Source organism: Specibacter sp. NPDC078709 (genome assembly GCF_040686795.1).
Classification (GTDB): domain Bacteria; phylum Actinomycetota; class Actinomycetes; order Actinomycetales; family Micrococcaceae; genus Specibacter.
This window is the reverse complement of record NZ_JBFBLU010000003.1, coordinates 1-56,167: the sequence shown is the minus strand read 5'-3', so window position 1 is coordinate 56,167 and position 56,167 is coordinate 1. Positions and strand designations below refer to the sequence as shown.

At 60.1% G+C, this 56,167-nt stretch carries 58 protein-coding genes (1 of these 58 cut by a window edge); 31 read left to right on the top strand and 27 right to left on the bottom strand.

Annotated features, from left to right (window positions below; all coding sequences use genetic code 11):
- The 7 genes from AB0P14_RS06860 to uvrC all read left to right on the top strand — a co-directional run.
- A protein-coding gene (locus tag AB0P14_RS06860) for an ABC transporter ATP-binding protein (protein WP_363839560.1) crosses the window boundary here: on the top strand, nt 1-909 show its 3' portion. It extends 897 nt beyond the left edge of the window; only the last 909 of its 1,806 coding nucleotides appear in the window; its start codon lies off the left edge, out of view; its stop codon occupies nt 907-909.
- Nucleotides 906-2,843 (top strand): ABC transporter ATP-binding protein, encoded by a 1,938-nt coding sequence (locus tag AB0P14_RS06855; protein ID WP_363839557.1) that lies wholly within the window; start codon nt 906-908, stop codon nt 2,841-2,843. The genes AB0P14_RS06860 and AB0P14_RS06855 overlap by 4 nt, the downstream gene beginning before the upstream one ends.
- Entirely contained in the window at nt 2,840-3,229 is a 390-nt protein-coding gene (locus AB0P14_RS06850; protein ID WP_363839554.1) for a GntR family transcriptional regulator, read from the top strand. The genes AB0P14_RS06855 and AB0P14_RS06850 overlap by 4 nt, the downstream gene beginning before the upstream one ends.
- A 150-nt stretch (nt 3,230-3,379) precedes the next feature.
- Entirely contained in the window at nt 3,380-6,259 is a 2,880-nt protein-coding gene (gene uvrA, locus AB0P14_RS06845) for an excinuclease ABC subunit UvrA (RefSeq protein WP_363839551.1), read from the top strand.
- Between the two features lie 155 nt (nt 6,260-6,414).
- Entirely contained in the window at nt 6,415-7,215 is an 801-nt protein-coding gene (locus AB0P14_RS06840; protein ID WP_363839548.1) for an HAD hydrolase-like protein, read from the top strand.
- On the top strand, nt 7,202-7,870 hold the full coding sequence (locus AB0P14_RS06835) for a lysophospholipid acyltransferase family protein (protein WP_363839545.1): 669 nt from the start codon (nt 7,202-7,204) through the stop codon (nt 7,868-7,870). The genes AB0P14_RS06840 and AB0P14_RS06835 overlap by 14 nt, the downstream gene beginning before the upstream one ends.
- Before the next feature lie 2 nt (nt 7,871-7,872).
- Complete coding sequence (gene uvrC / locus AB0P14_RS06830; RefSeq protein ID WP_363839542.1) at nt 7,873-9,879, top strand: excinuclease ABC subunit UvrC; 2,007 nt, start codon at nt 7,873-7,875, stop codon at nt 9,877-9,879.
- Between the two features lie 82 nt (nt 9,880-9,961).
- Here the strand turns inward: uvrC and AB0P14_RS06825 are convergent, their stop codons facing one another.
- Nucleotides 9,962-10,060 (bottom strand): type II toxin-antitoxin system RelE/ParE family toxin, encoded by a 99-nt coding sequence (locus AB0P14_RS06825; protein WP_363840403.1) that lies wholly within the window; start codon nt 10,058-10,060, stop codon nt 9,962-9,964.
- Nucleotides 10,061-10,184: 124 nt separating this feature from the next.
- The gene (locus AB0P14_RS06820; RefSeq protein ID WP_363839539.1) at nt 10,185-10,487 is read right to left on the bottom strand and encodes a helix-turn-helix transcriptional regulator; all 303 of its coding nucleotides are present in this window, start codon (nt 10,485-10,487) and stop codon (nt 10,185-10,187) included.
- 72 nt (nt 10,488-10,559) lie between these two features.
- On the opposite strand from AB0P14_RS06820, the gene map reads away from it, so the two are divergent.
- The 9 genes from map to secG all read left to right on the top strand — a co-directional run bounded on the left by map (nt 10,560) and on the right by secG (nt 18,992).
- Nucleotides 10,560-11,324 carry a type I methionyl aminopeptidase gene (map, locus tag AB0P14_RS06815; RefSeq protein ID WP_363839536.1) on the top strand — a complete coding sequence of 255 codons (765 nt, stop codon included), beginning with the start codon at nt 10,560-10,562 and terminating at the stop codon, nt 11,322-11,324.
- Between the two features lie 188 nt (nt 11,325-11,512).
- The gene (gene rapZ, locus AB0P14_RS06810; protein ID WP_363839533.1) at nt 11,513-12,436 is read left to right on the top strand and encodes an RNase adapter RapZ; all 924 of its coding nucleotides are present in this window, start codon (nt 11,513-11,515) and stop codon (nt 12,434-12,436) included.
- On the top strand, nt 12,433-13,437 hold the full coding sequence (yvcK, locus tag AB0P14_RS06805) for a uridine diphosphate-N-acetylglucosamine-binding protein YvcK (RefSeq protein ID WP_363840400.1): 1,005 nt from the start codon (nt 12,433-12,435) through the stop codon (nt 13,435-13,437). The genes rapZ and yvcK overlap by 4 nt, the downstream gene beginning before the upstream one ends.
- Before the next feature lie 22 nt (nt 13,438-13,459).
- Nucleotides 13,460-14,440, top strand: a complete 981-nt coding sequence (whiA, locus tag AB0P14_RS06800) for a DNA-binding protein WhiA (RefSeq protein WP_363839529.1) — start codon at nt 13,460-13,462, stop codon at nt 14,438-14,440.
- A gap of 109 nt (nt 14,441-14,549) precedes the next feature.
- Nucleotides 14,550-15,173 (top strand): superoxide dismutase, encoded by a 624-nt coding sequence (locus tag AB0P14_RS06795; protein WP_363839526.1) that lies wholly within the window; start codon nt 14,550-14,552, stop codon nt 15,171-15,173.
- A gap of 242 nt (nt 15,174-15,415) precedes the next feature.
- Nucleotides 15,416-16,423, top strand: a complete 1,008-nt coding sequence (gene gap / locus AB0P14_RS06790; RefSeq protein ID WP_363839523.1) for a type I glyceraldehyde-3-phosphate dehydrogenase — start codon at nt 15,416-15,418, stop codon at nt 16,421-16,423.
- Between the two features lie 10 nt (nt 16,424-16,433).
- Nucleotides 16,434-17,672: a phosphoglycerate kinase gene (locus tag AB0P14_RS06785; RefSeq protein WP_363839520.1), complete on the top strand. Its 1,239-nt coding sequence runs from the start codon at nt 16,434-16,436 to the stop codon at nt 17,670-17,672.
- A gap of 108 nt (nt 17,673-17,780) precedes the next feature.
- Nucleotides 17,781-18,596: a triose-phosphate isomerase gene (tpiA, locus tag AB0P14_RS06780; protein ID WP_363839518.1), complete on the top strand. Its 816-nt coding sequence runs from the start codon at nt 17,781-17,783 to the stop codon at nt 18,594-18,596.
- A 141-nt stretch (nt 18,597-18,737) separates the two neighbouring features.
- Entirely contained in the window at nt 18,738-18,992 is a 255-nt protein-coding gene (secG, locus tag AB0P14_RS06775) for a preprotein translocase subunit SecG (RefSeq protein WP_363839515.1), read from the top strand.
- A 98-nt stretch (nt 18,993-19,090) separates the two neighbouring features.
- Here secG and pgl read toward each other — a convergent pair whose 3' ends face one another.
- The 6 genes from pgl to tkt all read right to left on the bottom strand — a co-directional run bounded on the left by pgl (nt 19,091) and on the right by tkt (nt 27,420).
- Complete coding sequence (gene pgl, locus AB0P14_RS06770; protein ID WP_363839512.1) at nt 19,091-19,906, bottom strand: 6-phosphogluconolactonase; 816 nt, start codon at nt 19,904-19,906, stop codon at nt 19,091-19,093.
- Nucleotides 19,903-20,844, bottom strand: coding sequence for a glucose-6-phosphate dehydrogenase assembly protein OpcA (locus tag AB0P14_RS06765; RefSeq protein WP_363839509.1), 942 nt, complete (start codon nt 20,842-20,844; stop codon nt 19,903-19,905). Before AB0P14_RS06765 ends, pgl begins: the two co-directional genes overlap by 4 nt.
- A complete protein-coding gene (gene zwf / locus AB0P14_RS06760) occupies nt 20,841-22,385 on the bottom strand; it encodes a glucose-6-phosphate dehydrogenase (RefSeq protein WP_363839506.1) in 1,545 nt (514 codons plus the stop codon). The genes AB0P14_RS06765 and zwf overlap by 4 nt, the downstream gene beginning before the upstream one ends.
- 16 nt (nt 22,386-22,401) lie before the next feature.
- On the bottom strand, nt 22,402-24,039 hold the full coding sequence (locus AB0P14_RS06755) for a glucose-6-phosphate isomerase (RefSeq protein ID WP_363839503.1): 1,638 nt from the start codon (nt 24,037-24,039) through the stop codon (nt 22,402-22,404).
- A gap of 5 nt (nt 24,040-24,044) precedes the next feature.
- Nucleotides 24,045-25,166: a transaldolase gene (tal, locus tag AB0P14_RS06750; RefSeq protein WP_363839500.1), complete on the bottom strand. Its 1,122-nt coding sequence runs from the start codon at nt 25,164-25,166 to the stop codon at nt 24,045-24,047.
- Between the two features lie 127 nt (nt 25,167-25,293).
- Nucleotides 25,294-27,420, bottom strand: coding sequence for a transketolase (gene tkt, locus AB0P14_RS06745; RefSeq protein WP_363839497.1), 2,127 nt, complete (start codon nt 27,418-27,420; stop codon nt 25,294-25,296).
- Between the two features lie 421 nt (nt 27,421-27,841).
- Here tkt and AB0P14_RS06740 point away from each other — a divergent pair, with 421 nt between their 5' ends.
- Nucleotides 27,842-28,813 carry a heme o synthase gene (locus tag AB0P14_RS06740; protein WP_363840398.1) on the top strand — a complete coding sequence of 324 codons (972 nt, stop codon included), beginning with the start codon at nt 27,842-27,844 and terminating at the stop codon, nt 28,811-28,813.
- Between the two features lie 181 nt (nt 28,814-28,994).
- Nucleotides 28,995-30,017: an intradiol ring-cleavage dioxygenase gene (locus AB0P14_RS06735; RefSeq protein ID WP_363839494.1), complete on the top strand. Its 1,023-nt coding sequence runs from the start codon at nt 28,995-28,997 to the stop codon at nt 30,015-30,017.
- Nucleotides 30,018-30,072: 55 nt separating this feature from the next.
- Here AB0P14_RS06735 and AB0P14_RS06730 read toward each other — a convergent pair whose 3' ends face one another.
- Nucleotides 30,073-30,459 carry a LysR substrate-binding domain-containing protein gene (locus AB0P14_RS06730; protein WP_363839492.1) on the bottom strand — a complete coding sequence of 129 codons (387 nt, stop codon included), beginning with the start codon at nt 30,457-30,459 and terminating at the stop codon, nt 30,073-30,075.
- Nucleotides 30,417-30,917 (bottom strand): LysR family transcriptional regulator, encoded by a 501-nt coding sequence (locus tag AB0P14_RS06725; RefSeq protein ID WP_363839488.1) that lies wholly within the window; start codon nt 30,915-30,917, stop codon nt 30,417-30,419. The genes AB0P14_RS06730 and AB0P14_RS06725 overlap by 43 nt, the downstream gene beginning before the upstream one ends.
- A gap of 155 nt (nt 30,918-31,072) precedes the next feature.
- Between AB0P14_RS06725 and AB0P14_RS06720 the strand changes: the two genes are divergently transcribed.
- On the top strand, nt 31,073-31,345 hold the full coding sequence (locus AB0P14_RS06720; protein ID WP_363839485.1) for a hypothetical protein: 273 nt from the start codon (nt 31,073-31,075) through the stop codon (nt 31,343-31,345).
- A gap of 39 nt (nt 31,346-31,384) precedes the next feature.
- Here AB0P14_RS06720 and AB0P14_RS06715 read toward each other — a convergent pair whose 3' ends face one another.
- Entirely contained in the window at nt 31,385-31,648 is a 264-nt protein-coding gene (locus AB0P14_RS06715) for a hypothetical protein (RefSeq protein ID WP_363839482.1), read from the bottom strand.
- An 11-nt stretch (nt 31,649-31,659) separates the two neighbouring features.
- Here AB0P14_RS06715 and AB0P14_RS06710 point away from each other — a divergent pair, with 11 nt between their 5' ends.
- Entirely contained in the window at nt 31,660-31,845 is a 186-nt protein-coding gene (locus AB0P14_RS06710) for a hypothetical protein (protein ID WP_363839479.1), read from the top strand.
- Nucleotides 31,846-31,929: 84 nt separating this feature from the next.
- On the opposite strand, the gene AB0P14_RS06705 is transcribed toward AB0P14_RS06710, so the two are convergent.
- The 3 genes from AB0P14_RS06705 to AB0P14_RS06695 are packed head-to-tail and all read right to left on the bottom strand — an operon-like array spanning nt 31,930 to nt 34,702.
- Complete coding sequence (locus AB0P14_RS06705; protein ID WP_363839476.1) at nt 31,930-32,910, bottom strand: COX15/CtaA family protein; 981 nt, start codon at nt 32,908-32,910, stop codon at nt 31,930-31,932.
- Nucleotides 32,901-33,671, bottom strand: a complete 771-nt coding sequence (locus tag AB0P14_RS06700; protein ID WP_363839473.1) for an ABC transporter permease — start codon at nt 33,669-33,671, stop codon at nt 32,901-32,903. Before AB0P14_RS06700 ends, AB0P14_RS06705 begins: the two co-directional genes overlap by 10 nt.
- On the bottom strand, nt 33,668-34,702 hold the full coding sequence (locus AB0P14_RS06695) for an ABC transporter ATP-binding protein (protein WP_363839470.1): 1,035 nt from the start codon (nt 34,700-34,702) through the stop codon (nt 33,668-33,670). Before AB0P14_RS06695 ends, AB0P14_RS06700 begins: the two co-directional genes overlap by 4 nt.
- A gap of 239 nt (nt 34,703-34,941) precedes the next feature.
- Here AB0P14_RS06695 and AB0P14_RS06690 point away from each other — a divergent pair, with 239 nt between their 5' ends.
- Genes AB0P14_RS06690 through AB0P14_RS06665 form a run of 6 tightly spaced genes read left to right on the top strand, consistent with a single transcriptional unit; the run spans nt 34,942 to nt 40,040 of the window.
- Entirely contained in the window at nt 34,942-35,715 is a 774-nt protein-coding gene (locus AB0P14_RS06690; RefSeq protein ID WP_363839467.1) for a winged helix-turn-helix transcriptional regulator, read from the top strand.
- Nucleotides 35,715-37,190 carry a Fe-S cluster assembly protein SufB gene (sufB, locus tag AB0P14_RS06685; RefSeq protein WP_363839464.1) on the top strand — a complete coding sequence of 492 codons (1,476 nt, stop codon included), beginning with the start codon at nt 35,715-35,717 and terminating at the stop codon, nt 37,188-37,190. Before AB0P14_RS06690 ends, sufB begins: the two co-directional genes overlap by 1 nt.
- Complete coding sequence (gene sufD, locus AB0P14_RS06680) at nt 37,191-38,507, top strand: Fe-S cluster assembly protein SufD (protein ID WP_363839460.1); 1,317 nt, start codon at nt 37,191-37,193, stop codon at nt 38,505-38,507.
- Complete coding sequence (locus AB0P14_RS06675) at nt 38,504-38,860, top strand: non-heme iron oxygenase ferredoxin subunit (RefSeq protein ID WP_363839457.1); 357 nt, start codon at nt 38,504-38,506, stop codon at nt 38,858-38,860. Before sufD ends, AB0P14_RS06675 begins: the two co-directional genes overlap by 4 nt.
- A 42-nt stretch (nt 38,861-38,902) precedes the next feature.
- Entirely contained in the window at nt 38,903-39,670 is a 768-nt protein-coding gene (gene sufC, locus AB0P14_RS06670; RefSeq protein WP_363839454.1) for a Fe-S cluster assembly ATPase SufC, read from the top strand.
- A 19-nt stretch (nt 39,671-39,689) separates the two neighbouring features.
- Nucleotides 39,690-40,040, top strand: a complete 351-nt coding sequence (locus tag AB0P14_RS06665; protein ID WP_363839451.1) for a metal-sulfur cluster assembly factor — start codon at nt 39,690-39,692, stop codon at nt 40,038-40,040.
- A gap of 83 nt (nt 40,041-40,123) precedes the next feature.
- On the opposite strand, the gene AB0P14_RS06660 is transcribed toward AB0P14_RS06665, so the two are convergent.
- A complete protein-coding gene (locus AB0P14_RS06660) occupies nt 40,124-41,029 on the bottom strand; it encodes a neutral zinc metallopeptidase (RefSeq protein ID WP_363839448.1) in 906 nt (301 codons plus the stop codon).
- Nucleotides 41,030-41,123: 94 nt separating this feature from the next.
- Between AB0P14_RS06660 and AB0P14_RS06655 the strand changes: the two genes are divergently transcribed.
- The gene (locus tag AB0P14_RS06655; protein WP_363839445.1) at nt 41,124-42,620 is read left to right on the top strand and encodes an AMP-binding protein; all 1,497 of its coding nucleotides are present in this window, start codon (nt 41,124-41,126) and stop codon (nt 42,618-42,620) included.
- Nucleotides 42,601-43,863 carry a thiolase family protein gene (locus AB0P14_RS06650; RefSeq protein WP_363839442.1) on the top strand — a complete coding sequence of 421 codons (1,263 nt, stop codon included), beginning with the start codon at nt 42,601-42,603 and terminating at the stop codon, nt 43,861-43,863. The genes AB0P14_RS06655 and AB0P14_RS06650 overlap by 20 nt, the downstream gene beginning before the upstream one ends.
- Before the next feature lie 165 nt (nt 43,864-44,028).
- Here AB0P14_RS06650 and AB0P14_RS06645 read toward each other — a convergent pair whose 3' ends face one another.
- The 8 genes from AB0P14_RS06645 to AB0P14_RS06610 all read right to left on the bottom strand — a co-directional run bounded on the left by AB0P14_RS06645 (nt 44,029) and on the right by AB0P14_RS06610 (nt 49,857).
- The gene (locus tag AB0P14_RS06645) at nt 44,029-44,541 is read right to left on the bottom strand and encodes a phosphotransferase (protein ID WP_363839439.1); all 513 of its coding nucleotides are present in this window, start codon (nt 44,539-44,541) and stop codon (nt 44,029-44,031) included.
- Nucleotides 44,542-44,843: 302 nt separating this feature from the next.
- Nucleotides 44,844-45,593 carry an alpha/beta hydrolase gene (locus AB0P14_RS06640; RefSeq protein WP_363839436.1) on the bottom strand — a complete coding sequence of 250 codons (750 nt, stop codon included), beginning with the start codon at nt 45,591-45,593 and terminating at the stop codon, nt 44,844-44,846.
- A gap of 172 nt (nt 45,594-45,765) precedes the next feature.
- A complete protein-coding gene (locus AB0P14_RS06635) occupies nt 45,766-46,074 on the bottom strand; it encodes a transcriptional regulator (RefSeq protein WP_363840395.1) in 309 nt (102 codons plus the stop codon).
- Nucleotides 46,074-46,553, bottom strand: coding sequence for a hypothetical protein (locus AB0P14_RS06630; protein ID WP_363839433.1), 480 nt, complete (start codon nt 46,551-46,553; stop codon nt 46,074-46,076). The genes AB0P14_RS06635 and AB0P14_RS06630 overlap by 1 nt, the downstream gene beginning before the upstream one ends.
- Before the next feature lie 87 nt (nt 46,554-46,640).
- Nucleotides 46,641-47,204: a DUF6434 domain-containing protein gene (locus tag AB0P14_RS06625; RefSeq protein WP_363839430.1), complete on the bottom strand. Its 564-nt coding sequence runs from the start codon at nt 47,202-47,204 to the stop codon at nt 46,641-46,643.
- Nucleotides 47,205-47,828: 624 nt separating this feature from the next.
- A complete protein-coding gene (locus AB0P14_RS06620) occupies nt 47,829-48,503 on the bottom strand; it encodes an energy-coupling factor transporter transmembrane component T (protein ID WP_363839427.1) in 675 nt (224 codons plus the stop codon).
- On the bottom strand, nt 48,503-49,171 hold the full coding sequence (locus AB0P14_RS06615) for an ABC transporter ATP-binding protein (protein WP_363840392.1): 669 nt from the start codon (nt 49,169-49,171) through the stop codon (nt 48,503-48,505). Before AB0P14_RS06615 ends, AB0P14_RS06620 begins: the two co-directional genes overlap by 1 nt.
- A 47-nt stretch (nt 49,172-49,218) precedes the next feature.
- Complete coding sequence (locus AB0P14_RS06610) at nt 49,219-49,857, bottom strand: biotin transporter BioY (RefSeq protein ID WP_363839425.1); 639 nt, start codon at nt 49,855-49,857, stop codon at nt 49,219-49,221.
- A 141-nt stretch (nt 49,858-49,998) separates the two neighbouring features.
- On the opposite strand from AB0P14_RS06610, the gene AB0P14_RS06605 reads away from it, so the two are divergent.
- Nucleotides 49,999-51,597, top strand: a complete 1,599-nt coding sequence (locus tag AB0P14_RS06605; protein WP_363839422.1) for an ABC-F family ATP-binding cassette domain-containing protein — start codon at nt 49,999-50,001, stop codon at nt 51,595-51,597.
- Nucleotides 51,598-51,697: 100 nt separating this feature from the next.
- On the opposite strand, the gene AB0P14_RS06600 is transcribed toward AB0P14_RS06605, so the two are convergent.
- From AB0P14_RS06600 to AB0P14_RS06585, 4 genes are read right to left on the bottom strand one after another with little or no spacing between them, the layout of a single operon-like run.
- The gene (locus AB0P14_RS06600) at nt 51,698-52,213 is read right to left on the bottom strand and encodes a YbaK/EbsC family protein (protein ID WP_363839419.1); all 516 of its coding nucleotides are present in this window, start codon (nt 52,211-52,213) and stop codon (nt 51,698-51,700) included.
- A complete protein-coding gene (locus tag AB0P14_RS06595) occupies nt 52,213-53,106 on the bottom strand; it encodes an SURF1 family protein (protein WP_363839416.1) in 894 nt (297 codons plus the stop codon). Before AB0P14_RS06595 ends, AB0P14_RS06600 begins: the two co-directional genes overlap by 1 nt.
- A gap of 3 nt (nt 53,107-53,109) precedes the next feature.
- Nucleotides 53,110-53,379, bottom strand: a complete 270-nt coding sequence (locus tag AB0P14_RS06590) for a hypothetical protein (protein ID WP_363839413.1) — start codon at nt 53,377-53,379, stop codon at nt 53,110-53,112.
- The gene (locus AB0P14_RS06585; protein WP_363839410.1) at nt 53,366-53,881 is read right to left on the bottom strand and encodes a DUF3099 domain-containing protein; all 516 of its coding nucleotides are present in this window, start codon (nt 53,879-53,881) and stop codon (nt 53,366-53,368) included. The genes AB0P14_RS06590 and AB0P14_RS06585 overlap by 14 nt, the downstream gene beginning before the upstream one ends.
- Before the next feature lie 192 nt (nt 53,882-54,073).
- Here AB0P14_RS06585 and AB0P14_RS06580 point away from each other — a divergent pair, with 192 nt between their 5' ends.
- Both AB0P14_RS06580 and AB0P14_RS06575 read left to right on the top strand, forming a co-directional pair.
- Nucleotides 54,074-54,808, top strand: a complete 735-nt coding sequence (locus AB0P14_RS06580; protein WP_363839408.1) for a beta-ketoacyl-ACP reductase — start codon at nt 54,074-54,076, stop codon at nt 54,806-54,808.
- 190 nt (nt 54,809-54,998) lie between these two features.
- Nucleotides 54,999-55,739: an SDR family oxidoreductase gene (locus tag AB0P14_RS06575; RefSeq protein ID WP_363839405.1), complete on the top strand. Its 741-nt coding sequence runs from the start codon at nt 54,999-55,001 to the stop codon at nt 55,737-55,739.
- Nucleotides 55,740-56,167: the final 428 nt, after the last annotated feature.

Below are 56,167 nucleotides of genomic sequence, written 5' to 3'. Positions count from 1 at the left end.
CGCGCGGCCGTCAGCGCAGAACGCATCACCGAAGTCCTGAACACCGAAGCCAGCGTGGTCGATGGCCCCGACGCCGTGCATGTCACCCGCCTCGATGGCCGCCTCAACGTCACGAACGCCACCTTCACCTACCCCGGAGCCCAGGCCCCAGTCCTCTCCGGAGTCAGCTTCACCGCCTCCCCGGGAAGCACGACGGCGATCATTGGCTCCACCGGTAGCGGCAAGTCCACATTGGTGAACCTCATACCAAGACTCTTGGATGCCACCGAGGGTGGCATCCAGTTGGGCGGACACAACATCAAGGACGTGACCTTGCAAGCGCTGCGCAGCTCTATTGGGCTCGTACCGCAGAAGGCTTACTTGTTCACGGGTACGGTAGCGAGCAATATTCGCATGGGAAACCCAGACGCTACGGATGATCAACTGTGGCAAGCATTGGAGACAGCACAGGCTGCGAACTTTGTCCGGGACATGCCTGAAGGCTTAGAGGCCCCTATAGAGCAGGGAGGCTCCAACGTCTCCGGTGGACAGCGCCAACGGCTCTGTATTGCCCGAGCCATTGCCGCCGGACCCTCTGTGTACCTTTTTGATGACAGCTTCTCGGCTCTGGACTATGCAACGGATGCCAAACTCCGGGCAGCACTGAAACTGGTCACCCGCGACGCGGCAGTTCTGGTTGTAGCCCAACGGGTAGGCACCATCAGGGACGCAGATAACATCCTGGTCCTAGACGAAGGGGTGTTAGTAGGCCAAGGCACCCATGAGCAGTTGCTCGACAGCTGCCCCACGTATCAGGAAATCGTCAACTCGCAGCTAGGAGCAGACGATGACTTAGAGGCTCCGGCCATGGACAGCACCAGCAGCACGGAAACCAACCCCACCACCACCCGTGACGGAGGCCTCTCATGAGCATGATGCGCGGCGGCCGCGGCGGCGGTCCACCCCAAAAGGCCATGGCCTTTGGTCCCAGTCTGAAACGAATCCTGGGTCTTATGGCCCCGGACAAGATCCGCATCACTCTCGTGGTGATCATGGCAGCTATCTCGGTTGGCCTGTCCGTAGTAGCGCCCAAGATCCTCGGCAACGCCACCGACATCATCTTCGACGGCGTGGTGGGCAAGATGCTCGGCCAGTTCCCGGCCGGTACCACCAAAGCCCAAGCCGTGGCCGAGCTGCACGCCAAGGGGCAGGGCCAGCTGGCGGACATGCTCAACGCCATGAACGTGGTGCCCGGCCAAGGCATGGATCTAGGCGCCCTGGGCCAGGTGCTCATGATTGTCTTGAGCCTGTACATAGCTGCCTTCTTCTTCAACTGGGGTCAGGGCTTTGTCACCACGGGCATAGTCCAGCGAGCCATGTACAGACTGCGCCGCGACATTGAGGCAAAGCTGGACCGCCTGCCCATGGCGCACTTCCAACAGGAATCCCGCGGCGATGTTCTCTCACGCGTCACCAATGACATTGACAACTTCTCCCAAACCCTGAACCAGACACTCACACAGATCCTCATCGCCGTCCTGACGGTATGCGGCGTGCTCGGAATGATGTTCTCCATCTCGCCCCTACTGGCAGGCATCTCGCTCGTGACGGTACCCATCATCGCCGTCATCACCATCATGATCGCCAAGCGCTCGCAGGTGCAGTTCGCAGCTCAGTGGAAGAGCACCGGAGACCTCAACGGCCATGTGGAGGAAATGTTCACGGGCCATGAGATCGTCAAGGCCTTTGGGCAGCAGAAGCAAGCTATTGAGAAGTTCCGGGTTTCGAACGATTCCCTCTATGAATCAAGTGCCAAGGCTCAGTTCATTTCAGGCATCATCATGCCCAGTACCAACTTCATCTCCAACCTCAACTACGTGGTGGTGGCGGTGCTCGGCGGTATTCAGGTGGCCCAGGGTGTTCTAACGATTGGTAGCGTCCAGGCGTTCATCCAGTACTCGCGCCAATTCAGCCAGCCCATGGCTCAGATTGCCAGCATGATCAACTTGCTCCAATCAGGTGTCGCCTCTGCCGAACGAGTCTTTGAACTGCTCGATGCCACAGAACAGACGCCCGATCACATCCCGGCCGCAAGGCTCGCTCAGCCGAAGGGCCGCGTGGGGTTCGACCACGTGAACTTCGGCTACACGCCGGGGGAGCCGCTCATCAAGGACCTTTCCCTCGTGGCCGAGCCGGGGGAGACCGTGGCTATTGTGGGCCCCACCGGTGCTGGCAAGACCACCTTGGTCAACCTCCTCATGCGCTTCTATGAGATTAATTCCGGGACGATCACGGTGGATGGCGTCAACACCGCCCACCTCAGCCGCGATGACCTCCGCAGCCAGTTCGGCATGGTGCTTCAGGATGCGTGGCTTTTTGGCGGCACGATCAGGGAGAACCTGGCTTACGGCAAGCTGGGCGCCACCGAGGAGGAGATTGTCGAAGCCGCCGTGGCCACACATGTGGATCACTTTGTCCGTTCGCTCCCGGATGGTTATGACACCGTCCTTACGGACGACGGCGGCGGGCTGAGTGAGGGGCAGCGTCAGCTCATGACGATTGCCAGGGCCTGGATCGCCAACCCGGGCATTCTGATCTTGGATGAGGCAACCAGCAGTGTGGATACCCGCACCGAGGTGATGATCCGCCAGGCCATGAATAAGCTCCGAGCGAACCGGACCAGCTTTGTTATTGCTCACAGACTCTCCACTATTCGCGATGCTGACCTCATACTGGTGATGGACAGTGGTCGCATTATTGAACAGGGCAGTCATGACGTGCTGCTCGCTCACAGAGGTTTCTATTACCATCTCTATATGAGCCAATTTGGCGATCCAATGGTGGAAGAGGTGAGCCAGGCATGAACTCCATGGATGTATTGATGCGCCGGTGGCGATTGGACTTGGAATCGACGGTGCCCCCGTTTGAACAGGTCCGGCTGCGGATTCTGGATTTGGCTTCTTCGGGCGAACTGGCCGTGGGCACCAAACTGCCCTCGGTTCGTGCCCTAGCCACAGATTTAGGGGTCGCGGCCAACACTGTAGCCCGGGCCTACCGGGAATTGGAGCAGGCAGGCATTGTGATCACGGCCGGACGCAGCGGCACAGCGATTGCCTCCGGCGGGGACAAAATTGCCGCCCAGGTGGCCGAGGCCGCGGACTCCTATGCCGCCGTCGTGCGTGAATTGGGGATGCCACGGGCTCAGGCCCTGCGCATAGTCTCCGCCGCTCTGGAACGCACCAGCGGCTAATGTGGGCAGCTGATTCCAGTGCCTTGGAAAGCACTCATTCAAGCCTTCATTCGAACGAACTTTCGATTATACTGATGTAGAAACACCCTTGCGTGGCGGACACTCGCCACGTGGAGCGGCTTTGCCGCGGACTGCTATGCGAAGGAAATAATGGCCCAGCCAGCAACACCTGTGAATGACACCCGCCCGGATCTGTCGCGCCTGATTGTCAAGGGTGCCCGGGAAAATAATCTGCGCAACGTTGACCTTGACCTGCCCCGCGACTCCATGATCGTCTTCACAGGACTATCCGGCTCAGGCAAGTCCTCCCTCGCCTTCGACACCATTTTTGCCGAAGGTCAGCGCCGCTACGTGGAATCTCTCTCCGCCTATGCCCGGCAGTTCCTGGGGCAAGTGGATAAGCCGGATGTTGACTTCATTGAGGGCCTGTCCCCGGCTGTCTCCATCGATCAAAAGTCGACGTCGAAGAACCCGCGTTCCACGGTGGGCACCATCACCGAGATTTACGATTACATGCGTCTGCTCTGGGCTCGTGTGGGTACGGCGCATTGCCCCGTCTGTGGTGAGCCCATCGCCAAGCAGACGCCACAGCAAATTGTGGACCAGCTGCTGGAAATGCCTGAAGGCACCCGTTTCCAGGTCCTGGCTCCCGTGGTGCGTGACCGCAAGGGTGAGTTCGTTGAGTTGTTCAAGGAGCTCACGGCCAAGGGCTACTCCCGTGCCAAGGTGGATGGTGAGCAAGTTCAGCTCAGTGATCCGCCCAAGCTGAAAAAGACGTTTAAACACACCATCGAGGTGGTGGTGGACAGGTTGGTGGTCAAGGACGGCATCCAACAGCGTCTCACCGACTCCGTGGAAACCGCGCTGGGCCTGGCCGATGGCCGCGTGCTGGCAGAACTCGTGGACCTTGAGCCCGGCGATGATGGGCGCATCCGTTCCTTCTCCGAGAACTTGGCCTGCCCCAACGAACACCCACTCGCCATTGATGAGATTGAGCCGCGCTCGTTCTCCTTCAACAACCCCTTCGGCGCCTGCAGTGCGTGTAGCGGTATTGGTACCAAGCTGGAAGTGGATGAGGAGCTGGTAGTTCCCAACCCGTTCCTGTCGCTGCGTGAAGGCGCCATTGCGCCATGGTCGCTGGGCACCGCCACCACCGAATACTGGAACCGGCTGCTTGAGGGTCTGGCCACGGAGCTGGACTTCAAGATGGACACCCCGTGGAATAAGTTGGACACGGATTCGCGCACCGCTGTCCTGTACGGCAAGGATCACAAGGTGGTGGTGCAGTACAAGAACCGCTTTGGCCGCGAACGTAAATACAGCACCGGTTTTGAAGGTGCCATCCAGTACATTCATCGCAAGCATGGCGAGACGGAATCCGATACCGCCCGTGACCGCTACGAAGAGTACATGCGACAGATTCCGTGCCCTGCCTGTGGTGGTGCACGGCTGAACCCGGCCTCCCTCTCGGTGCTAATCAACGGTAAGTCCATTGCCGAGGTCTGCGCCCTGTCCATGCGCGACTGCTTTGACTTCCTCTCCAATCTGGTGCTGACGGGCCGCGAAGCACAGATTGCCAGCCAAGTGCTGAAGGAAATCCAGGCGCGCCTGAAGTTCCTGCTCGATGTTGGCTTGGAATACCTGAACCTGGAACGCGCCTCAGCCACCCTCTCCGGCGGCGAGGCACAGCGCATCCGTCTGGCCACCCAGATCGGCTCCGGCCTGGTGGGCGTGCTGTACGTCCTCGATGAGCCCTCCATTGGTTTGCACCAGCGCGATAACCGCCGCCTCATTGGCACCCTGACCCGCCTGCGGGACCTCGGCAACACACTCATTGTGGTGGAACATGACGAGGACACCATCAAGGAAGCCGACTGGATCGTTGACATTGGCCCCGGTGCCGGTGAGCACGGTGGCGAAGTAGTGCACTCCGGTTCCTTGCCGGAGCTTTTGGCGAACACCAGCTCCCTGACCGGCGATTACCTGTCCGGGCGCAAGTCCATCGCACTGCCAGCCAAACGCCGCAAGTATGACAAAGCACGCGAACTGGCCGTGGTTGGTGCGCGCGAAAACAACTTGCTCAACATCGACGTGAAGTTCCCCTTGGGCGTGCTGACCGCCGTCACCGGCGTCAGTGGTTCCGGTAAGTCAACGCTGGTCAACGAGATCCTGTACAAGGTGTTGGCCAACAAGCTCAACGGCGCCAAGCAGGTTGCCGGGCGCCACCTGCGCATCGACGGTCTGGAACATCTGGACAAGGTGGTGCACGTCGACCAGAGCCCCATCGGCCGCACCCCGCGCTCCAACCCGGCCACCTACACCGGCGTTTTTGACAACATTCGCAAGCTCTTCGCCGAGACCAACGAATCCAAGATGCGCGGCTACCAGCCGGGCCGCTTCTCCTTCAACGTCAAGGGCGGACGCTGCGAAGCTTGCACCGGTGACGGCACGCTGAAGATCGAAATGAACTTCCTGCCAGACGTCTACGTGCCCTGCGAGGTCTGCCACGGTGCCCGCTACAACCGCGAAACCCTCGAGGTGCACTACAAGGGCAAGTCCATTGCCGACGTCCTGAACATGCCCATCGAAGAAGGCGCCGATTTCTTCGCCGCCTTCACCCCCATTGCCCGGCACCTGCGCACGCTGGTCGACGTCGGACTTGGTTACGTGCGCTTGGGGCAAGCCTCCACCACGCTCTCCGGCGGCGAGGCGCAGCGCGTCAAGCTCGCTGCAGAACTGCAGAAGCGCTCCAATGGCCGCAGCATCTATGTGCTCGATGAACCCACCACGGGCCTGCACTTCGAGGACATTCGCAAACTGCTGCTGGTGCTGCAGGGGCTCGTTGACAAGGGCAATACGGTCATTGTCATTGAGCACAACCTCGATGTCATCAAGAGTGCTGACTGGATCGTGGATCTGGGGCCCGACGGCGGTACTGGCGGTGGCCGCGTGGTGGCGACCGGTACCCCGGAAAAGCTCGCCAAGAGCAAGGAGAGCCATACGGCAACGTTCCTGCGCGAGGTTCTCTAGTCTCCACGCCCTCCCAAAGCTCGTACCTCGCTTCGGGACCCTAGGCAGCGTGGGCCCACCCACGCTGCCTAGGGACCTCCGTTGTGGCGAGTCATGTATGCCACTTGGTGCATGGATGGGCATGGTCGGGGCTGGCTCGTGAGAAACTGGTGGACGTGACTACAGTGATTCCTGCCATGACCGCGGGCAAAAAACGTGACAACCTGCCTTGGGTGGTTCTTTTCGACCTCGACGGGACGCTCGTTGACCCAGCCGGTGGCATCACCGGCGGCGTGGAATACGCACTGCGCGTCAAGGGCCTGCCAGTGCCGGAAGCAAGCGAGCTTAACAAGATGATCGGCCCCAAATTGGCCGACGCACTGGTCAACATCGCCGGAGTTCCCGAGGCTCAGGTAGATGGCGTCATCGCAGCGTACCGAGGCTGGTACGGCGAACAGGGCATGGCAATGTCTGAGGTCTATCCTGGCGTCCGTGAGTTGTTGACGGAGCTGAAGGACAGTGGCGTTTACCTCGCCGTTGCAACGCAAAAGCCCGAGCCACTGGCCAAGAAGCTGCTGGCGCACCACGGCATCGATACCTTGTTCCACACCATTTGCGGCTCACACGCCGATGAAACACTCAAGCCGGGTGATCCGGAATACCGCCCGGGCAAGACCGAAATTATTGCTGCCGCGCTGGCCCACACCTGCGCCATTGCGGCGTTGGACGCCACGCCCGGCACCGAGCTCACCGCCGTCATGGTGGGGGACCGGTACCAGGATGTGAACGGTGCCCAGAGCAACGGACTTGAGTGCATCGGGGTCGCCTGGGGATTTGCTGGGGACGGTGAACTGGCAGCGGCAGGAGCTACCGCCGTCGTCCATTCAACACACGAATTAGCTGCCGTACTTGCGGGAACCGCAGCTGGCATGGGAGCCGACACAGCAACAGGGGAGGCTGGGCATGGCGCTGTATGACGCAACGAGGGTGCTGACGCGCGGCACCATTGCGGCCGTGTGTCGTCCTACCGTGGAGGGGCTGGAGAATGTGCCCACTGACGGGCCGTTCATTGTGGCGCCCAACCACCTGTCGTTCTTCGATTCGGTGATTGTTCAGGCGCTCACGCCGCGCCCCGTGTCCTTCTTCGCGAAGGCGGAATATTTCACGGGGAAGGGTGTGAAAGGCAAGCTCATGAAAACGTTCTTCGAGTCCGTGAATTCCATTCCCGTGGAACGTGGCGAACAGGCAGCTAGCGTGCAGGCACTCAAGACGCTGCTGGAGATTCTGGGCCGCAATGAAGGCGTAGGTATTTACCCCGAAGGCACCCGTTCCCGCGACGGCATTTTGTACCGTGGCCGCACAGGTGTGGGTTGGCTGGCGCTGACAACCGGCGCTCCCGTGGTTCCCGTGGGTATCATCGGCACCGAAAAGCTGCAGCCAGCAGGGAGCAAAGGCTTCCGCCCTGCCCGGTTCACTCTGCGCTTTGGCAAACCGTTGTACTTCGACAAGACCGGGCCGGACCATTCGCTGCCAGCGCGCCGTCTGGTCACGGACACCATCATGGACGCCATCGGCGAGCTCAGCGGTCAGGAACGCAGCAGCAAATACAACCAGAGCCCCGTCATCGAATAGCCATGGCAGATCCCTCAACTTACCGGCCGAAGCCGGGCGAAATTCCTACAGATCCAGGCGTCTACCGGTTCCGTGATGAGCACGGGCGCATCATCTATGTGGGCAAGGCCAAGAACCTCCGCTCACGCCTGAATTCCTACTTCGCCAATCCGGCCACCCTGCTGCCCAAAACCCACGCCATGGTCCACCACGCCGCGAGCGTGCAGTGGACCATCGTGGGCAGTGAGCTTGAAGCCCTGCAACTGGAATATACGTGGATCAAGGAATTCACGCCGCGCTACAACCTGGCGTTCAGGGACGATAAAACGTATCCGTATCTGGCTGTCTCCATGAGTGAGAAGTTCCCGAGGGTGCAGGTCATGCGCGGTGAGCGGCGCAAGGGCACCCGATATTTTGGGCCGTACACCGCCGGTGCCATTCGCGAAACCATGGACACCCTGCTGCGCGTGTTCCCTGTGCGCAGTTGCAGCGTAGGCGTACTGCGCCGCGCGGAACGCAGCGGGCGCCCCTGCCTGCTCGGTTACATCGACAAGTGTGCCGCTCCCTGTGTGGGCCGCATCAGCGTCGAGGACCACAAGGAGCTAGCGCAGGATTTCTGCGACTTCATGGGCGGAGAGGCCAAACGCTTCATCAGCACGCTGGAGAAGAAGATGGCCGCCGCCGTGGCTGAACTCGACTACGAGCAGGCTGCCCGGTTGCGTGATGACATCATTGCCCTGAAAAAGGTCTTTGAGCGCAATGCCGTGGTGCTGACCGAAGACACCAACGCGGACATCTTCGCCGTCGAACAGGATGACCTCGAAGCCGCGGTGCAGGTCTTCTACGTCCGTGGTGGGCGCATCCGCGGACAGCGTGGCTGGATTGTGGAGAAGGTCGAAGATGCCACCGACGCCGAGCTTTGGGAACACCTCATGCAGCAGGTGTACGGCAGTGAAGACTCCGAGCAGGACTCCATCCCGCGCAATATCCTGGTGCCTGAGCTGCCCACCAACCATGAAGAATTGTCAGTGTGGTTGGGGACGTTGCGTGAGGGCAAGGTTTCCATCAAGGTGCCCCAACGCGGTGAAAAGGCCGCCCTGATGGACACCGTCCAGGCCAATGCGCGGCAGGCCATGATTCTGCACAAGTCACGCCGTGCGGGCGATCTGACCACCCGTTCGCTGGCTCTGCAGGAGCTGCAGGAAGCGCTCGATTTGCCGATGCCGTTGCTGCGCATCGAGTGTTACGACATCTCCCACGTCCAGGGCACCAATGTGGTGGCCTCCATGGTGGTGGTTGAAGACGGGCTGGCCAAGAAGAGCGAGTACCGTAAATTTGCCATCACGGGCGACGCCGCCATCGATGACACCGCTTCCATGTATGACGTGATCACGCGCCGCTTCCGCAACTACCTGGCCGAGAAGGAGCTGCGTGCCCAGAGTGTTGGCGCCAGCGGTGAACTTGGCTCTGAACCGGTTCCAGCTCTGACTGCAGAGGGTGGAGAGGTGCTGGTTGAGACGCCAAAGTCCAAGTTCGCCTACCCGCCCAACTTGGTGGTGGTGGATGGAGGCATTCCGCAGGTCAACGCAGCCTCACGCGCATTGGCAGATTTGGGTATTACGGATGTGGCCGTCGTCGGGCTGGCAAAGAGGCTCGAAGAAGTCTGGGTCCCAGATAGTGATTTCCCGGTGATCCTCCCGCGGTCCTCGGAAGGGCTGTACCTGCTCCAGCGCATCCGCGACGAGGCCCACCGTTTCGCCATCACCTTCCACCGTGCCAAGCGCGGCAAGGCCATGACCGCTTCGGTGCTGGACACGGTTCCGGGGATGGGCGCTGCCAAGCAGAAATCCTTGCTGGCCCATTTTGGTTCCCTGAAGAAGGTCCGGGCTGCGACTCTGGAAGAGTTGGGGGAGGCCAAGGGCATTGGACCCGTCCTCGCCCAAGCCATCTACGACACCTTGAATACCCAGGAGCAAAAACAGCCCCAGACGCCAGCGGTCAATATGACCACGGGTGAAATTCTGGACTAGTACCCGGCTGGGCCCGTTATAGGGAACTTAGCCCGGGGACTCTATGGTGTGGAGTCCTCGAAGCGGACCGTTATCTGTAGGACTACCTGTAGGAATCGCGCCGGTGTCCAACGCGGACCACAGTCACGACGAGAACGTCGTCAAAAATTTCGTACAGAACTCGGTAGTCGCCAAGGCGAATTCGCCAACCGTAGGCCTCGCCGACAAGTTTTTTGCATCCGGCTGGGCAACATGGTTAGTGCTGGCCACCAGCCTGATGGACTCATCATGCGCAGGACAACTCCTAAGGGTGTCAGCCAGGAGCCTTAGGACGCCAAGCGCTCAGTCAGCTGATCTGCTGTGTCCTGATAGGTAGCCGCTGAGGCTTGAGGGTTGATAGTGGCCCAAACGTCATCGAGCGAAAGTCCCAAGACCGTCGCAATCGCCGCAATCGTCGAGAAGGCGGGAGTGGCTACCCGCCCAGTTTCAATTTTCCGCAGGGTCTCCGGTGAGATACCCGCGGCTAGGGCCACATCAAGCATGGAACGATCTGTTCGCGCTCGACGCAGCAGGACGCCTAGGTTTTGCCCTCGTTCGATCTCGGCAGGAGTGAGTGGGAGTCTGACCATAGTTCCAATGATAGTTGATAGTGCCGGTATAGTCTTACCGGTATTGTTATTGGTTTCTGGGAGGATAAGCGCATGATTGAAATATTCGGGCCAGCTGACTTGTCGCGAGCCAAGGAGAGCGGAAAATTCATCGGCTCGGTCCTGAGGACTCTGCAGGACCGGGTCAAAGTTGGCACAAATCTACTTGAAATCGATCAATGGGCAGCCGACATGATTGCTGATGCCGGTGCCATCTCTTGCTACGTAGATTATGATCCATCGTTTGGCGACGGGCCTTTCGGTCACTACATTTGCACATCGGTCAACGATGCTGTGCTGCACGGTATGCCTCACGATTACGCTCTCAAAGACGGGGATCTGCTCACCCTCGACCTCGCTGCGATTCTCGGGGGGATTGCAGCCGATGCCGCCGTGAGTTTCATTGTTGGAGCAGCTGCCTCGCTGGCGGACTCTCTAATGATCGAGACAACTCAACGTGCCCTTGAGGCTGGGATCGCGGCCGCCAACCCAGGCTCACAGATTGGCGATATCTCTCATGCCATTGGATCTGTACTTTCCGCCGGCGGATTCCCCATCAACACCGACTTCGGCGGGCATGGCATCGGCACAACGATGCATCAAGAACCGCACATCTCCAACGTCGGCCAGCCCGGACGCGGCTACAAGCTCCGCCCCGGCTTACTGTTGGCCATTGAACCGTGGGTTATGGCGGATACCGCTGAGCTGATCACCGATGCAGATGGCTGGACACTTCGTAGCGCAACGGGCGCCCGCTCCGCGCACAGTGAGCACACCATCGCCATCACCGAGGACGGGCCAATCATCCTCACGAATTGATAACCGCGCCCAGTAGCGCCTCCTGGGCTCCCAAATGTGGCTCCGCCAAAATTCGGGTCCCGCGCCCAGTAGAGCCTCCTGGGCTCCCAAATGTGGCTCCGCCAAAATTCGGGCCCCGCGCCCAGTAGGCTTAGCTCAGCAGCTGCTGCATGATTTATGTGCACGACAACTACCGACAGGGAAGATCAATGACCCAACAGCAAGAACCGACTGCCGCCCTTGACGGTGAGCTGACTTCAGTCAAGCCCGTTGAATCCGAGCTTCTCGTGGTCACTGGCATGTCCGGTGCCGGGCGCAGTACCGCCGCCAATGCTCTCGAAGACCACGGCTGGTTCGTCATTGAAAACTTACCTCCGCAAATGCTTGCCGCACTGGCTGAACTTGTATCCCGCATGCCCGCGGCACTGCCCAAGCTGGCCGTTGTGGTCGATGTGCGCGGCAAGGCACTCTTTGCCGACATCCGTGAATCGCTCAACGCGCTGTCCGCAGCGGGAGTCTCCTACCGGGTCCTCTTCCTTGACGCCAGCGACGACACCCTGGTGCGGCGCTTCGAGCAGGGCCGGCGCCCGCATCCCTTGCAGAAAGACGGCCGCATCACCGACGGCATTGCCGCCGAACGCGTGCTGCTGGCCGAGATGAAGGATCAGGCTGAGATGATCCTGGACACCTCCGTCATGAACGTGCACCAGCTGGGCACCGCCGTGACGGAGCTGTTCTCCGAATCTGGCCCCGTGGTCCTGAGCCTGACCATCATGAGCTTCGGTTTCAAATACGGTCTGCCTGTCGATGCGAACTATGTTGCCGACGTCCGGTTCATCCCCAACCCGCACTGGATTCCGCAGCTACGTCCCTTCACCGGCGAGGACGAGGTCGTGAGTAACTTTGTCCTCAATGACAATGGGGCCAACGATTTCGTGGACAGGTATGTGCACATGCTGGAGCCGGTTTTTGACGGTTACCGCCGCGAGAACAAGCACTACGCCACCATTGCCGTGGGTTGCACCGGCGGCAAACACCGCTCGGTGGCCGTCGCGATTGAGCTCGCCAAACGCCTCAGCCAGCTGCCACGCGTCACCACCAGCATCCGTCACCGCGATCTGGGCCGGGAATAGTGGTGTACACGGGGATCTTGCCGATCATTCCATCCGCCAACAAGCTGCCCGCACCAGATTCTGGCGTCAAGGTCGCTGCCTTGGGCGGCGGTCATGGCCTGGCTGCATCGCTCTCCGCCCTGCGTTTGGTGACCGGAAATGTCACGGCTGTGGTGACTGTAGCGGACGACGGCGGCTCCTCCGGCCGTCTGCGCGAAGAGTTGGGTGTCCTTCCGCCGGGTGATCTACGCATGGCTCTGTCTGCCCTGTGCGATGACACCGACTGGGGGCGCACGTGGCGTGATGTCATGCAGCACCGTTTCACTTCCCGTGATGGGGCAAAGGGCTCCCTCGATAATCATGCGCTGGGAAACCTGCTCATTGTCACCCTGTGGGAATTACTGGGCGACCCCGTGGCCGGACTGCGCTGGGCCGGAGCACTGCTGGGTGCGCGCGGTGAAGTGCTACCCATGGCCAGTGTCCCGCTCACCATTGAAGGCCAAGTGCGGATGAATGGCACGCCCGGGACCATCATCCGCGGGCAGTCTCACCTCGCCAAAGCCGGTGAGGTGGAGAACGTACGGCTACTGCCGGAGAACGCTCCGGCCTGCCGTGAAGCCGTCGACGCGATTCACAGCGCCGACTGGGTGGTCCTGGGCCCAGGGTCCTGGTACACCTCCGTGCTGCCGCACCTGCTCCTGCCCGAAATGCGTGAGGCCCTCTGTACTACCAAGGCTAGACGGCTGATCACGATGAACCTTGACATCAACGACCTGGAAGCAACCGGGATGAATGCGGCTGATCATCTGCGCGTCATCTCCCGTTATGCCCCAGAATTCACCGTAGATGTGGTGCTCGCTGATCCAAACTCTATTGGCGATGCTGCCGAGTTCAAGGAAGCGGCGGCAATGATTGGTGCGGAGGTTGTGTTCGGTAAGGTGGGAAGCTCGGCAGGCGATGCGGTCCATGACCCGTTGCGATTGGCAGCGGCCTACCGGGATGTCTTTGGTGGTCAAAAATGAACGTGAACAGTGGAGGTGAACCATGGCGCTAACCGCTGCGGTCAAAGAGGAATTGTCACGGCTTGACGTAAAAAAGTCATCGGTACGTAAGGCTGAAGTCTCGGCGTTGCTCCGATTTGCCGGAGGCCTGCACATCATCGCCGGCAAGATCGTCATTGAGGCTGAAGTGGACACGGCAGCAACCGCTCGGCGCCTGCGTCAGGCCATTGCCGAAATGTACGGGCACCAAAGCGAGATTGTCGTCGTCTCCGGTGGGGGATTGCGCCGCGGTAGCCGTTATGTGGTGCGCGTGGTGCGCGACGGCGAGGCGCTGGCTCGTCAAAGTGGTCTCCTCGACGGTAGGGGACGGCCCGTACGCGGGCTGCCGTCCGCCGTCGTCAATGGCTCCACAGCCGATGCCGAGGCTGTTTGGCGAGGCGCCTTCCTAGCCCACGGTTCGCTGACGGAGCCTGGCCGGTCCTCGTCTTTGGAGATCACCTGCCCCGGCCCGGAAGCAGCCTTGGCTCTCGTGGGTGCCGCCCGCAGACTGGACATTGCGGCTAAGGCGCGCGACGTCCGCGGCATTGATCGCGTCGTCATTCGCGACGGCGACACCATCGGTGCTTTGCTGGTGCGCATGGGCGCCCATGACACCTTCCTCGTATGGGAGGAACGGCGCATGCGCAAAGAAGTGCGTGCCACGGCAAACCGACTGGCCAACTTTGATGACGCCAACCTTCGCCGTTCGGCTCAGGCTGCCGTTGCCGCAGGAGCCCGGGTCGAGCGTGCCTTGGAAATCTTGGGCGACGACGTCCCCGATCACCTGAAGTATGCCGGTGAACTGCGTGTGGCCCACAAACAGGCCAGCTTGGATGAGCTGGGACGCCTGGCCGATCCGCCGCTGACCAAGGACGCGATCGCCGGACGCATCCGCCGTTTGCTGGCCATGGCGGATAAAAAGGCGAAGGATTTAGGTATCCCCGGCACTGAGTCCAACGTCACCTTCGACATGCTCGATGGCTAAAAGCTTTAGTATGGAAGAGTAGAGGTGAAGTGCGGCCCAATGTGGGCGGCTTTGCCTTGCCGATAGTTTTTCAACGGCAAAAAATCAGAAGAATCGCAATGGAGGAACCGTGACTAAGTACACACTTCCGGAACTCAGCTATGACTACGCTGCTCTGGAACCCAATATTTCCGCCCGCATCATGGAACTGCACCACAGCAAGCACCACGCAGCCTACGTGGCCGGTGCGAACACCGCCCTCGAGCAGCTCGCCGAAGCACGCGAAAGCAACAACTTCGCCAACGTAGCCAAATACTCCAAGGACTTGGCGTTCAACCTCGGTGGTCACACCAACCACTCGATCTTCTGGAACAACCTCTCACCCGAGGGTGGCGACAAGCCCGAAGGGGAGTTGGCAGCAGCCATCGACGACGCCTTCGGCTCCTTCGATGCGTTCCGCGCACACTTCACCGCAGCCGCCATGGGTATCCAGGGTTCCGGCTGGGCGCTGCTGTCCTTCGAAGGCCTCGGTGGCAACATCATCATCGAGCAGCTCTTCGATCAGCAGGGTAACGTCCCTGTTGCCACCACTCCGCTGCTGATGTTGGACATGTGGGAGCACGCCTTCTACCTGGACTACGTCAACGTTAAGGCTGACTACGTCAAGGCTTTCTGGAACATTGTGAACTGGGCCGATGTGGCCAAGCGCTTTGAGGCTGCCCGCAAGAACGCGACAGGCTTGATCCTGCCGTAAGCTGCTTCACCCGGGTTAGTGTCAGCCGGTTCAGCGGACCGCGGACATGCCCAATATATGGACGCCCGTCCCGTAAGATTAACGGGGCGGGCACTATAGAACGTAATATAGATCACGGTGCGCACTTTGACGTGTGCATCAGTAAAAAATCTCTGCCCAACGGCGTGCGGGAAACAATGGCTGAAGGTGACCTTCAGCCTAGCTACGTGTGTTCAATAGAGCACCGAAGGAGAGAAATAACAGTGACTACTCGTATTGGTATTAACGGGTTCGGCCGCATTGGTCGCAACTACTTCCGCGCGGCTTTGGCTCAGGGTGCAGACATTGAAATCGTTGCCATCAATGATTTGACCAGCCCCGAAACCCTGGCGCACCTGCTCAAGTACGACTCCGTTGCCGGCCGTTTGTCCGTCAGCGTTGCAGTTGAAGACGGCCACCTGGTTGTTGACGGCAAGACCATCCAGGTCTTCGCTGAGCGCGATCCCGCAAACCTCCCCTGGGGCAAGCTGGGTGTTGACATTGTCATCGAGTCCACCGGCTTCTTCACCAAGGCTGCTGGCGCACAGAAGCACATTGATGCAGGCGCCAAGAAGGTCCTCATCTCCGCACCGGCCTCGGATGAAGACATCACCATTGTCATGGGTGTCAACGACGAGCTGTACGACCCGGCTGCGCACAACATCATTTCCAACGCATCATGCACCACCAACTGCCTGGGCCCGCTGGCCAAGGTCCTGAACGACACCTTCGGTTTGGAGCGTGGCCTCATGACCACCATCCACGCCTACACTGCCGATCAGAACCTGCAGGACGGCCCCCACGGCGATCTGCGCCGCGCACGCGCCGCAGCCATCAACATGGTTCCGACCTCCACGGGTGCTGCCAAGGCTATTGGCCTGGTTCTGCCCGAGCTCAAGGGCAAGCTCGATGGTTACGCCATCCGTGTACCCGTCCCCACAGGCTCCGCAACGGATTTGACAGCAACTGTGAGCCGTGAGGTTACCGTTGAAGAAGTCAACGCTGCCTACAAGGCTGCCGCAGCCGAAGGCAAGCTGGCCGGTTACCTGACGTACACCGAAGATCCGATCGTTTCCTCGGACATCGTCGGCGACCCCTCCTCCTCGATCTTCGACTCGGGCCTGACCAAGGTCATGGGCAACCAGGTCAAGGTTGTTTCCTGGTACGACAACGAGTGGGGCTACTCCAACCGCCTGGTCGATCTGACCAAGCTCGTCGCTTCCAAGCTCTAAGGCATAATAAATGACTCTTCACACCCTCAGCGAACTCATCGATGAAGGTGTCCGCGGGCGGCACATTCTTATCCGTAGCGATTTGAATGTGCCGCTCGACGGCTCTAACGTCACTGATGATGGACGCATCAAAGCTTCACTGCCCGTCATCAAGGCGCTGGCGGATGCTGGCGCTCGTGTTCTGGTCAGTGCCCACCTGGGCCGCCCCAAGGGCGCGCCGGAAGCCAAGTACTCTTTGGCTCCAGCCGTTGCCCGCTTGTCAGAACTCGCTCCGGAGTTGAACGCGGTCTTGGCCGCCGACACCACCGGTCCGGCTGCCCAGGCGGCAGCGGCTGATTTGGCTGATGGCTCGGTTCTGGTCTTGGAGAACGTGCGCTTCGATGCTCGCGAAACGTCCAAGGACGACGGCGAACGGGCGGCTTTCGCTGCTGAGCTCGCCGCCCTGACCGGCAGCAATGGTGCCTACGTCGATGATGCTTTTGGTGCTGTTCACCGCAAGCACGCCAGTGTCTATGACATTGCCAAGGTACTGCCGTCCTACCAGGGCGATCTGGTGCGCACAGAATTGGAGGTGCTGCGCAAGCTGACCTCAGATTCTGAACGCCCCTACGTGGTGGTGCTCGGTGGTTCCAAGGTTTCGGACAAGTTGGCAGTCATTGACAACCTGATTGGCAAGGCCGATTCCATCCTGGTTGGCGGCGGCATGCTGTTCACCTTCCTCGCAGCTCAGGGCCACAAGGTTGGCTCTTCATTGCTGGAAGTTGACCAGATCCCCGTGGTTCAGGATTACCTGGAACGCGCTGCCGCAGCAGGCACCAGCTTTGTGCTGCCCACCGATGTGGTTGTTGCTGCCGGCTTTGCTGCTGACGCAGCCCACGAAGTTGTTGCGGCTGATGCCATTGAAAGCAGTGCCTTCGGCGCATCTGGACTGGGCCTGGACATTGGTCCGGATTCAGCTGCGGCTTTCGCCGCAGCAATTTCCGGCGCCAAGACCGTGTTCTGGAACGGACCGATGGGCGTCTTTGAATTCCCGGCCTTCGCCGCAGGAACCAAGGCCGTTGCGCAGGCCCTCGCAGCCAACACCAGCAACGGTGGATTCAACGTTGTAGGTGGCGGTGATTCAGCCGCAGCCGTACGTACCTTGGGCTTTGCCGATGACGCATTTGGTCATATCTCCACCGGTGGTGGCGCCAGCCTAGAATTCCTTGAAGGTAAGGAACTCCCCGGGCTGAACGCACTAGACCGCTAAGAGCAATATGGTGGTGGCGGGGAGTCCCGCCACCACTTTTGCAGGATGCCCTTCTGCACTGTTGTGACAAAAGTTTTACTCTAAGTAACGCAAGAAACGAGAGACGCGATGACTACTTCAACAAACGGCAATTTTGACCGGACGCCGCTGATTGCAGGCAACTGGAAGATGAACATGGACCACGTCCAGGGCATCACCCTCCTGCAGAAACTGGCTTGGACCTTGTCCGACGCCCGCCACGATTTTGACCGGGTGGAAGTTGCCGTCTTCCCACCCTTCACCGACCTGCGCGGTGTCCAGACCCTCGTTCAGGGCGACAAGCTCAAACTTGCCTACGGTGGGCAGGACCTCTCTGATAAGGATTCAGGCGCCTACACCGGTGACATTTCGGGTGCCTTCCTGAACAAGCTGGGCTGCGCCTACGTCTTGGTCGGCCACAGCGAACGCCGCGAGATTCATGCTGAGAGCGATGAACTGCTCAACGCAAAGGTCAAGGCCGCGTTCCGCAACGAAGTGACGCCCGTGCTGTGCGCAGGCGAAGGCCTTGAAATCCGGAAGGCCGGAACTCACGTAGAACACACGCTGGCACAAGTGCGCGGCGGAGTCAGCGGACTCACCGCCGAGCAGGCCGCACAGCTCGTGATTGCTTATGAGCCCGTGTGGGCCATTGGCACAGGCGAGGTTGCTGGACCTGAGGACGCACAGGAAATGTGTGCCGCCATCCGTGCCGAGCTCGTGGAACTCTTCGACGCCGAAACAGCCGCCAAGACCCGTCTGCTCTACGGCGGCTCGGTCAAGGCTAACAACGTGGGCGCCATCATGGCCGAACGCGACGTTGACGGTGTGCTGGTAGGCGGTGCCAGCTTGGATGCCGGCGAGTTCGCCAACATCGCACGCTTTGAAAACCACCTCGTCACCAAGTAGTTGCTTACCGTGTCCATTCGCCTTGTGTGGGTGGACACGGTTAGACTTGGGTGCGGACCAAGGCACTGCTGCGCATTGATGCGCGGAAATCCTGCTCCACCAACTACTTGATTCACCATCACCATGTTCGAAAGGCCACACGTGGAAGCTCTACAAATTGCCCTGCAGATCATCTTGGGTGTCACCAGTTTGCTGCTGACCCTGCTGATCTTGCTTCATAAGGGCCGTGGCGGCGGTCTGTCCGATATGTTCGGCGGTGGCATGAGCTCAAACTTGGGCTCCTCCGGCGTGGCAGAGCGTAACCTGAACCGCTTCACCGTGGTCCTGGGCATCATCTGGGGCGTTGTCATCATTGGCCTCGGCCTGATCATGTCCTACGGAAACATCGGCGCATAAAACTTTGCACCAACACTAGTTCCAACTAAGAAGGTCCCCTCCGGCTGCGTGCTGGAGGGGACATTTTTAGTACTGTCAGTCGTAGCAGTCTTTGGCTGCTAGGAATTGCGGTGCGTGAGCACTCCGGGAACCTTGGCAGCTGCCGCCTGATCCAGGAGCCACAGAGTCTTCTGCATGCCGCGGGCACCGGACGCAGGTACCTGAACTGCATTGGCGCCGGCCAAGCCGAGCCCCACAGCAGCAGCCTTGTCCGCGCCTGCTGCCACAATCCAAATCTCCTGGGCAGAGTTAATAGTTTCGAGCGTCAGCGATACCCGAGTGGGTGGGGGCTTAGGGGAGTTACGGACTCCCACCACCGACACACCCTTGGTGCGGATGCCAGCCATGTCCGGGAACAGGGATGCGATGTGGGCATCCGGTCCCAGACCCAACAGCAGGACGTCAAAACGGGGCACAACAGGCGCCACCTCGGCGGCTTCGGCTTCACGAGATTCGTCGTTGTGCCATTCAGCCTCAGCCGCAGCAGCCAGTTCGGCAGCATACTGCGCTACAGCCTCATCAAGATCGGCTACGGTGTCGGAGGCGGGCATGATGTGAACACGAGCCGGATCCACGGGGATCTGGTTCAACAGTGCCTCAGCAGCCTGACCATAGTTACGGTCGGGAGAATCAGTTTCAACGAACCTGTCATCACCAAACCAGAAGTTCACCTTGCTCCAATCAACCGCCAAATGCGCCGGTGACTGGGCAATTTCACGCAGCGTGGCGATGCCAACACTGCCGCCTGTGAGCACAACGGTAGCCTCACCACGTTCGCTTTGAACATCCAACAACCGGGTGATGAGCCGTGCTGCCGTGGTGGCTGCCAACACATCAAAGGACGGATGTTCGGTGACGCGGAAATTCCTACTCATAGTTTCACTACCTTCTCTTCAGCCAAAAGCTTGCTCAGACCCAAGGTGACAACTTCCCCAAAGACTAAGTCGGGATCCAGTCGTCGCAATTCTTCGGCCAGGCAGTCCTGCAACGAACGGCGCGGCAAGGAAATCTTTTGCTCAGGTTGTCCTGGCTGGCTCAGAGTTGCCTCCAAGGCGCCCGGACGAGTCAATTGCACATTGCCATTTTTGCGTTCAATGACAACGGTGCGGATACCGGTGCCACGGGGGTCCTCGGTCACTGTGATGGGCACGTCCAAGGCGCGGTGCAACCATGCTGCCAGCAGGAGAGTGCTGGGGGAATCGCTGGCACCTTCAACCTGCAGGCCCGTGATGGGATCCGAGCTGTCGGACTGATCCAGAGCCGCCGCCAACTGCACACGCCAGTTGGTCAAACGGGTCCAGGCCAGATCCGTATCACCGTCGGCATACGTCTTGGCGATATGCGCAAGTGCCTCGCGCGGATCTGCTGTGTTGGCAGAGTCCGTGATGCGGCGGTGGGCAATACGACCCACAGCTGATTGGCTCGGTGAATCCGGGGCATCCGTATGCCACCAAGCCACAATAGGAGCGTCTGGCAACAGCAATGCAGAGAGGATCGATTCGCTTTCCGCGGCAAGTTCACCGGAACCGCGAAGCACGATCACCTCGGAAGCGCCGGCGTCACCGCCCACACGAATTTCCGCATCCAGGCAGGTCGGATCCGCAGGTGACCCCGCAGCAAGAACAATAATGCGGCAAGGGTGCTCACGGCTGGCCAAGTTTGCAGCCTCAATGGCCTCTTCTTGACGGCCTTCCTTGGTGATCACCACGAGCGTCAGCACGCGACCCAAGGCAACCACGCCGCCTTGTTCACGCATCTTCACGATCATCTTGGTGATCTTGGACGTGTTTGTATCCGGGAGTTCTACGATCATGGTCGGCGCCACGTCCTTCCATCGCGCTTCAAGAGTTCATCAGCGGAGGACGGGCCCCAGCTGCCTGGTTCATAGGCTTCGGGCTGGATGCCTTCAGCGGCCCAGTATTCCTCGAAGGGATCCAGGATCTTCCAGGAAAGTTCAACTTCTTCGTGACGGGGGAACAACGGCGGTTCGCCCAACAACACATCAAGAATCAGACGCTCATAAGCTTCCGGGCTGGATTCGGTGAACGCATGGCCATAGCCAAAGTCCATCGTGACGTCCCGAACTTCCATCTGTGTACCAGGGACCTTGGAGCCGAAACGAATGGTCACACCCTCATCAGGCTGAACCCGGATGACCACGGCATTTTGGCCGAAATCATCTTCGGCATGGTCGGTGAACAACAGATTCGGCGACCGCTTGAACACAACCGCAATTTCTGTCACACGACGCCCTAGTCGCTTGCCGGCGCGCAGGTAGAAAGGTGCACCCGCCCAACGGCGGGTATTGATGTCTAGACGTATCGCGGCAAAAGTTTCCGTTGTGGAATCGGCAGGAATACCCTCTTCCTCCAGGTAGCCCAAGACCTGCTCTCCGCCCTGCCAGCCACCAGCGAACTGGCCGCGGGCTGAGTGGCGCGAGAGATCCTCGGGCAACTTCACAGCAGCCAGCACCTTTTCCTTCTCGGCCCGCAGGTGGTCTGCGTTAAAGGAAATGGGCTCCTCCATGGCCGTCAAAGCGAGGAGCTGCAACAAGTGGTTCTGGATGACATCGCGGGCTGCGCCCACGCCGTCGTAGTAGCCGGCGCGGCCGCCGGTGCCAATGTCTTCAGCCATAGTGATTTGCACATGGTCAACAAAGTTGGCGTTCCACAACGGCTCAAAGAGCTGGTTAGCGAAACGCAAGGCAAGGATGTTCTGAACGGTTTCCTTGCCCAGGTAGTGGTCAATCCGGAACACGGCATCAGCCGGAAAGACGGATTCCACGATGTCGTTCAGCGCACGGGCTGACTTGAGGTTGTGCCCAAACGGCTTCTCAATGACCACCCTGCGCCACGTGTCCGAGGGACCCTGCGCCAGACCGTGCTGGGAAAGCTGGCGGCACACCAGCTCAAAGGCCTTCGGCGGGATGGAGAGGTAGAAGGCGTGGTTACCGCGGGTGCCGCGGGTGTCATCTAGCTCAGAGAGGGTGGCCTTGAGGCGTTCAAAGGCTGCGTCTTCATCAAACTCACCTTGAACAAAGCGGATTCCTTCGCTGAGCTGATTCCAGACGGTCTCATCAAACGGCGTACGGCAGTGAGCCTCAACAGACTCCCTGACCTGGGCCGCAAACTCGGCGTCTGACCAGTCCCGGCGGCCAAAACCAACCAGGGCAAAGCTTGGCGGCAACAAACCGCGGTTTGCCAGGTCATAGACAGCTGGCATGAGCTTTTTACGAGACAAATCGCCGGTGACTCCGAAGAGTACCAGCGATGACGGGCCCGCAACCCGGGACAGTCTGCGATCGCGACTGTCCCGGAGCGGGTTTTCATTATGGGAATTGGCAGAGAATGGCATCTTGAAAGAGGTAGCCCTATGCGTCGAGTTGGCGGCCGGCGAGTTCGGCAACCGCAGTTTTTAGTTGAGTCACACCGGCAGCCACATCAGTCAGGTGCAAGCGCAACACGGGGCGTCCGTGATCTGCCAACACAGCAGCATCGCCCGCGGCCTGAGCTGCAATGAGCTCGCCGAAGCTGAAGGGACGGTCCGGAATCGCCACATCGGCTGATGCCTCACCTGTCACCTGCAAGAACACGCCGACGGCGGGGCCGCCCTTGTGGAACTGGCCGGTGGAGTGCAGGAAGCGCGGGCCCCAACCAAAGGTGACGGGACGGGAGGTGTACGCGGCAAGTTCGTTGCGTACCGATTCCAGCGGGGTGTGAGCCAAGCGGTCCAAATAGACCTGAACGCTCAGGTAGCCATCGGCATCCAAGGTCCCTGCCAAAGCAGCCAGCGCCTCGGGGAGCGTAGACGCCCCGGCCAGCCATCCGGCGTCGTTGTTGGCAGTGCGCACTTCCACGGCACCGTCGGTGAACAGTGCAGCCGTGTGCTCCGGGGTGGCATCCAGCAGGCCGCGGGCAGCTTCCTTGGCAGCCTCAACATCAGGCTGGTCAAAGGGGTTGATGCCCAGGAGGCGCCCGGCAACGGCGGTGGCAAATTCCCACACCATCATCTGCGCACCCAAGTCACCAGCAATGCTGAACTCGTTCTCACGAAGTTCGACGTCGGCGTCCCCGGCTACCAGCCGCACCACCAGGACGTCAGCAGCACCGCCAGTGACCTCGGGAGATTTGGGATCGGCAACGACCGGCAACACACCGGTGCCCAGCTTGCCGGTGGATTCGGCGATGAGCTGTTCGGCCCAATCGGCGAAGCCCACAATGCCCGAGCCCTCATCAACAATAACGATCTTGTTGCGCAGCGGTGACGTACCGCCCAGAGCTGCGGCGAGGCGCAGGCCAACGTTGTCAACATCGTCATCGCGCAGCATCTCACCGGCTTCCTCGGCGGAATCCAGCAGTGCGGCAATATCCGCACCGGCCAGACCCGAAGGAACCAAACCGAAAGCGGTCAGGCCCGAGTAGCGGCCGCCCACGTTGGGGTCTGCGTTGAAGACCTTGCGGTAGCCGGCTTCACGAGCAGAACCGTCCAGGGGTGAGCCCGGGTCGGTGACGATGATGATGCGTGACTTGGCGTCAATGCCCGCGGCCGTGAATTCGTGTTCGAAGATGCGGCGCTGGGAGTCGGTTTCCAAGGTGGAACCGGACTTGGAGGAGACCACAATGGCGGTGGTGGACAGGCGGTCGCTGACAGCTGCCCGTACCTGATCGGGATCGGTGCTGTCCAAGACACTGAGCTCAACACCGGCAGTTGCCGTGATGACCTCGGGGGCCAGTGAAGAGCCGCCCATGCCGCACAGCACAATGTGGTTGATGCCTTCGGCACGGAGTTCATCGCGCAAGGCGGTGATCTCTGCAACCAAGGGAGCCGAAACTTCGGCGGCCTCAACCCAGCCGAGCCGGATCGCCGATTCGGACTCTGCCTCGGCGCCCCACAGGGTGGCGTCCTTGGCAAAGATGCGCGAGGCGACCTGATCGGCCACCAGCGTCAACAACTGAGCCTCCCCGGCGGCCTTGGCGGCCCCGGTTGCGGCAAATGCCAGTGAAGTCATGGGGATCAGCCTTCCGCGCCTGCAGCGTCAAGGGCAACCTGAACGTGGTTCAGGAGGTCCTTCCAGCTGGCGACAAACTTATCCAGTCCTTCAGTTTCCAGTACGCCTACAACGTCGTTGTAGGAGATGCCCAAGCCCTCGAGCTTGTTCAAGAGTTCGTTGGCTTCTGCGTAACCGCCGGTGATGGTGTCGCCGGTGACAACGCCGTGATCGAAGGTTGCATCCAGGGTCTTCTCCGGCATGGTGTTCACCACGTTGGCAGCGACCAGCTCGGTCACGTACAGGGTGTCCGGGTAAGCCGGGTTCTTGACACCCGTGGAGGCCCACAGCGGACGCTGGGGGAGCGCGCCGGCTTCAGCCAATACGGCCCAACGCTCAGAGGAGAAGACCTCTTCGAAGGCCTGGTATGCCAGGCGGGCATTGGCCAGTCCGGCCTTGCCCTTCAGGGCAGCGGCTTCTTCGGTGCCGATGGCATCCAAGCGGTTGTCAATTTCCAGGTCCACGCGGGAAACGAAGAAGGAGGCAACGGAGTGGATTTCGGCCAGGTTGTGGCCGTTGGCCTTGGCGAGCTCCAGGCCGCTGAGGAAGGCGTTCATGACGGCGCGGTAGCGCTCCAGCGAGAAGATCAGGGTGACGTTGACGCTGATGCCTTCACCCAGGGTTGCCGTGATGGCTTCGATGCCTTCAAGTGTTGCGGGGATCTTGATCAGAACGTTCTTCTTGTTGACCTTGGCGTAGAGGCGCTTGGCTTCTTCGATGGTGCCCGCAGTGTCCCAAGCCTTGCGCGGGTCAACTTCAATGGAGACTCGGCCGTCAACGCCGGCGGTTGCGTCGTAGATCGGGGCGAAGATATCGCAACCGTCGGCAACATCTGCTGTGGTGAGTTCAAAAACAGCATCTTCTGCGTTGATGCCAGCGGCTGAGAACTTCTTCAGTTCAGCTTTGTAGTCATCGCTCTTGGTGATGGCTGCTTCGAAAATGCTGGGGTTGGTGGTGACGCCAACAACGTTCTTCTCGGCGATCAGTGCGGAGAGGTTGCCGCTGCTGATCCGGCTGCGAGAAAGATCGTCAAGCCAGATGGAAACGCCAGCGGCTGAGAGTGCGGCAGTGGGTGTTGAGTTAGTCATGATGCTACTTCCTTGTGTTTTAAGGCCCTGCACTGAACAGCGTTGCAGGCGAGGTGTTGTATTCCCAAGGCCGGCGCCACCTGTTGTGGGGTGCCGGCCTTGGGACTACTTATGTGACAAAGAACGCTTAGGAGTTCACCGTTGCGATGGAGTCCTTGGCTGCGGCTGTAACTGCTTCCGTGGTGATGCCGAACTTCTCGAACAAGACCTTGTAGTCAGCGGAGGCGCCGAAGTGCTCCAGTGAGATGGAACGGCCTGCATCGCCGACGAACTCGCGCCAGCCCAGAGCCAAACCGGCCTCGACCGAGACACGCGCCTTGACGCCTGCAGGCAATACGGATTCGCGGTATTCCGGGCTCTGCGCGTTGAACCACTCAACACACGGCATGGAGACAACGCGGGCAGCGATACCCTCAGCTGCGAGAGCTTCGCGAGCCTCGACGGCCAGCTGAACCTCGGAACCGGTGGCGATCAGGATGACAGCGGGGGTGACCACTGCGCCGTCGGACACGGCCTCTGCCAAAACGTAGCCGCCGTTGGCAACCAGGTCTGCGGAACCGAACTCGGTGGCCGTGGCCGCACCCTCGCCACGTGCGTAGGTGGGGATGTTCTGGCGGGTCAGCACAATGCCGGCCGGGTTGTCAGTGGTTTCCAGGATCTTCTTCCACGAAGCCGAGACCTCGTTGGAATCACCGGGGCGGACAACGTCCAAGCCCGGAATGGCTCGCAGGCTAGAGAGCTGCTCGACAGGCTGGTGCGTGGGACCATCTTCGCCCAAACCGATGGAATCGTGCGTCCACACGTAGATGGACGGCACGCCCATCAATGCCGAGAGACGGATGGCCGGGCGCTGGTAATCGGAGAAGATCAAGAACGTGCCGGCGAAGGCGCGGGTGGGACCACTGAGGTGGATGCCGTTCACAATGGAGGCGGCGGCGTGCTCGCGGATACCGAAGTGCAGGACGCGGCCGTAGGGGCCACCTGACCAGGTGTCGGTCTGCTTGGAAGCAGGCACGAACGAGCCGGCACCTTCAATGGTGGTGTTGTTGGAACCGGCCAAGTCGCAGGAACCGCCCCAGAGTTCAGGCAGTACGGCGCCAATGGAGTTCAACACCTTGCCCGATGCTGCACGGGTGGAGACAGCCTTGCCGCCTTCGAAGACGGGGAGGTTCTCTTCCCAGCCAGCCGGCAGTTCCTTCTTCTGGATACGCTCAAGCAAAGCGGCGTTTTCCGGATTCGCAGCGGACCAGGCGTTGAAGTTGGTGTTCCACTCTTCGTGAGCAGCGGCACCACGTTCCACCAGTTGGCGGGCATGATCCAGAACTGCAGGCTCTACCACGAAGCTCTTCTCGGGATCGAAGCCCAGAACTTCCTTGACAGCAGCAACTTCAGCAGCACCCAGGGCGGAACCGTGGATGCCACCGGTGTTCTGCTTCTTGGGAGCCGGGTAGCCAATGATGGTACGCAGGGAAATGATGGAGGGCTTGGACGTCTCAGCCTTTGCCGCAGCCAAGGCGGCGTGCAGTTCTGCCACGTCTTCGACGTACTCGCCCGTCTTGGTCCAGTCAACGCGCTGCACATGCCAGCCATAAGCTTCATAACGCTTGAGCACGTCTTCGGAGTAGGCGATGTTGGTGTCATCTTCAATGGAGATGTGGTTGGAGTCGTAGACCACAACCATGTTGCCCAGTTCCTGGTGGCCGGCCAGGCTGGAAGCCTCGCTGGTGACGCCTTCCTGGAGATCGCCGTCGGAGGCAATAACCCAGACAGTGTGATCGAACGGGCTGGTGCCAGGGGCAGCGTCGGGATCGAGCATGCCGCGCATACGGCGCTGCGAGTAGGCGAAACCAACGGCCGAGGCCAAGCCCTGGCCCAGCGGGCCGGTGGTGATCTCGACTCCGGCGGTGTGCTTGTATTCGGGGTGGCCGGGGGTCAATGATCCCCAGGTGCGCAGGGCCTCCAAGTCGGAGAGCTCCAGGCCGTAGCCGGAGAGGAACAGCTGCACGTACAGTGTCAGCGAGGTGTGGCCGGGGGAGAGGATAAAACGGTCGCGGCCAATCCAATCCGGGTTCTTCGGGTCAATGCGCATGACCTTCTGGAACAGCAAGTAGGCAGCCGGAGCCAGTGACATGGCTGTTCCGGGGTGGCCGTTGCCGACCTTCTCTACGGCGTCAGCGGCCAAAATGCGGGCTGTATCGACGGCTCGCTGGTCGTTGGCGGTCCAGGTGAACGTTGGCAAATCCTGATGTGACACTGACAGGTCCCTCTCGTTTATGTGCATAAATAATGCAGGTGCGAACAACGCCGGTGCAGCCGAGAATTCGAAGTTCTTGCCGGCACACGCTGGCCGGTACGCCCTGCGGTGTTACTTTCAGCAATTGCAAGCTTAGTCCCACGGGTGCTGGAGACCAGCTAAATTCCACGCCGTTGGGTGCTTCTAAAGTTACACGATGCAGCACCCGGAACGTGATTAGTTTTCACATGTTGCGAAGAGTTGGAGCCAATCTTGACAATGTCGGTTTTCGCCCTTCCATGCTGAAAGCGGCTATGATATTCAGAGGCTTAACGCGCCTGTGACGCGCCCGCACGAGGGACAGCGCTGGCGTAAGGCAGACATCCGGGGCAATAATTGCCAGCCCGAATGCAACCGGCACAGCTACAACAATGAAAACATGGTGACATTACAAGTGAGTGCGACACATACCCCGATAACTGGGGCTTCGGCCAAAGTTCCGGTGAGTTTTTCGGACAAAGCCAAAGGGTACCTGGCACTGACAAAGCCCCGGGTTGTAGAGCTGCTCTTGGTCACCACCTTGCCCACCATGTTTTACGCACAAGGGTTTTCTGGTCTGGGGGGTGTGCCGAGCTTGTGGCTGATGTTCGCCACCATGGTTGGTGGGGCACTGGCTGCTGGCGCTGCGGGTTCCTTCAACTGCTACATTGACCGCGACATTGACAAGGTCATGAACCGCACCTCGAAGCGTCCGCTGGTGACCGGCGTCCTCACGCCACGTGAGGCCCTAACTTTCTCCTGGGTCCTGACAGTCCTCGCCGTGGCCCTGCTCTGGAGTGTGAATCCGCTCACAGGCATGCTGGGTATTGGCGCCATCTTTGTCTACGTGGTGGTGTATTCCATCATTCTCAAACGCCGCACCTCGCAGAACATTGTCTGGGGTGGAGCCGCTGGCTGCTTCCCGGTCCTGATCGCCTGGGCAGCCGTCACCAACACCGTGCAGTGGCCAGCCATCATCTTGTTCATGGTTATCTTCCTCTGGACGCCGCCACATTACTGGCCGCTGTCCATGCGCTACAGCGACGACTACAACGCCGTCAACGTTCCCATGCTCGGTGCCGTAGCCGGTTCGCGCACAGTTGCCGTCCAGGTTGTCCTTTACACCTGGGCCATGGTGGCGTGCTCACTGCTCATGATCCCGCTCGGCGGCGCTGGCATTGTCTACACCGTGGTGGCCCTCGCTGCGGGCGCCTGGTTCTTGTACGAGGCCCACGTCCTCTACAACAACTCGAAGAAGGATCTGGTCACGAAGAAGAACGCCATGAAGGTGTTCCATGTTTCCATCAGCTACCTGACGCTGGTATTCCTTTCACTGGCCGTGGATCCCTTTGTTGGCTCTGCCTTGATGGGCTGATCTTCCTCAGGGTGGACGACGGCGGCCGGCTGGCTCTCTTGGAGAGCTCGCCGGCCGCCGTTCTTGTGTCAGCGGCTCTTGTGCTCCGCACTCACAGCTGGCGCACAGCGTTGGTAAAGCGCGCACCTATTGACGGCATGGAGACTGGAGGTATTCCAAACGACGCGTCAAGTGAGGCCACATGAGCAAAATTCCTGAACCCCAGAGCAGCCCGGACGGTCCGGTGTACGAAGGTCGATTGCTTGACCGGGACGACGAGGAGGTGGTTGATCAAGGCATTTCCTTTGATATTGGGACGCTTGTGAGCCGCCGCTCGGTGATGGGCTTGCTGGGTGCGGGTGTAGGCGCATTTGCTCTGGCAGCCTGCTCAGCCGGTGCTCCCGGAACCACTACCACGCAGAGCGCCAGCGCTGCATCAAGTGCCAGCGCCACGCCAACGGCAAGTGCCGCTGCTGCGGCAGGAGCTCTTGAGGAGGTGCCGGATGAGACCGCGGGACCTTACCCGGGCGATGGCTCCAACGGTCCCGACATTTTGGCAGACGCGGGCATCGTTCGGAGCGATATCAGATCCAGCATCGGAGGTGGCACCACGGCGAAAGGGGTGCCCATGACCTTGACGTTGAATATCAAGGACATGGCCAAGGGGAATGCGGCCTTCGCCAACACCGCCGTCTACGTTTGGCACTGTGACGCCAGTGGAGCGTATTCGATGTACTCATCGGGGATTGAAAACGAAACGTACCTTCGTGGAGTGCAGCTTGCCGACAAGGACGGAAAAGTGACATTTTCCTCCATCTTCCCTGCCTGTTACACGGGCCGATGGCCACATATTCACTTCGAGGTGTACTCCACCGCAGCGGATATTGCAGATTCATCCAAGGCGATTTCAACCTCCCAGGTTGCCCTGCCAAAAGACATTAGCGAGTCCGTGTATGCCCTGGCCGAGTACGAAGGCTCCGCCGCAAACCTCTCCCGGGTGAGCCTTGATTCGGACAATGTCTTCGGGGATGACGGGGGTGCTTTGCAACTTGCTACCGTAACCGGCGATGTGACAAAGGGCTTCCAGGTGGAGCTCACAGTTGGCGTCGACACCGCGACTGCTCCCACAGCGGGAGCTGCTCCGGCTGGTGGCATGGGTGGTGGCACCCCACCTGATGGTGGCCCGGGAGGTACCCCGCCAGCGGGCATGCCGCCGAGCAGCTAACAATTGCCTTAGCTGGTGCCGTTGGTTGTCCCTACTTCCGTCGGTGCGGTGAGAGTTACTTGGGTGAGCGTGATGCGCTTAGGGTGCTGAATCCGTGCAGCAGAGCTCGTCCGGCTGCCGTGGGCAATCGGCCCGTGAATGGGGCCAGCTGGATCTTCCACTGCAAGCTGGTCGGTATCGCCCAGAGGCCCGTCTCGCCGTCTGGTGCCAATGCCGATGCGGGCAGAAAAGCGACGCCCAGATTTTGCCTCATCATTGCGAGAGCGATGTCGAAGGAGATGACCTCCGCTCGCACCACACGGGACAGGCCACTGGCTGAGAATGCGGCATCAACGAGGGTTCGATTGCCCCAGCCTTCGGGGAAATCGATGAAGGATTCGTCCGCTATTTCGCTCAGGCTTATCTGCTGGCGTCCACACAGGGGATGGTCGCTGGAACACACAAAAACGAGATGCCTTCGGAGTGCATAGGGATGAGCTCAATAGTGGTGTCGGAAGAGTTGTGGACAGAGACGAGGGCCAAGTCCAGCGTGCCTGAGCGAAGCTCGGCAAGACTGCTTCGCGTGCCCTGTACCGTCTGCCGGAGCTTGACGGTGCCTCGAACCGTGCCCTGGCTGGCGTCCACGGCATCGCGGGCGCCTTGGATATCGGCCAGGATCCTCCTAGTGTGGGGGAGGAGCGCTTCGCCGGCCTGTGTCAGTGCTATGGAGCGCCCTTGACGTAAAAACAGCGCGGAGCCAAGGTCATGTTCGAGTTGCTTGATGCCGGCCGACACCGCGGACTGAACAATATTGGCGCGTTGGGTGCCCCGAGTGAAGCTCATCTCCTCGGCGACCCCGAGGAAGTAGTCAATCTGGAAGATCTGCCTCCTGCCATTATCGTCAACGGCGATCGGAATCATCGAATATAAGTGTTGGACGCGATTGATTTTCCGTCAGAAACTTGCACCATGACCATTTCTCCTGCACTTCTCGTGCATTCGCGAAACCCTCCGACGCCACAAGCTCCCATCGCCGTCGCCATGGCATCGGTTTTTGGATTGTTGCCTTTGTCTTCATGACTTCCATGGCGTTCGCCGCCGCACCAGCTCCTTTGTACGTGCTGTATCAGCAGCGTTCAGGGTTCAGTGCCTTCACCATCACGGTGATCTTTGCTGTCTATGCCGCAGGTGTTGTCGTCAGCCTCTTCCTGGCCGGATCTTCCGGGGCTGCTGCTGGAGCGGTTTATTACCGGACTTGGCGTGGGTATGTTGACGGCCACAGCGACGGCGCACATGACCGAGTTGTTCGGCTCCGCACGTCCCGGCAGCATGGTTCACCCCGTATGTAGTCTTTGCCTTCTTGTTGCTGGGCGGATTGCTGTTGCTGGTCACCGTGCCGCAACCATGATGGCCTTCGTGGGATTTGCCATGTTTGGTTTCTTCACGTCATTGGCCCCCGTGTTGATCTCCGGGAAGTTGGGCATCACCTCACACGTCGTGGCCGGTTCGGTGGCATTCTCGGTCTTTGCTGCCGCCGCGATCTTCCAAATGATCTCCTCGCGCTGGGCACGCACCACACAGATTCCCGTCGGGCTCATAATCCTCGCCGTAGGGTTGGTGCTCGTGACCGCCAGCAGGGTCCTAGTCTCCATGCCGATGCCCGATGCCCGTTGCAGGTGGCATGGTGGCGGGAGCGGGAGTTGGCGTTACCTTCAAGGCCACCATGGGTCTGCTGCTGCAGGCAGTTGCCCCGGTTCCCTCGGTCATGATGTTCGGTGGCTTCATGCTGGTACTCCTGGCCATCACCGCGATCACGTTCGCCAAGACCCGTCACCAAGCCTCGGCATGAAATAGCCATGACAAAGCCCGGTCCGCCGCCAGCTGTGGCGGTGGACCGGGCTTTGTTATGCCTTGGCGCTATGACGGGAGAGTCCTACTTGAGTTGAACTTGGTCCTTGCCGCGGCGAAGCGCGACATCAATCATGTTGGTGGCAACGGAAAGCATGAGAGAGGACCCGAGCATGTGGATCACTACCAGCAGAATCGGGATGCCGGTGAAGTACTGCCAATAGCCAATAACGCCCTGGAACAGTACGGAGACGAACAGGATCAGGGATGCGTTACGGAGAATATCGCCCTTGCCGTTGCGCCACAGCAAGATGACCAGCAGCAAGGCCGTCGCCACCAGCACGTAGACAGGGACGACGTGAATACGCGTAACCAGGTAGCCGTCCAGTTCCATGCGTGGCGAGGTGGCATCGCCCGAGTGCGGCCCGGATCCCGTGACCAGAGTTCCCAGCACCACTGCCAAGTAACTGGCCACGGCTGCGATGACACTGAGCTTGCGGATGATGGGTTTGGCGCGAGGAACGTCGTTAGGCGCCGAAGCGCCCGTGCGGCCGTAGGTTCTATTCACCATCAGCATGGAGACCACCACCAGAGCGGCGGAGACCAGGAAGTGCAGGCTGACAACATAGGGGTTCAGACCTGAAAGCACTGTAATGCCGCCAATAATGGCTTGGGCGGGGATGACGGCGAGCAGGCCAAACGCCAGCCAGAATAGGTCCTTACGTTCCTTACGCAGGTTCCAGAGCAGGATCAGCAGGACCAGGGCGATGGCGGCAAGTCCGAAGGTGAGCGTGCGGTTGACGAATTCGATGACACCGTGAATACCCATCGCGGGGGTGTTAGTCAAGGACTCCGGCGTGCACTTGGGCCAGGTGGGGCAGCCCAGTCCCGAGCCAGTAACTCGCACCACGCCACCGGAGATGATCAAGACGCCTTGGCCGATCAAGGAAGCCACGCTTAGGCGCTTGATGGCTGGGGTGATGGAGGTGGGCAACTTTTCGGCAAAGTTACGCAGGGCTGTTGCGGTGCTGCTTTGACTCACTTCGGTGACGCCTTTCAATTCCATTTGAACCACTTGAGTGCGGCGACGGCGGCAGCCACACCCCACGCGAGCAAAATAATGAGCCCCCACACATCGAGGCGGCTGTCAATCAGTGCAGCGCGCATCAGGTTGCCGAGGGCGCCCGAGGGCAGCCACTGGACGTAGGCCTCGAGGGTGCTGGAGAACTTACCGGCTGGCAGTACGATCCCGCCCACGGCGGCGAACAGGATCCAACCCAGGTTGGTGATAGCCAAGGTCGCTTCAGGGCGCACTGTGCCGGCAATCAGCAGGCCAATGGCCGTGAACGCGGCAGCACCCAAAATAAGCAGCGGGATGCCCAGCAGCACTCCCGCTAACGGTGGGTGCCAGCCCATGAACGCGGCCACGGTGGAAATCAGCACCACCTGCAGGGCCAAGGCGGCCAACACGGCAATGACCTTGCCAGCTATCAATCCGCCCCTGCCCAGCGGTGTGGTGGACATGAAGCGCAGCACTCCATAGCGCCGGTCGAATCCGGTGGCAATGCCCTGTCCGGTGAACGCCGTCGAAAGTGCACAGAGGGCAAGAATGCCCGGGGTTGCAATGGCCACACGGGAATGTCCCATGTCATCGAGCAGGGGAGTGGCTACTAGGGCAATGAGGCCCAGCAGCGGCATGACGACCATGAGCACCAGCTGTTCGCCGTTGCGCAGCATGGTGGATGCCTCATACTTGCCCTGGTTCACAATTCGTCGGCTCAGACTCGCGGCGTGTGCTGGCGGGGCGTTATGGAAAAGGGTGCTCATGAAATCACCGTGCTGTGGGAGTTGCGGCTGTGAGGGTTAGGGCTATGAGAGTTGCGATCGGCGGAAACAGAGGCAACGGTTGCGGCGCCGTCGGAAATGGCAAGGAACACATCCTCGAGGGACTTGGATGCCAGATGCACGGACGTCGGCATGACGCGGGCTCGTTCACACCAGGCGCCAAAGCGGGCAAGATCGGCCGGCTCCAGGGGGCCGGTCAAGACGTAGCTACCGGCACGGGTCTCGGAGCATTCAAGCCCGGGCCGCAGCAGAGCAGACACATCCAAAGCTGGTGTGGCCTCGAACGTCATGGCGCGGTGCTCCATGGCCGCCGTGGACGTTTCAAGGAGTTCCTGAACCGTGCCGGAAGCCACCGATTCACCCTTGTCCACAATGTAGACGTAGTCGGCAAGGCGCTGGGCGTCATCGAGGAGGTGGGTGGTGAGGATGATGGCCTTGCCGGCGTCGCGCAGTTCCCGGATCAGCTCAAAAACCATGATGCGTGACTGTGGATCCAGGCCGGCGCTGGGTTCATCGAGAAACAACACTTCAGGGTTGCCCAACAAACTCGCGGCCAGTGCCACACGCTGCTTCTGACCACCGGAGAGACGCCGAATATTTGTGTCGGAGAACTCGTTGATGCCGAGCCGCTCTACCAGGGCGTCCACGGAAAGCGGGTTTTGGTACAAGCCCGCCACGTGGCGCAGCAGCGCTATGGGGCGGGCCGCCGGGGGTAGCCCGCCGTCCTGCAACATGACACCCACCCGGGAGCGCAGTTCGGCGTCGGCCGTTTCTGGGTCTTGACCTAGGAGGGAGATGCTGCCTCCGGTACGGTTTTGTAGGCCCTGGGCACATTCAATAGTGGTGGTTTTACCGGCGCCATTGGCACCCAAGAGTGCCGTAACCTGACCAAAATGGGCCGTGAGACTAATATTGGAAATAACGCGTTTCATCCGGCCATCCAATGCCGGAAGGGGCCCCACGTCCTTGATGAGCCCGGAGATTTCCAGAGCAGGGGAAAGTGTCTTTGTCACGCGGCCATTGTACGCGAAGCAATTGGGAGTTCTGCCGAGTGCGGCTATTCCGTGGGCTCCAAGCTGACCCGTGGGTGGGACTGCGGAACTGAAGTGCGCGCCATGCTATCGGCTCGCCTGCCGGCCACTAGCTGCTCCGGTCTGTGGGTAGGCTCGCCTTAGTGGCGGGGCACCCCCAATTACGGCATAATTGTGTTGTCTAATGTTGTGCGTTTTTTTTGACAGTGTGGAGGTGTTAGTTGAGTCAGCAAATAGCGTCCGTTCCCGTGGCCGGTGTCGAGCCTGATGAACGTACCCGAGACCGAGTATTGACGGCCGTGCTGGAGCAGGGTCCTATCAGTGCCGCGCAGCTGGGTGTGCTGCTCGGTCTGACGCCGGCAGCTGTACGTCGACATTTGGACACCTTGACCAAAGAGGGGCTTATTGAAGTCAAGCTAGTCAGCAACGCCAAGAGTGGCGCCGGGCGTCCTGCCCGCAGATATGTGGTCTCCAGACGCGGCCAGACTGAAATCGGTGACGATTACCTGCAGATTGCAACACAGGCGCTGAATGAAATTTCCGATATCCGCGGAGAATCCGGTGTTGTGGAATTCGCGCAGCGCCGTTTTGCCCTCATGGAGGCTAAATACCAGCCTCTCGTCGACGCCGCCGGCGAAGATGTAGCGGCCCGCTCTAAGGCTTTGGCTCAGGCGCTGAATGCCGACAGGTTCGTAGCTACATCTAATTCGCTCAATAGCGGAACATCCATGGCTGCCGAACAGTTATGCCAAGGGCACTGTCCTATCCAGGAACTTGCCAGTTCCTTTCCCCAATTCTGCGACGCCGAAACCGAAGTTTTTTCCCGGTTGATTGGCGTCGACGTGCGCAGGCTCTCCACTATGGCAAGTGGCGGGCATGTGTGCACCACACATGTACCAACGGGGCGCGCGGTGGTCCGCAAGCTGGCAACAGCTCAGACCAACACAGCAAGCCCCGTGGACTCGATTTCCAACCATCAGCAAGAAAGGCCGTGATGACGGATCAATTAGCGCAGGATGTTAGCGCCAATGGTGACGTGGCAGATGCCACTAACCACGACATCCTCGAGAGGAACCCCGAACTGGAGGGCCTAGGCAACTATGCCTTCGGCTGGTCAGATAAAAACGCGGCCAGCGATAACGCCCGCCGCGGTCTGAGCGAAGAAGTTGTTCGGGACATCTCCGCCAAGAAGGGCGAGCCCCAGTGGATGCTGGACATGCGCCTGAAGGGCCTGAAGTACTTTGACCGCAAGCCCATGCCCACCTGGGGTGCAGACCTCTCCGGCATCGACTTCGATAACATCAAGTACTTTGTGCGCTCCACGGAGAAGCAAGCCGGTTCGTGGGAAGAACTCCCCGAGGACATCCGTAATACCTACGAGAAGCTGGGCATCCCCGAAGCTGAGCGTAACCGTCTGGTTGGTGGCGTCACCGCCCAGTACGAGTCCGAGGTTGTGTACCACCAGATCCGCGAGGACCTGGAAGCACAGGGCGTCATCTTCACCGACACCGACACTGCCTTGCGGGAATACCCGGAGATCTTCCAGGAGTACTTCGGCACCATGATTCCGGTGGGCGATAACAAGTTCGCGTCACTGAACACGGCCGTCTGGTCCGGTGGCTCCTTCGTCTACGTCCCCAAAGGCGTTCACGTAGAAATCCCGCTGCAGGCCTACTTCCGCATCAACACCGAGAACATGGGCCAGTTTGAGCGCACCCTGATCATCGCCGATGAAGACAGCTACGTGCACTACATCGAAGGTTGCACCGCCCCGATCTACACCTCGGACTCGCTGCACTCTGCCGTTGTCGAAATCGTGGTCAAGAAGAACGCCCGTGTTCGCTACACCACCATCCAGAACTGGTCCAACAACGTGTACAACCTGGTGACCAAGCGCGCCATTGCACACGAAGGCGCCACCATGGAATGGGTTGATGGCAACATTGGTTCCAAGGTCACCATGAAGTACCCGGCCGTTTACCTGGTCGGCGAGCACGCCAAGGGCGAGACCCTTTCGGTGGCTTTCGCCGGTGAAGGTCAGCACCAGGACACCGGATCCAAGATGGTCCACATTGCCCCGAACACGCAGTCCTCGATCATCTCGAAGTCTGTTGCTCGCGGTGGTGGACGTGCAGCTTACCGTGGTCTGGTTCAGATCCGTGAGGGTGCAAACCACTCGGCCAACACGGTGCGTTGTGACGCCCTGCTGGTGGACAACATCTCCCGCTCGGACACCTACCCCTACGTGGACGTTCGTGAAGACGATGTCTCCATGGGTCACGAGGCCACCGTGTCCAAGGTCAGCGAAGAGCAGCTGTTCTACCTGCAGTCCCGCGGCATGCCCGAGGACGAGGCCATGGCCATGATTGTGCGCGGCTTCATCGAGCCGATCGCCAAGGAATTGCCCATGGAATACGCGCTCGAATTGAACCGCCTGATCGAACTGCAGATGGAAGGGGCCGTCGGCTAAATGACCGAGCTCACGCAAGAACACGAAACAGATTCAAAGGTTTGGACACAGGGCTTCATCAAGGGTATGACCGAGGAGGGCGAAAGCCTGTCCGAGATCAACCCGGAGTCAGGTCCCCTCGGCGGCAGCGCAGCAAAGGCTCATAGCCACGGCGGCGACAGCCACGGTGGCGGCATTGGCGTCCCGGACAGCTCACGCGCCGGCCGCTTGACCTCCTACAACCTCGCCGACTTCCCGACCATCACGGGCCGCGAAGAAGAATGGCGCTTCACCCCCCTGAAGCGTCTGCGCGGCCTTGACCGCGTTGGTATCAAGGGTGTAGAGCTCAACGGTCCCGCACCGTTGGTTGAGGTTACCAAGCCCGACGGCGTCACCGTTGAGACCGTGGGTCGCGACGACGCACGCATCGGCTCCGCTGGCATCCCCGAAGACCGTGTGGCCGCCGGGGCATGGGCTAGTTTCACTGAAGCCACCGTGGTCACCCTGCCCGAGGAATTCGCTGGCAACGCTGAGAACCTCACCACCTTGACCCTCACCGGTCAGGGGGATGCGCCCACAGCCTCGCACGTGGTCGTTATTGCCAAGAAGTTCGCCACCGGCGTTGTCGTCTTGGATCACCGCGGCACCGCTGTGCTGAGCGAGAACGTAGAAATCCTCGTCGAGGACGGTGCCAACCTGACCGTTGTCAGTATCCAGGACTGGAACGATGATGCTGTACACGCCAGTGCCCAGCACATCAAGGTTGGCCGCGACGCCAAAATCAAGCACGTTGTCATCAACCTCGGTGGCGATTTGCTTCGCACCACCCCGGCCGCGCGTTACAGCGGCACGGGCGCCGAAGTTGAGATGTACGGGCTGTACTTTGCGGACGCTGGTCAGCACCTCGAGCAGCGCTTGTTCGTGGATCACTCCACGAAGAACTGCAAGTCCCGCGTCACCTACAAGGGTGCACTGCAGGGCGATAACGCTCACGCTGTCTGGATTGGCGATGTGCTGATCCGCAAGCAGGCTGAAGGCACCGACACCTACGAGATGAACCGCAACCTCATCCTGACCCAGGGTGCGCGCGCCGATTCGGTTCCCAACCTGGAAATTGAGACAGGCATGATCGAGGGGGCAGGGCACGCAAGCGCCACCGGCCGTTTCGATGATGAGCAACTGTTCTACCTGCAGGCTCGCGGCATTGAAGAAAGTGTTGCACGCCGTCTGGTAGTGCGCGGCTTCTTGAACGAAGTCATCCAGCACATCCAGGTACCTGCCCTCGAAGAGCGTCTGCGCGAGTCCGTGGAACGCGAATTGGCGGCGACCCCACAGTGACCGATTCCTCCACGCCCGCCGGAGTCGTTGTCTGCCAAGCCGACGACGTACAGGTGAAATCATCCTTACTCGTTGAGGTTGATGATTACCCCATCGCCATTGTCAGGGATTCCTACGGGGAGCTTCACGCAATTGGAGACACCTGCTCACACGCAGAAATCTCCCTCAGCGAAGGCGACGTGGAGGATGGCACCATCGAATGCTGGGCCCATGGCAGCTCCTTTGACCTGACAACAGGACAACCGCTGACATTGCCCGCATTCGAACCGGTACCCGTCTTTGCCCTGAGCGTTCACGGCAGCGACGTCTATGTGGACGTCACCAACATTCTTAACGGCGTCAGCGCGCAGTAGCGCCACGGCCCGCACACAAACTTTTTTAGGAGAAAATAGAGTATGTCTACTCTGGAAATCAAGGACCTGCACGTCAGCATCGAGACGGAACAGGGCATCAAGCCGATCCTCAAGGGTGTCAGCCTGACCATCAACACCGGCGAAACCCACGCCATCATGGGCCCCAACGGTTCCGGCAAGTCCACCTTGGCTGCCACCATTGCCGGTCACCCCCGCTACACGGTTGACAGCGGCTCCATCACCCTCGACGGCGAAGACGTTCTGGCGATGACAGTTGACCAGCGCGCCCGCGCAGGCCTGTTCCTGGCCATGCAGTACCCGGTAGAAATCCCCGGTGTCACCATGACCAACTTCCTGCGCACCGCCAAGACCGCGATCGACGGCGAAGCCCCCAAGCTGCGTACCTGGACCAAGGACGTCAAGGCCGCCATGGCTGAACTGCGTATCGAGCCGGAGTTCGCCGAGCGTAACGTCAACGAAGGCTTCTCCGGTGGCGAGAAGAAGCGCCACGAGATCCTCCAGCTCGAGCTGCTCAAGCCCAAGTTCGCCATCTTGGATGAGACCGACTCCGGCCTTGACGTTGACGCGTTGAAGGTTGTCTCGGAAGGTGTGAACCGGTCCATCGAAGCCGGTGGTCTGGGCACAGTGCTCATCACCCACTACACTCGCATCCTGCGCTACATCAAGCCGCAGTTCGTGCACGTGTTCGTTGACGGTGCCATCGCCGAACAGGGCGGCGCCGAACTGGCCGACCGTTTGGAAGAAGAAGGCTACGACCGCTACCTGGTAGCAGAGTCGGCCACGGCCTAAACAACACTAGGAAGGAATCATGACTGACATCAGCGAATCAAGCGCAGCCCTTGTGGCCGGCCAAACTGATCTCGAAGACGTTGAGGAAGCTCTCAAGGACGTCATTGACCCGGAACTCGGCGTCAACATCGTCGATCTGGGTCTGCTGTACGGCATGCGCTACGGCGAGGACGGTGCCCTGCTGTTGGACATGACGCTGACCACGGCCGCCTGCCCTCTGCAGGACGTCATCGAAGAGCAGGTGGAAAACTCACTGGGCCCGATCGTTGACGAATGGCGCATCAACTGGGTGTGGATGCCGCCGTGGGGTCCCGAGCGGATCACGGACGACGGTCGCGACCAGATGCGTGCCCTCGGCTTCAACATCTAGTCACCACCGCCACCCACGAATTAGAAGAACCGCCGCCGTTCCCGAAATTGTTCGGGGACGGCGGCGGTTCTTTTCGTTCCGAGCTAGACGTTCGGGACGGAGAACGTGTCGCACGCGGCCAGATCGGCACTCTGATAGCCCTTGTACAGCCAGTTTTGACGCTGTTCGCTCGAACCGTGGCTCCACGATTCGGGGTTAGTCCTGCCGGTGGCGGCCTTTTGAATCCTGTCATCACCCACAGACGACGCCGCGGACAGCGCATCATTGAGGTCCTTTTGCTGCAGCTGCTTCAGGAAGGGCTGGTCACTTCCAGGGGCTGGTGTAGTGGAGGCGTACCCCATCCAAACTCCTGCATAGCAGTCTGCCTGGAGCTCCGTGCGGACGGCTGCCGATTGTGCACCTTTGGGGTCCTGCTGTGCTTTGCCGATGGTTCCGGTGAGGTTTTGCACGTGGTGACCGAACTCGTGGGCCACCACATATTCCTGGGCTAACGGACCGCCAGAGGAACCAAACTGGGTTTCCAATTGGGCAAAGAAATCTGGATCAAAGTAGGCCTTGTTATCACCCGGGCAGTAGAACGGGCCAACGGCTGAGGTGGCCGCACCACAGGCAGTGTCAACACTGCCGGTGAAGATCACGGTTTTGGGGACTGAGTACTTCACTCCATATTGGTTGAGGTAGCCAGGCCAGAAACTATTGAGCGAGTTGGCGGTGCCGAGGATGCGGCAATCCAGCCGTGCATTGGCGTCGGCCCCGGTCTGGCAGCTCTCGATGGCCGATCCACCGGTCTGTTCGATGGCCGGTTGTTCGCCGGTATCACCCAAGATGGAGCCCAGGAGATCGGGGTTGATCCCCAATAGGGCACCGATGAGCACCACAATGCCGCCGCCGAGTCCTAGTCCCATCTTGCCGCCCCGGCCCATACTGCCACGGCCTCTACGGTCTTCCGCTTGCGAGGGGTCAAGTCGCGCGCCTTCATTAAAAGTCATGGCTACAGGGTATCCCCACAGCTGGCTATCGAGGGTAAGACACTAGATAACGGCCACATTTCTGTGCGTGCGATTCTCCTCTACGATGAAGGCAATGCCGTTCATAGAGAAACTCCAGCACTGGGCCAAAACTGCCGGGGCACGTCCCGCCGTGACTGTTGGCGCCCAGCGCCTTGACTACGCCAGCCTGCTGGCGGCCGCCGAGGCGCCCGAAACCTTGGTCAGTGCCGAACCCGGTGCCGGTACGTCGGTGACGGTTAGCGCCCCCGGGCCCAGCTGCGGCCCGGTAGCTGTCATTGACGTACCCGCTAGCGTGGACGTGGCAGTGCAGTTTTGTGCCGCCCTACGCCAGCACAAAACAGCCATGGTGGTGGATACCAGCTGGCCGCAGGAGCTCCGCAAACAACTGGCTGAAACCGCCCAGAGTTGGGCCACGACGCAGGACGCCATTGATCCTCCGTTCCTGCTAGGGCTTTCTTCCGGCACCAGTGGACTGCCCAAGGCCTTCACGCGCAGCACGGCTACGTGGCATGAATCCTTTATTCGCAGTACTGACTATTTTGGGCTCACTGCCGAAACGGTTACCTTTGCACCGGGGCCGATGGCCGCGAGCATGAATCTCTACGCGCTAGGTGAATCCATTTTTGCTGGCGGCTCCTTTGTTGCGCTCCCAGATTTCAGCCCGGATGCAGCGCTGGCGGCAGTGTCGGCCAACCATGTGAATCGGCTCGTGCTGGTACCCACGGTGTTGGAGCTGTTGGCTCGTCGAGGAGTGGCCACCGGCCAGCTAGCTCCGGTAATCAGCAGCATCGTCTGTGCTGGTTCGGCGCTTAGTAGTGCAACGGCAGCCTTGGCCCAGCAGTGGGCGCCGAACGCCGTGATCCACCAGTATTATGGTGCGGCTGAGCTGGGTTTTGTCGCCGCCACAACTCTGGAGCCGGGAGCTGTCCTAGAAGAGTCTGACGGCGTAGGGCGCGCCTTTCCCGGTGTGCAGCTCAGTATCCGCAACGGGCAAGGCAGGGGAGTGGACACCGGAAAACTGGGAAGTGTCTGCGTGAAGAGTCCCTATGTGTGCAGCGGTTACGCCTGGGGTGACGACGGACTGGCCTTCTCTACTCACGGTATCGACGGCTGGTACACGGTGCATGACCAAGGCCGCCTCGATGAGCATGGCAAGCTTCGCCTGGCGGGCCGTGCCAGCGACATGATCCTAATCTCCGGCGCCAACGTCTACCCACACGCCGTCGAACAGGCTCTTCGCAGGAACAGCAACGGTGGAAGTAGCGGTGATAGCAGCAGCGGCACGGAGATGGACGTCATTGTTGCAGGACTACCGGATCCGGTGCGGGGCCATCGAGTTATTGCAGCGTTTCGTCCTGCCGCTCCATATTCTGACGCGCACCGTAGCAGCACTAGTCCTGATGCTCTCGCACTCCTGCGCGCCGGAGCTGCAGAGTTGCCAGCCAGCCACCGCCCTTCGCAGTACTATGAGCTGGCCGAACTTCCTTTGACGGGGAGCGGAAAAATCAGCAGAGCACTCCTGACTCAGTGGATCGTGGAAGGAGACCCCCGTGTCCAACGCCGTTCCTAACTATGCAAGTACTGAAGCAGCAGGAACTGAAACTGAGGCCCGTAACCCTGACACTACCGCGGTAGTGCTCATGGCCAGACGGCTGCCCACGGCTAAGGCCGGCGGAGCTTATAAGAATTTCAGGGCGCATGAGCTCGCTGCCGCCGTCATCGAGCACCTCGTCGAGGCCTCAGGCATCAACCCGGCAGACATCGATGACGTCATCGTGGGCAATGCCACCGGGGGCGGCGGCAACGTTGCCCGCCTCGCTGCCCTCACTGCAGGATTGCCGGATCTGATCCCAGGACTTTCGGTCGATCGGCAGTGCGGATCGGGGCTCGAAGCCATCATTTTGGCCGCCCGAATGGTGCAGGCTGGAGCCGGGGAACTCTATTTGGCCGGGGGAGTGGAGAGCATCAGCACAGCTCCCGCACGGGCGTACAAGGCAGCTGACGGATCCCTGGAGTTCTTCGATAGGGCGCAATTTGCTCCCCTGGAAACGGGCGATCCCGACGCTGGAGTCGCCGCCGAAAATGTGGCACGCCACTACGGCATCACGCGCGAGCGGCAGGACGATTACGCCCTGGCCAGTCATACCAAGGCGGTGAACGCCCAGCGCAATGGCGCCTTCACCGCGGAGCTGGTTCCCTTCGCCGGCCTCACTGATGACCAGGGGCCGCGGCCCAAGCTGAACCCGAGTCTCATGGCACGATTTCCTCCAGCGTTTGTTCCCGGTGGCACGGTGACAGCCGGTAATTCTTGTCCGTTCAGCGATGGCGCGGCGATGGCAGTTGTCACCTCGCTGACGCGGGCTCGGGCAATGGCAAAGTCTCTGGGGGGTGATGCCGGAACTGTCTTGGCGTTTCGCGCAAGTGCAGTTGCGGGCAATGATCCCAATCTTCTGGGAGTAGGAGCAGCGCATGCCATGGAATTATTGCTGACCCGAAGCGGAATGCAGATCGGCCAGGTCAGGAATTCTCTCATCGAGTTCAATGAGGCCTTTGCCTCCCAAGTGCTGGCTGTGGCCGACATTCTGGACCTCGATCCCACCCGCTTCAACCACGACGGCGGGGCGCTGGCTTTGGGGCACCCGTACGGTGCCTCCGGGGCTGTGTTGGTGACGAGGCTGCTCGCCCAAGTGCAGCGAGAGGCGTCAGAAGGTCGCGCGCGCGGGACGGCTGGGCGAGATGCGTTCGCCATGATCAGTGTGGCCGGGGGTATTGGTCTTGCGGCGCACTTTCAATCTGTAACACTTCTCCCTTGAGGACTGTCAATTCATTGTGCTTGAGGCAGGACTTAGAGATTCCGGCAAAGGCTTTGAATCAGGCCAGCCACGAACCTTTCATTCTCGCGTGCGGGGCAACTCGTCTCCGCAGTGGGAACCTCTACGGGGCAGGTCGGAGAGCTTGGAGCCATATTGACTCGTGCTTCACCACGTAGGTGGTCGCTCTGTCCCAATGGCTGCGGGGAGCAATGCACGGAGTTCCTTGTCGGCATCGTAGCCGTCAATGAAGGCTGCTAGCGCCCGCGCCGCCTCGTTTGGAACCGCTGAGGCGTCGTTCAGTGTGAATGTTTGTGCGGCGTAGGCGAGATCCCAGAGGCGAGTGCTCGGTGCTGCTGCGTCCCAGTCGATGAACACCCATCGTTCCCCAATGATGAGATTCCAAGGGGCCAGGTCATTGTGACAGATCAGGTCGGCGTTGGGAGTCAGAATGAGTGGGATCCAGCTTGATTTGGCGGTGGGCTCATAGGAGGCACTGGCGTCGTGAATGGCTCGCACGAGACGGCCGATCTTGGACAGTTCAGAGAGGGAGAGTCTGAATGAATCCATAGCCCGAGAACCCGGGACAAAATCCGTAATATGCCTTCCCCGAGTGTCCTGCCCATAACTGACAGGCACATCAACACCGGCATCCCGCAGGGCCTTCTTATATGCAAGCACACTTGGCGTTACTACCGTCCACGGTTTACGCACAGTTGATCCGACGCGCACCACACCATCGGTAGCATTGATCCGATCCACCAGCTGAATAGATTGGCGGTACTTGCAGTCGTCCTGGCCGGCGCTAATGCAATGATCGGATACGCAAGATAGCACCAGAAAAGAGTCAGTTTATGAGACAGGCGCGGGTCCCTAAATTGGATCAGTGCTGATATTTCCAGCCGGTCAAGGTTGCGTTCCGTGCCATCGTTACCAGAACGGGAAATAGCTTTCGAGGCTCACCAACTTGGGGCCGATTTTTGCTAATGCTGTGATAACCAGGCGGCAACGCGAGCATTGAACCGGCCTGGGTGTTGTAGCGGAATTCCGTGGCCGCAGCCATCGACAATTTCGAGCACACTTCCCGGCAGGGCCGAGTGAATAGAGGCGGCGGATTCTCGCATCAAGTGGCGTTCCTGCAGTCCGACCATCACGAGTGTTTGGCCGTGAAAATCCGACCACGATTCCGGTAACACGAACCGCATGTTGTCCCCAACCACAGCGAGCAGCGTAGCTTTCGTAATGCCAGCACTTGTGTTGAGGTAGTCATCCATCAACTCCGGGGGGACAAACAACTCCCTAGCCTGTATCCGGGCAAAGCTGCGATTTCTTGCCAGGGGCGCGGCAGCCCCGAGTGCGCAAAGGGTAAGTTCGGTGAACGGCATCACTTTTGCTTGGGCACTGACAACCATCGCCCTAGTCACAAGTTCGGGGTACTTCGATGCAAGTTCGATGGTGAGTTGTGCGCCCAAGGAAAAGCCAATTACTGCCGCGGGAGCCGAGTTACCTTGCGACAGCACTAAGCTGAGCGCCTCCACCGTTTCGGCGTGTGATCGGTAAGGTTCATCAGCGCTCTGGCCATGTCCAGGAAGATCGGGCACGAGCACGCTGTACTTGGACTCGAGGCTTCTTCGAAGGGAGTTCCACATCCATCCGGCTACTCCGCCGCCGTGCAAAAGAAGCACTGGTGCGCCGACTTCGGGGCCGACTCTACTGACATGCATAGTGTTCATACTCGCACGCAGGTCAACCGCGCCTTGCCACTGACACGTTGAACCGCCCCTAAGCCGGTCCGCTGTGGGGCAGATGGATTGGCCAACGTTACAGCGATTTGCGAGCTGTGGTGCAGTCGGTGGCGCGGACCTTCTGCGGGATGATCAACTCGCAGCGAGAGGCAGGGGCGGCTTATTCAGTGAAGTCTGGGATGTCGGCGCTAGCCGCAAGAGACCTTAGAGCTCTGACATGGGCACGAAAGGCGGCCCGGCCTGCCTTCGTCAAGTTCACCCATGTTCGTGTACGGGTGTCGACGATGCCCTTGCGTAGAGCAATATACCCAGCGTTTTCGAGTACTCGCAGATGCTTACTAAGGGCAGAGTCACTCAGTGCGAGTGAATCACGGATGACGCCAAATTCGATTTCAGCGACTTCAGCCAATATGGAGCACACTCGCAACCGGGCTGGCACGTGAATGATGTCATTGAAGCCGTCGGTCATCATTGTCCGACCCGGATCGCCCGCTCAAGGCGGTTATCCATGAGCGGCCCCATGGCCACGGTTAGTATTAGGCCAGCCGCGGCCGCCACATAGACAACCCAAGCGAACGACGGACCAGCAGTGGACAGGAACCATACTGCTGTGACCGTCAGGATCAACAAGAGGCAAGCATAGATCGCTGCGAGCCCACGGCTCCCTTTGTGGGTGTAGACGTCGAAAACAGCCCGACTCGGTGTTTGTTGTAGCAACGGCAATGTACAGAACAGGACTATGGCAACGGCCAAAGCGGTTGTTCCCAGTACAGTATCGACCTTGGAAAAACCGATCCCGATGATGAAAGCGGCTACTCCGATTCCTTGGATGGGATAGAGCCACCATGGAGATCGTACGTAATTGGCTAGGCGTGAGCGGGCTTCATTTATGGACACTAGCGCCTCTTGTGCTTCTGTGGCGGTGGGACGAACAGGGATTCTTTCCATGGAGGAAACATTAGTCTTTCCTGTAAGGAAAGTCTAGGTTAGTTTTTGTAGTGGAAGGTCAACTGTTAGTTCTGTGGACGAATGGCCCTAGGCTTTGCCACGGGCGTCGATGGGCTGGGTTCGGTAGACACGCCATGCGGTGAGTAATTCGCTCTTTGAGCCCGTGGGGTATTTGCTATGCCACGCTCGAGTGAAACGATTGTATTCATACTGGGCATCAATGGGTTTTTGCTCTTGGCCCCTCGTTTGGTACCAGTGGTTTACCGCGTCAGCGAGAGTTTGGGTGCCATCGGTGGCGAGAAAAAACTCGCGCATTTCAGCGTCAAAATGGAAAGACGCCCCGATCTCTTCACTGAACCACGCGCGCAGAACTTGGCTACATCTCTGTCCCGCCGGGATGGGCGTGCTAGAGGTGAGTGGTTCAGATAGCTGGCGTCTGTTGGGCCGCTTGATGGCTGTGGGTTCAGGGAACTCGCAGCCATCCAGATGCGAAGCAATCCGCTGAGCCAATAACGCTTTTTCTCCCGTTGCGCGAATATGAAGGAGTCGGGCAAACTCCGCAAGCTCATCTTTGAGCCAATACCAGCGCAGCAGCTCTGTCCCCGTAAGTTCGGGTGTCAAAGGCGGGCGTTCGGTTGATGAAGATATCATCTCACTAGATTATCGAAAATATTTTCGAGCTAGCAATATGCGATACGCGATTATGTCCTCCGAGTTGAGCAGTACGCCAGCTGGTGTTCCCACAAGTGTGGTAACCAGCAACACGATATCGATACGCACGGTCTGCCGCTCGCGGAGGTGACCGGATCGAAGGGAGGCAAGCGACCCGACGGCACTGGCTGACTTCAAACGAGTCGTGTCCGTGTCGTGGGACCAGGCTGGGTCAAAGCGTGTCGATCCTGTGGTGATTTCTAGCTGGAACTTTAGCCGGTCCACCACCGGAGGGAGTGTAGAGGACTTCGGAGGATTTCGAAATTGCGTGTTTCTGCAGGCGACACATTATTGGAGACCCTGCCCGCGAAAAAATCCTGGGCCGCGGGCTTTTTATACAGGGCACTAGTTTGGGCTCTTGCAGGAGCCCAAAGGCGGGGCAAGCCTGTGCTCGTGGCATGGTCACGGCTTGATCTACGGGGACAGGGTGGGAATCTACCTGCAGAACCCTGCCCCAAGGGACTTGTGGCGGTTGCCCGTTCAGGGATCAGGCATTCGCGAATGAGGATTTGTATCATCAGTCGCGGAACAAGGTCCTTCACTCCCAAAGCAAGGTGGCCAGCGTCAGGTGGGGGAGTCGCCGTCGTCCTCTGTACTCTCGGGACTGGGATCACCCAGACCGCGTGCGGCCAGGGCCTCACCGGTGGCACGGGCGTACCCAACTGTGGCGATGACCACGGGTAGCGACCGGGCCAGCAAATTACGCTCCAGGCCGCGGGCACGGGCGGCATCCCGAACGTCGGCAAAGGCGCCGATCACAAACGGGATGCTGCGCAGCATCAGGGCAACTGTGAGGGAGAATCGTTCCGGGTCCGCGCCAAAGCGCTCCAGCGGCCGGACCAGTGCGGCCAGCCCATCCAAGAGTTCATCCACAGGAGTGGTGGCGGTCAGAACATTCGAAGCCAGCACCGTGGCCACGATGGCGGCTATGACTTGCCACGCCGTCAAGGGACCATGCTGCCACCATTGATAAGCGGCAATGAGTACCAAGAAGATCAGCATCATCCGCACAGCACGCCACATCCGCTGCCAGGACAAGCCCGCAACAAAGTGTAAGGCTATGACCAGCACTAGGGTAGCCGTGGTGGTGACAGCACCCACCACGACCGAAATCAACGGCGAGGCCAAGCACAGCACGGCAACAGCGAACAAGAGCGCGGCCTTCAGCGCAAGCGGCGCCCGATGGATGAGCGAGGCGCCGGGGACGTACCCGGCCACCATGAAAGCATGACCGCGCACTAGCCCGCCAGCTCCTGGTAAGCCGCAATGGCCTGGTGCGGATCGCCGTCGAACGCTACCTGGCCTTGCTCGATCACCAAGGCACGGTCAAAAGTGGCAGCTAAGGAGAGGTCATGGGTGGACATGATGACTTGCTGGGGCAGGCTCCTGAGGCGTTGCATGAGCTGGCGGGTGTTACGCAGATCCAGCAGCGTGGATGGCTCATCGAGCACCAGAATCTCGGGGTCTACGGCCAAGACGGTGGCAAGCGCTGTTAACTGACGTTCGCCACCGGACAGCTCATAGATACTGCTCTGGGCCAGATGCTCCAGCCCGTAACTGGCCAAAATGGCAAGTGCCTTATTTCGACGCTCCTTTTTACCCAGCTTCTGCCGGCGCAAGGACAACTCGAGGTCCTCCTGCGGAGTGGGCATGACCAGCTGCGAGAGGGGATCGGTGAAGACAAAGCCTACGCTGCGGCGAACGGCTGCAACGTCACCGTGAGTGCTGCGGCCATTGACGGTGACCGTGCCAGTGGTGGGCAGGAGCAGTCCGTTCAGGAGCCGCAACAGGGTGGATTTGCCGGAGCCGTTGGCGCCAATGATGGCGATTCGCTGCTCAGTCAAGGTCAGGGAAACGGGGGCCAAGATTTGCTTTGCTTGCTGTGTGCGGGGATCTGCTGGCGGCACAGTGACGCCAGCCTGGGCGAGCACAATGCCGCGGTTTGAGGAATCAATCACCGCTGGCGGCGCACCAGAAGGTCAGGGAATGCCCGGTGCAGGCTCAATGCGATGATCACGGCAAGAACGTTCTTGATGACGTCACCCGGGAGGTAGATGACATCGGCCAGCATCGCTGTCTGCCAGCTCATGCCCTTCATGACAAAGCCCACAATGCCAAAGGCGTGGATCACTACCGTTCCGGCCATGGCCGCTGCGAACAAAGCCGCGGCACGCCACCGGCTGCGAACAGCCCACGTTGCCAGCAAGCCAATAACCGCCGCACCGAAAATGAAGCCCACAATGTAGCCCGCGGACGGGCTTGCCAGCACGGCCGGCCCAGCACGGAAGCCGCTAAAGATCGGTAGGCCAATGAGCCCCAACAGCACGTAAAGCCCAACTGCGGCTGTGCCGCGGGCAAAACCGAGGACGAGACCGCACATCGCTACGACCAGGGTTTGCAAGGTGATGGCCACACCGAAGGGGCCCACATTGATGCCGGGAACGGCGATTGAGGCGGCCATGAGCGCGGCAAAAACAGCAATGAGTGAAAGGTCCATGGCGCCCCAGCGCTGCCGGCCGCGCACCGGAATAGCTGTGTGCCCAAGTGCTGAAGCGCCCTCAGACTTCTGTGTCTGGCGTGATGTTCGATTCATTCTCAGTACTTTCTTCGTGGGGGGATTCTCGTTGTGCCGGAACGTCGTTAGACTAAGGAGGTTGTCCAACGCCCTTGGCAAGCAATTGTTGCTTGTGGCTGGCGTGTTCGGCACCTACCCATTCTTTGAAAGGTTACTACGTTGATTACGGTCCAAGACCTTGAGTTACGCGCAGGAGCGCGGTTGCTCATGGACGAAGTGTCATTCCGCATCGACAAAGGTGACAAGGTTGGGCTGGTGGGGCGCAACGGTGCCGGCAAGACCACGTTGACTCGTGTCCTCGCCGGCGAAGGTCTGCCAGCCGGTGGCAAGGTCACCCGTTCCGGTGAAATTGGCTACCTCCCGCAGGACCCCCGCACCCCTGACATGGAACAGTTGGCCAAGGACCGGATCCTCTCGGCCCGTGACCTGGACAAGGTCATCACCAAGCTGCGCAAGGCCGAGTCCGACATGGCCAGCGAAGACACCAACATCCGTGACAAGGCCATGCGCCGCTACGATCGCTTGGAGCAGGAGTTCCTGGCAGGCGGCGGTTACGCTGCCGAGGCCGAGGCTGCCGCGATCTCCTCCAACCTTGCACTGCCCGAACGCATCCTGAACCAGCCGTTGAAGACTCTTTCCGGTGGTCAGCGCCGCCGCGTGGAGCTGGCTCGAATCCTCTTTTCCGGTGCCCAGACCATGCTGCTCGATGAGCCCACCAACCACTTGGATGCCGATTCCATCTCTTGGTTGCGTGACTTCCTCAAGAGCCACCAGGGCGGGTTGATTGTGATCAGTCACGATACCGAACTGCTCGAAGCTACCGTCAACAAGGTCTACCACCTTGACGCGAACCGCGCCACGATCGACCAGTACAACCTGGGCTGGAAGAAATACCTGGCCCAGCGTGAAACCGATGAACGCGCCCGACGCCGGGAACGCGCCAACGCGGAAAAGAAGGCTGGCGTCCTGATGGACCAGGCCAACAAGATGCGTGCCAAGGCCACCAAGGCTGTGGCAGCGCAAAACATGGCCAAGCGTGCCGAGCGTCTGCTGGCCGGTTTGGAAGAGGTGCGCGCCCAGGACAAGGTTGCAGCGCTGCGCTTCCCCGATCCTTCGCCATGTGGCAAGACCCCGCTGATGGCTGAGGGCTTGAGCAAGTCCTATGGCTCGCTGGAAATCTTCACCGATGTCAGCCTGGCCATTGACCGCGGTTCCAAGGTGGTCATCCTGGGTCTCAACGGTGCCGGAAAGACCACGCTGCTGCGTATGCTTGCGGGCGTGGCCAAGCCTGACACGGGCGAGATCATTGCCGGTCACGGCCTGAAGGTGGGCTACTACGCTCAGGAGCATGACACCCTGGACGTCACCCGTACCGTTCTGGAAAACATGCGCTCGGCAGCTGGAGACATGAACGACGCCGAGGTTCGTGGCATCCTCGGCTCCTTCCTGTTCTCCGGTGACGATGTCAATAAGCCTGCCGGGGTGCTCTCCGGTGGTGAGAAGACCCGCCTCGCCTTGGCGACGATTGTGGCTTCCAGCGCCAACGTGTTGCTCCTTGATGAGCCCACGAACAACTTGGACCCCGCCAGCCGCGCCGAAATTCTTGGCGCCCTGAAGAACTACACCGGCGCCGTAGTGCTGGTCAGCCACGATGAAGGCGCCGTGGAGGCCCTGGATCCCGAGCGCGTGGTGCTGCTGCCCGATGGCGACGAGGACCTCTGGAACCCGGACTACCTGGACCTGATCACCCTGGCCTAGTTTCACCGCTCCAAAAAGTACGACGGCGGGTGGTTTCCTTGATATTCGAGGGAACCACCCGCCGTCGTTAGTTGGGCGGAGTTGTAGGGAGATTAGGGGACTAGCGCACAGTTGTTTCGCTGGCCCCGGTGGCTTTGAGCAGTTCCTGGTAGCTGATGGACAGCATGGCCTGGTGACTGCCGGCCCCTGCCCACAACACGGGGTGCTGCTGCAGTTCGGTATCCAGGAAGGCGCGCAGCCGCTGGGGGTGCCCCAGGGGAGCCACACCGCCTACCGGTTGGCCGGCATGTTCGAGCACAAAATCTGGGGTGGCACGGGTGATCTTGGGCAGACCGTTCTCACGCGCCACCTTTTTCGTGTCGACTTTGGCGCCCCCGCTGGCAAGGATGAGGAGCGGTTCGCCGCCGCACTCAAAAATCAGGCTGTTCGCGATGGCGCCAACGTCACAACCCAGAGCTGCCGCAGCTGTGGCAGCCGTAGCGACCGAGTCGGGGACTACGATCACTGTGTCGGCCAAGCCCGCTGCCAGCAGTGCCTCACGCACGTTCTCCACGATGGGGTCGAGGGTGGGATCTCCGACGGGATCGCCAGTGGCGTCTCCGGTGGGGTTCCCCATCAGAAGCCTTGGGCGTCGAGGAGGGCGTCTTCGGCTTCCTCGGCTGTTGGCTTGGCACCAGGCTTGCGCACCTTGGTGTGACGGCGTGGGTGGAATGCGGAGCCGCGGCCGTGCAGTTCTTCTACAGGAATGCCTGACTCTTCGGCTTCCATGGCGTCAAAGTCATCGTTGCGGCGTTGCATTCGTGCGGCATAAGCGAAGCCCACAAAGGCCAGGATGCCAAAGGCAATCCACTGCAGTGAATAGCTCAGATGTGAGCCCTCATCAATGGACGGGGCCGGGAAGGGAACCGGGTTGTTGGCGGCGGCAGGTGTTTCAGAGGCCAGCTGACCGTAGGACCCGGTCTTGATGGGGTAGTCAAGTTGCCCGGCATATTCGTTAAGGTCAATGGATGCCAGTTGGCCCTCTGGGGCGCCGCGATTCAGGGTGGGTTCAGCCGGTTTCAGCCGAGCAATGACCTCAACAACGCCTTCCTGCGGCTGGGGGATGACGTCCGGGTGTCCGGCTTCGCGGTTGCCAATAGGTAGCCAGCCTCGGTCGATGATGACGGTGTCACCATTTTCAAGTGTTAGCGGAACCAGTACCTCATAGCCCGGGCCGCCATTCAAGGGGCGGTTGCGAACAACCCGCTGATCCTCGGTTTGATAGGTGCCCTTGAGCCTGACCTGAGTCCACTCCTTGGCCGGGTCCAACGCGTCAAAGTTGGCTGCTGCGTCGGCGTAATCCACAATGGTGCCGGCATAGTTCTGCTGAATCTTATGGATATTTTCCACCACGGCATTGCGACGGTTCATCTGCCAATTGCCCAGCGCCACACAGGCGAGGGCAAAGACCAAGGCCATGGCGAAATAGCCCAGCCACCTGCTTGAAAACAGAAATTTGTACGTCTTCATGAACTAGACGGAATCCTTCGGGCTCAACGGGCTGGTGGAAAGAGGCAGAGTCTCTTTCCACAGTGAACGGCTCTGGAGGTAATCCTCAAGCCAGGCTGTGTGCTCGGTGCAGGCCAACCAGATTTTGCGTCGTTCGGGGGTGTGGATCTTGGGATTGTTCCAGAGCAGCTGTGTGGTGGCGTGTTCGCGGCAGCCCTTTCGGGAACAGATCGGAGTCTCCGGAACGGGTGATTGCTCGGGCCCGTCCGCGCCCAAAAGATCAAAGATGTTCATGGTGCGGCTCCTGCTGGTTACTCTGCTCAACGGTTTCTTGAGAGGCGGCGTCCTGAGAGGCATCATCCTGAGGAGAGAGGTCGTCCTCATCTTCGTCGGGGACGATCTCCCCGGTGAGGATTTCATCGGTGGGGGAGACGTCGTCGTCCGTGGGGTACTGCCCGCCGGTCACCGCATAGAGGGGGGCTTCATCGAGTAGCTCGACGGTTTCTTGATGAATGGTGTCCGCGCCGCCATTGGCGATCATGACGGCGACCCACGGCAGTACAACGGCGCCCACTACGGGAATGACCTTGAACCAGCCGTCGACCACAAAGATCAGTGCCAAACAGACCATCCGGATGCCCATGGTCAAGGCGTACTGCCGCATTCTGTGGCGCATGTCCTCGCTATGGGGGATTGCGGCGTTGGTTATGGCTTGAACGGTGGGTTCCGGCGTGCCGGTTAGGTACTTGCTGCGCCGGTTTGCACCGGGCATGGGCGTAGCTGATTGCTCTTTCATCACACTCCAAGGGACGCATTCATTCTCTCACCGCAGCACTGCACAACCAAAAGCCAACTGGGAGCCGCGGCGGCTTTCACGTAGGATTCGTTAACTAAAGTGACAGTCCCGGTGCGGTATGGGCATTGGCCCGCCAATTTTTCCCGCCCGGGTACGTAAGTTGCTTCACGAAAAAACTTCCAGGAGGAATACATGAGTGCATCGGTCGGCGCCGAAAAGCAGGCCCGCAGTGTTTTGGTCACAGGTGGCAACAGGGGCATTGGCCTGGCCATCGCCAAGGCATTTTTGGCCAATGGCGATAAGGTCGCCGTCACTTTTCGAAGCACCGCCGAACTGCCCGAAGGGATCCTGGGCGTTCAAGCTGATGTGACGAATGCGGCCTCGATCGACGCCGCGTTCACCGAAGTTGAGGCTGCGCACGGCCCCGTTGAGGTGCTGGTGGCCAACGCTGGCATCACCAAGGACACCCTGCTTCTGCGCATGAGCGAGGACGATTTCACCTCCGTCGTGGACACCAACCTCACCGGCGCGTTCCGGGTTATCAAGCGCGCCTCCAAGGGCATGATCCGTATGCGCAAGGGCCGCGTCGTGCTGATTTCCTCTGTGGTGGGCCTCTACGGTTCTCCCGGCCAGATCAACTACGCCGCCTCCAAGGCTGGTCTGGTGGGCATCGCCCGCTCGCTGACCCGCGAACTAGGCTCACGGGGCATCACCGCCAACGTTGTGGCACCGGGCTTCATCAGCACCGACATGACCGCAGCCCTTCCCGAGGACACTCAGAAGCAGTACCTCTCCACCATCCCGGCCGGGCGCTTTGCCTCTGCCGAGGAAGTGGCCAACGTGGTTCGCTGGGTTTCCAGCGACGAGGCCGCCTACATCTCCGGTGCGGTCATCCCCGTTGACGGCGGATTGGGCATGGGCCACTAACGTTCGACGCCGGCGTGCCCGGCTTGTGTGCCCGGCGGCCGCACTCGGCTTGCGCTGGGACACCGCCCTACTCGGCGGTATGTCCGGGCGCCGCTAGGATTCGATGTAGGACTGCCCGCGCGGGGTGACGCAATTGTCGTCCCTCCGCGTGGGAAATCAGCAAGATTCAATAAGATGTGAAGGATTTTTTATGGGAAAGCTTGACGGAAAGACAGCCATTGTTACCGGCTCCTCACGAGGAGTTGGCGCAGATGTGGCCAAGTTCTTGGCTGCCGAAGGCGCTGCGGTGGTAGTCAACTACCGCCAGAAGGCGCCTCGTGCCAACAAGGTTGTGGCTCAGATTGTGGAAGCAGGCGGCCGCGCTGTGGCTGTGGGCGCAGACTTGACCACTCAAGAAGGTGTGCAGGCTCTGGTCAGCGCCGCCCTGGAGAACTTCGGCTCACTGGATCTGGTTGTCCTCAACGCTTCCGGCGGTATGGAAAGCGGCATGGCTGAGGACTACGCCCTACAGCTCAACCGTGACGCCCAGGTTAACCTGCTCAACGCCGCTATGCCGGTGCTGCCTGCCGGTTCACGCGTTGTGTTTGTCACCAGCCACCAGGCACACTTCATTGAGACCGTGCCCACCATGCCCGAGTACGAGCCGGTAGCCAAGAGCAAGCGTGCCGGTGAAGACGCACTGCGCGCCTTGATCCCGAACCTTGCCGCCGAGGATGTCTCTTTGGTGGTTGTCTCGGGCGACATGATTGAAGGTACCGTGACAGCCACCCTGCTGGACCGCGCCAACCCCGGGGCCATTGAAGCTCGCCGCGCCGAGGCAGGCAAGCTGTACACAGTTGCTGAGTTCGCCGCCGAGATCGCCAAGATGGCAACGGCCGATGTTCCCTCGGGTCACACCGAATACGTGGGCGGCGCCGACTACTTCAAGTAGGCCGCACACCACCGTTTCTATCAGCTACCAATTCTGCCGGCCACCCCGTCCGGACTTCAGCGCCCTTTCAACACAGTCCGTTCAACAGCTTCAAGACCAACGGCTTCCTTGGATTGGAACCTATAGGACTGAATCCACTGCTCGAGAGGTCTGAATCCGAGCCGTGGATCGTGATTCCGCAAATGGTGTGGCGGCGGTGCTGTTTGTGCAAGGTGGCTATCCATTTAGTGGACCCTGGTCTGCACGTCATAGTTTGGACAGGCATTTCGACGTTGCGTATGGACTTGAGAGGTTGGACGGCCGGGAACGCACGGGTGCCCGCCCGGATCGGCACGACTATCGCAAAAGGGACGGCGCTTGCGGGAAAAGACGGCATTAGACGGCCCAGGCTCGCACGTAGCTGTTCCAACACGCACACCACCCACGCA

What these genes read in the sequence shown, in the direction of transcription:
- AB0P14_RS06855 (WP_363839557.1), top strand. Translation starts at nt 906, where the DNA reads ATGAGCATGATGCGCGGCGGCCGCGGCGGCGGTCCACCCCAAAAGGCC.
- AB0P14_RS06850 (WP_363839554.1), top strand. Translation starts at nt 2,840, where the DNA reads ATGAACTCCATGGATGTATTGATGCGCCGGTGGCGATTGGACTTGGAA.
- uvrA (WP_363839551.1), top strand. Translation starts at nt 3,380, where the DNA reads ATGGCCCAGCCAGCAACACCTGTGAATGACACCCGCCCGGATCTGTCG.
- AB0P14_RS06835 (WP_363839545.1), top strand. Translation starts at nt 7,202, where the DNA reads ATGGCGCTGTATGACGCAACGAGGGTGCTGACGCGCGGCACCATTGCG.
- uvrC (WP_363839542.1), top strand. Translation starts at nt 7,873, where the DNA reads ATGGCAGATCCCTCAACTTACCGGCCGAAGCCGGGCGAAATTCCTACA.
- AB0P14_RS06820 (WP_363839539.1), bottom strand. Translation starts at nt 10,487, where the DNA reads ATGGTCAGACTCCCACTCACTCCTGCCGAGATCGAACGAGGGCAAAAC.
- map (WP_363839536.1), top strand. Translation starts at nt 10,560, where the DNA reads ATGATTGAAATATTCGGGCCAGCTGACTTGTCGCGAGCCAAGGAGAGC.
- rapZ (WP_363839533.1), top strand. Translation starts at nt 11,513, where the DNA reads ATGACCCAACAGCAAGAACCGACTGCCGCCCTTGACGGTGAGCTGACT.
- whiA (WP_363839529.1), top strand. Translation starts at nt 13,460, where the DNA reads ATGGCGCTAACCGCTGCGGTCAAAGAGGAATTGTCACGGCTTGACGTA.
- AB0P14_RS06785 (WP_363839520.1), top strand. Translation starts at nt 16,434, where the DNA reads ATGACTCTTCACACCCTCAGCGAACTCATCGATGAAGGTGTCCGCGGG.
- tpiA (WP_363839518.1), top strand. Translation starts at nt 17,781, where the DNA reads ATGACTACTTCAACAAACGGCAATTTTGACCGGACGCCGCTGATTGCA.
- pgl (WP_363839512.1), bottom strand. Translation starts at nt 19,906, where the DNA reads ATGAGTAGGAATTTCCGCGTCACCGAACATCCGTCCTTTGATGTGTTG.
- AB0P14_RS06765 (WP_363839509.1), bottom strand. Translation starts at nt 20,844, where the DNA reads ATGATCGTAGAACTCCCGGATACAAACACGTCCAAGATCACCAAGATG.
- zwf (WP_363839506.1), bottom strand. Translation starts at nt 22,385, where the DNA reads ATGCCATTCTCTGCCAATTCCCATAATGAAAACCCGCTCCGGGACAGT.
- AB0P14_RS06755 (WP_363839503.1), bottom strand. Translation starts at nt 24,039, where the DNA reads ATGACTTCACTGGCATTTGCCGCAACCGGGGCCGCCAAGGCCGCCGGG.
- tal (WP_363839500.1), bottom strand. Translation starts at nt 25,166, where the DNA reads ATGACTAACTCAACACCCACTGCCGCACTCTCAGCCGCTGGCGTTTCC.
- AB0P14_RS06735 (WP_363839494.1), top strand. Translation starts at nt 28,995, where the DNA reads ATGAGCAAAATTCCTGAACCCCAGAGCAGCCCGGACGGTCCGGTGTAC.
- AB0P14_RS06725 (WP_363839488.1), bottom strand. Translation starts at nt 30,917, where the DNA reads ATGATTCCGATCGCCGTTGACGATAATGGCAGGAGGCAGATCTTCCAG.
- AB0P14_RS06720 (WP_363839485.1), top strand. Translation starts at nt 31,073, where the DNA reads ATGACTTCCATGGCGTTCGCCGCCGCACCAGCTCCTTTGTACGTGCTG.
- AB0P14_RS06715 (WP_363839482.1), bottom strand. Translation starts at nt 31,648, where the DNA reads ATGGAGACTAGGACCCTGCTGGCGGTCACGAGCACCAACCCTACGGCG.
- AB0P14_RS06710 (WP_363839479.1), top strand. Translation starts at nt 31,660, where the DNA reads ATGCCCGTTGCAGGTGGCATGGTGGCGGGAGCGGGAGTTGGCGTTACC.
- AB0P14_RS06705 (WP_363839476.1), bottom strand. Translation starts at nt 32,910, where the DNA reads ATGGAATTGAAAGGCGTCACCGAAGTGAGTCAAAGCAGCACCGCAACA.
- AB0P14_RS06700 (WP_363839473.1), bottom strand. Translation starts at nt 33,671, where the DNA reads ATGAGCACCCTTTTCCATAACGCCCCGCCAGCACACGCCGCGAGTCTG.
- sufB (WP_363839464.1), top strand. Translation starts at nt 35,715, where the DNA reads ATGACGGATCAATTAGCGCAGGATGTTAGCGCCAATGGTGACGTGGCA.
- sufD (WP_363839460.1), top strand. Translation starts at nt 37,191, where the DNA reads ATGACCGAGCTCACGCAAGAACACGAAACAGATTCAAAGGTTTGGACA.
- sufC (WP_363839454.1), top strand. Translation starts at nt 38,903, where the DNA reads ATGTCTACTCTGGAAATCAAGGACCTGCACGTCAGCATCGAGACGGAA.
- AB0P14_RS06665 (WP_363839451.1), top strand. Translation starts at nt 39,690, where the DNA reads ATGACTGACATCAGCGAATCAAGCGCAGCCCTTGTGGCCGGCCAAACT.
- AB0P14_RS06660 (WP_363839448.1), bottom strand. Translation starts at nt 41,029, where the DNA reads ATGACTTTTAATGAAGGCGCGCGACTTGACCCCTCGCAAGCGGAAGAC.
- AB0P14_RS06655 (WP_363839445.1), top strand. Translation starts at nt 41,124, where the DNA reads ATGCCGTTCATAGAGAAACTCCAGCACTGGGCCAAAACTGCCGGGGCA.
- AB0P14_RS06640 (WP_363839436.1), bottom strand. Translation starts at nt 45,593, where the DNA reads ATGAACACTATGCATGTCAGTAGAGTCGGCCCCGAAGTCGGCGCACCA.
- AB0P14_RS06635 (WP_363840395.1), bottom strand. Translation starts at nt 46,074, where the DNA reads ATGACCGACGGCTTCAATGACATCATTCACGTGCCAGCCCGGTTGCGA.
- AB0P14_RS06630 (WP_363839433.1), bottom strand. Translation starts at nt 46,553, where the DNA reads ATGGAAAGAATCCCTGTTCGTCCCACCGCCACAGAAGCACAAGAGGCG.
- AB0P14_RS06625 (WP_363839430.1), bottom strand. Translation starts at nt 47,204, where the DNA reads ATGATATCTTCATCAACCGAACGCCCGCCTTTGACACCCGAACTTACG.
- AB0P14_RS06610 (WP_363839425.1), bottom strand. Translation starts at nt 49,857, where the DNA reads ATGAATCGAACATCACGCCAGACACAGAAGTCTGAGGGCGCTTCAGCA.
- AB0P14_RS06600 (WP_363839419.1), bottom strand. Translation starts at nt 52,213, where the DNA reads ATGGGGAACCCCACCGGAGACGCCACTGGCGATCCCGTCGGAGATCCC.
- AB0P14_RS06595 (WP_363839416.1), bottom strand. Translation starts at nt 53,106, where the DNA reads ATGAAGACGTACAAATTTCTGTTTTCAAGCAGGTGGCTGGGCTATTTC.
- AB0P14_RS06590 (WP_363839413.1), bottom strand. Translation starts at nt 53,379, where the DNA reads ATGAACATCTTTGATCTTTTGGGCGCGGACGGGCCCGAGCAATCACCC.
- AB0P14_RS06585 (WP_363839410.1), bottom strand. Translation starts at nt 53,881, where the DNA reads ATGAAAGAGCAATCAGCTACGCCCATGCCCGGTGCAAACCGGCGCAGC.
- AB0P14_RS06580 (WP_363839408.1), top strand. Translation starts at nt 54,074, where the DNA reads ATGAGTGCATCGGTCGGCGCCGAAAAGCAGGCCCGCAGTGTTTTGGTC.
- AB0P14_RS06575 (WP_363839405.1), top strand. Translation starts at nt 54,999, where the DNA reads ATGGGAAAGCTTGACGGAAAGACAGCCATTGTTACCGGCTCCTCACGA.